Origin of the sequence: Bordetella genomosp. 2 (genome assembly GCF_002261345.1) — a bacterium.
GTDB lineage: Bacteria > Pseudomonadota > Gammaproteobacteria > Burkholderiales > Burkholderiaceae_B > Bordetella_A.
Genome location: NZ_NEVT01000001.1, coordinates 1 through 55,957, shown reverse-complemented (window position 1 = coordinate 55,957; position 55,957 = coordinate 1). Strand labels below are relative to the sequence as shown.

Genomic DNA, 55,957 nt, shown 5'->3' with positions numbered 1-55,957 from the left:
CGGCTGGTTGTAGAACGCCGGCGACGGGTTCATCAGCTTGTCGGCCTGCTCGAGCAGCGCGCGCTTCATTTCGGGCGCGCAATGGCCCAGCGTGTTGACCGCCCAGCCCTGCACGAAATCCAGGTATCGCTTGCCGGCATGGTCCTCGAGCCACGAGCCCTGGCCTCGCACGAACACCAGGTCCGGGCGGGAGGTGATCTCCATGAGGGCGTTGACGTTGAACTGGCTGAATTCCATGGCGGTTCCTACGGAATAGGGGAAAACGAGAGGGGGGTGGAAAACAAAGAATTTAGCACCGTCTGGCTACCGCCGGCGGGGCGGCGCGCCCCCGCCGGCCGGTCATCGGCTCAGGCCGCGGGCCGCGATGGCCCAGACGTCCTCGACCACGCCGTCGCGGTAGGCGACCAGGCTGTCGTGCAGGTTGAAGGTCGGATCGACGTGCGAGGGCACCAGCAGCAAGGTCTCGCCCAGGCGCACGGCCGCGTCTGGCGCCAGTTTCAGCACGCCATGCTCGTCGTTGGCCGCCGCGTAGTGCAGCCCGGCCCGGCCGGCCACCTGGGGCGGGCCGCATTCCACCGTGGTCGATTTGAGGCCGGCGTCGACGATGGCGCGGCCGGCGGCGGGCACGCTCATCACGGTGGTCAGCAGGAACAGGCTGTGGCGGAAAGCCAACGGGCCGGACCATTCGTTGGCGCCGTAGTCGCCATCCATGAACGCGTACGAGCCGGCCTGCAGTTCGGTGTACACGCCGGAAGGGGCGTCGAATTCCGCGCTGCCGGTGCCCGCGCCGGTAATGCGGTCGCAGGCAATGCCGGCCGCGCGCAGGCTGTCGGCGTACCCGGCCGCCGCCGCCGCGGCGCGGGCGGCCACCGCGGCGCGCCCGGCGCGATCGCGCACATGCTGCACCGAGCCGTGATAGGCCTGCAGGCCGGCGAACGCCACACCGGGCAGGTCGCGGGCCTGGCGCGCCAGCGCCAGCACGGCGGCCGTGTCGGCCACTCCGCAGCGGCCCTGGCCCACGTCGACCTCGACCAGCACCTCGACCTGCGCCCCGGCCTGCGCCATGGCAGCCGAGATGGCCGCCAGGTTGGCCGGGTCGTCCACGCACACGCTGAGGCGCGCGGCGCGCGCCAGTTGGGCCAGCAGGGCCAGCTTGGCCGGTCCCACCACCTGGTTGCTGATATGCACGTCGGTGATGCCGGCCGCCACGAACGGCAGCGCCTCGCTGACCTTCTGGCAGCAGATGCCGCGCGCGCCCAGCGCCAGCTGGCGCCGCGCGATCTCCGGGCACTTGTGCGCCTTGGCGTGCGGCCGCAGGGCCACGCCATGGCGGTCGGCCCAGGCCTGCATCAGCCGCAGGTTCGCTTCGAAGGCGTCCAGGTCCAGCACCAGGCTGGGCGTGTCGACCTGCTCCAGGGCGTCGCCCGGCGCGGCCGCGGGCGGCAATGTCGGGATGGGGGCAGCGGGGATGGCGGCCATGGAATGTGCGCTTCCTTTTCGTACGAACACGACGGGCGCCAGCGCGCCCCGCCGCAAAGACATGCGCGTAGTGTATCCCCAGGCAAACCCTAGGCGTGGCGGGCGGTCCAGCGTGACAAAATCTGCGGGGATCAAAAAACAACGGCCCGCGCGCTGCGCCTGCGCCGCGCCGCCTCCCGAGGGCGGCTCGTGTCGCGCAGCGGTCCGGCGGCGCCCTACCTGGAGAAGCTTCATGTCCTTGAAAAGCTGGATCAAGACCCTGGCGATCGCCTTGGCGGTGGCCGGCGCGGCCGGGCCTGCCCATGCGCAACAGTTCTTCCGCATCGGCACCGGCGGCACGGCCGGCACCTACTATCCCGTAGGCGGCATGATCGCCAATGCCATCTCGCAGCCCGGCAAGCTGATCGCCACCGCGGTGGCCTCGAACGGCTCGGTGGCCAATATCAACGGCGTGCTGGGCGGTTCGCTGGAAGCCGGTTTCACGCAATCCGATGTGGCCTACTGGGCCTACACAGGCACCGGCACCTTCGACGGCAAGCCCAAGGCCGAGAGCCTGCGCCTGGTCGCCACCCTGTATCCCGAGAGCATCCACCTGGTGGCGCGCAAGGGCTCCGGCATCAAGTCGGTGGCCGACCTGCGCGGCAAGCGCGTGTCCATGGACGAACCCGGCTCGGGCACGCTGGTCGACGTGCGCCTGATTCTGGGCGCCTTCGGCATGACCGACAAGGACATCGAGGCCGAATACCTCAAGCCCAACCAGGCCGGCGACAAGCTGCGCGATGGCGGCCTGGATGCGTTCTTCTTCGTGGGCGGAGCGCCGGCCGGCGCCATCGCCGAACTGGCCTCCAGCGGCGCGGGCATCGAGCTGGTGCCCATCGTCGGCCCGGAGATCGACAAGCTGCGCAGCCAGCAGCAGTTCTTCACGCCCGACACCATCGCCGCCGGCCTGTACCAGGGCATCGGCGAGGTGCAGACCATCTCCGTGAACGCCCAGATGGTCACGTCCACCAAAATGTCGGAGCAGACCATCTACGACATCACCAAGGCGATGTACAGCGACGCCACCCGCAAGGTGCTGGACAATGGCCACGCCAAGGGCAAGCTGATCACCAAGGAAAACGCCGTCAAGGGCGCCGGCATTCCCTTCCATCCGGGCGCCGAGAAGTTCTACAAAGAAGCCGGTTTGCTATGACCCCCCCGAGGCGCTTGGCGCCTCCCCCCCAAGGGGCGACGCTCACTGAAGCGAGCAACGCGCCGGACAGGGATCCGGCACGCGGCTTTTGCTGACAAGGCCAAGCGATGGAAATCAACCACGAGCAGACCCAGAAACTGGCGGAGAAATTCGACTCCGAAATCCGCTTCCGGCCATTGGCCAAGACCGCCACCTGGATCGTCTCGATCCTGCTCGTGTCGCTGTCGCTGTTCCATTACTACACCGCCGGCTTCGGCCTGCTGCGCGAGGCCACGCACCGCGGCGTGCACCTGGCTTTCGTGCTCAGCCTGATCTTCCTGGTGTTCGGCTTCAGCAAGGCGCACTACCAGCGCGAGCCGCGCTCGACGCTGCTCGCGCCCGGCGGCGTGCCGCTGTACGACTGGCTCATCGCCATCGCGCTGGCGTTCAGCGTGCTGTACATCCCGTACATCTTCGAAGACCTGGCGTTCCGCGTCGGCAACCCGCTGCCCATGGACGTATTCATGGGCACGGTGCTCATCGTCGGCCTGCTGGAAGGCACGCGCCGCGCGATGGGCTGGCCGCTGCCCATCATCGCGCTGGTGTTCCTGGCCTATGCCGCCTTCGGCCCGCTCTTCCCGGGGCTGCTCAAGCACGCCGGCAACAGCTGGCCGCAGATCGTCAACCACATGTACCTGACCAGCCAGGGCATTTACGGCGTGGCGGTCGGGGTGGTGGCGACCTACGTGTTCCATTTCGTGCTGTTCGGCGTGCTGGCCAGCCGCATCGGCCTCGGCCAGCTGTTCCTGGACGTGGCCTCGACCGTCGCCGGCCGCTACGCGGGCGGGCCGGCCAAGGTGTCGGTGTTCGGCTCGGCGATGTTCGGCATGCTGTCCGGCTCGTCGGTCGCCAATGCGGTGACGGTGGGCTCGCTGACCATCCCGGCCATGATCCGCATCGGCTATCCGCGCCATTTCGCGGCGGGCGTCGAAGCGGCGTCCAGCACCGGTGGGCAGATCACGCCGCCGATCATGGGCGCGGCCGCGTTCCTGATGATCGAGTTCCTCGACATTCCCTACCAGCAGATCATCCTGGCGGGCATCTTCCCGGCCTTCCTGTACTTCTTCGGCATGTTCATGCAGGTGCATTTCGAGGCCAAGCGCGAAGGCCTGCGCGGCCTGCGCGCCGACGAGATGCCGGACCTGCGCGATTCGTTCAAGCGCCGCTGGCCCACGCTGCTGCCGCTGGCGGCGCTGATCACCGTGCTGGCCAGCGGCCGCACGCCCTACCTGGCGGCGTTCGCCGGCATCACCGGCTGCATCCTGGTGGGCCTGCTCAATCCATACCAGCGCATCAAGCTGCGCGACCTGTACGACTCGTTCGAAACCGGCGCGAAGTACGCGCTGGCGGTCGGCGCGGCGGCCGGCACGGTCGGGCTGGTGATCGGCGTGGTCACGCTGACCGGCGTGGGCTTCAAGGTGTCGTATATCGTCATCAGCGCGGCGCAGGCGATCGCCGGCGGCCTGGGCGCGTTCATCCCGGATGCCCTCGCCAATGCCCAGACCCTGACGCTGGTGGCGGCCCTGGTCATGACCGGCATCGTGTGCATCCTGATGGGCTGCGGCATCCCGACCACCGCCAATTACCTGATCATGGTGGCGGTGGCCGCCCCCACGCTGGTGCAACTGGGCGTGCAGCCGATTGCCGCGCACTTCTTCGTGTTCTATTTCGGCATCCTGGCCGATATCACCCCGCCGGTCGCGCTGGCGGCCTACGCCGCCGCCGGCATGGCGGGCAGCGACCCCTTCCGGACCGGCAACACCGCGTTCCGGCTGGGCATCACCAAGCTCATCGTGCCGTTCGTATTCGTGTTCTCGCCCTCGCTGCTGATCTCGGTGCAGGGCTTCACGTGGCATGCGTTCTTCGTGACCCTGCTGGGCTGCATGGTCGGCCTGGTCCTGTTGTCGGCAGCCTTGTCGCGCTACCTGCTGGTGCGCATGAAGACATGGGAGCGCTGGCTGTGCGTGGTCGGCGCGCTGTTGACCATCATGCCCGGGCTGGCCAGCGGACTGCTGGGACTGGCGGTCTGCCTGCCGGTGTTCATCCACCAGTTGACGCAACTGCGCGCCCAGAAAACACTGCCGGCGGCATGAAAAAGGGGACGGCTTTATCGGGGGTCGGACCCCGCGCCGCGCCCAGGGAAATCCGGCGCGGCGATCCGTTGTATATCGCCAACCCCGGGCAACGAAGTTGCCCCGGATGACGATTCAGCGTACAGTTAAATGCATGTTTGCTGGTTTGCCGATATGCGGGCCGACTGTGCAAACTGGCACGACAATGCGCCATATGTTCGACATCCTCGTTTATCTGTTCGAAAACTACTACACGCCGCAAGCCTGTCCCGCGGCCGACGTTCTCGCCAAGCGCCTCGCGGCCGCCGGCTTCGAGCACGAAGACATCGACGACGCACTCGGCTGGCTCTACGGCCTGGCCGAAACCACCGAACGCTGTGTAGACCTGGCCCAGGCGCCCAGCACCGGCATCCGCATCTACACCGACGCCGAATACCAGCAGCTCGGCACCGAATCCATCGGTTTCATCGCCTTCCTCGAATCCGCCGGCGTGCTGCCCGCCCCCCTGCGCGAGATCGTCATCGACCGCGCCCTGGCGGCGCCCGAGACGCCGGTGTCGCTGGCCAAGATCAAGATCATCGCCCTGATGGTCCTGTGGAGCCAGGAAGCCGAGATCGACAACCTGGTCCTCGAGGAACTGCTGGACGACGACGGCACGCGCCGGCTCCACTGAGGCCGCCGCCCGCGACCCGAGCAGTGCGTGGTTCCTGCTAGTGTGAACAGGCCGTACGTCGGCCGCTTCGCTCCCAGCCCGAGCGGGCCCCTGCACCTGGGTTCGCTGGTGGCCGCGCTGGCCAGCTGGCTGGACGCGCGCGCCCACGGCGGCCGCTGGCTGCTGCGCGTCGAAGACGTCGACACCCCCCGCACCGTGGCCGGCGCGGCCGAGGTCATCATGGCCCAGTTGCGCGCGCTGGGGCTGCACTGGGACGGCGAGATACTCTGGCAATCGCGGCGCGGCGCCGCCTATCAGCAGGCTTTCGATGCCCTGGCGGCGCGCGGCCTGGTCTACGGCTGCGGCTGCACCCGGCGCGAGATCGCCGACTCTTCCCTGCGCGGCCCTGGCCCGGCGCTGGACGGCGAGCGCCCCTATCCCGGCACCTGCCGCCATGGCCTGCCGCCCGGCCGCCAGGCGCGCGCCTGGCGGTTGCGCGTGCCCGCGGGCGTCGAGCGCTTCACAGACCGCTGGCTGGGTCCGCAGGAACAGGACGTGGCCCAGGCGGTAGGCGATTTCGTGCTGCGCCGGGCCGACGGCCTGTGGGCTTACCAGCTGGCCGTGGTGGTGGACGACGCCGCGCAGGGCATCACCGACATCGTGCGGGGCGCCGACCTGCTCAGTTCCACCGCGCGCCAGCGCGTGCTGGCCCGGCTGCTGGACGCGGCGCCGCCGCGCGTCATGCACGTGCCCCTGGTGGTGGACCCGGCCACCGGCCTGAAACTGTCCAAGCAGAATGGCGCCGCGCCGCTCGACAGCGCGCAGCCGCTGGCAATGTTGGCGCGAGCCTGGCAGGCGCTGGGTTTCGAGCCGTGCGCGGCCGCTGAGCCGGCCGCCTTCCTGGCGCAGGCCACCGGGCAGTGGGCGGCCCGCTTCGGCATCGCCGGGCCGGCAGGGGCGCGCTGAGGCCGATGCCGCACGGCGGCGGGCCAGGCCCGCGGCCGGGCCGCCGCGCCGCTACAGCGGCTGCCGGTCGGCCCCCAGCATGCGCACCAGCAGGCCGGTCCCGTCGTCGCCGACCCGCACCTCGCCGTAGCGTGCCGCCGCATAGCGGTCGGCCTGGCCTTCGGGAAAGAAATACGCGTTCGTGACAATGCGCACGCCCTCGGCGCGCAGCCGATAGCGCAGGAGGATTTCATGGCTGGCATGCGGCTGCGCGGCTTCCTGGATGCGCGCCACCTGCGCCACGCCCTCGCTGTCGGGCACCAGCACCACGAAGCCGTCGATCGACTGCGGCGCGTCGGAGCCGGCGCGGTCCAGGCGCTGCCGCATCACTTCGTTGCCCGCCGCGAACCGCAGCGCCATGTAGTCGCCCTGCATGAGCGAACGCGGATCGACCGGCGCCAGTTCCAGGATGGCCACCCGGCCGTGGGCGAGCAGGTTCTCGCGCTGCCAGATGGCGCCATTGACGACGCCCAGGGCCAGCACCAGCCCGCCCAGCACCACGGCGGTGCGCCAGCGCAAGGCCGGCGACGCCGGCCCCGGCGCGGCGGCGGCCGGCGGGGCCGTGCGCATCAGGCGCGGCACCAGCCACACCAGCGCCCGCAGCAGGAACAGCAGCAGCGCGGCGCCGGCCAGCCACAGGGCCTTCTCCAGCAGCGGGACTTGCAGCTGATAGTAATAGACCAGCAAGTACGCCAGCAGGCTGAAGCCGCCGAAGATGGTCAAGCGCGAGCGGTTCAGCCCGAAGCCGAGGATCATCCACGCCAGTGCGAAGGCGATGCCGGGGCTGGGCAGCCAGAACAGCGCCAGCGCGGCCAGGCCCAGGGGCACGCCCCACAGCACGCCGGGGGTCAGCAGGCGGCGCCGCGGCCACAACACCGCCATGGCGCAGGCCACCGGCAGCAGCGCCCCGGCCACCGTCAGCAGCGCCGTCACCGGGTTCAATTGCCATATCACCGGCAGGCGGGTAATGGACGTGCCGCCCGCCAGCCACACCATGCCCTGCACCGCCAGCACGAATGCCCAGGCCAGCGGCAGCAGCGCATTGGGCCGCGTGTGCGCCAGGCGATGCCCCACGCAGAAGGCCGCGGCGGCGGTCCAGGCGCCGGCCACCGCCACCGGCAGCCAGACGAACGCGGCGCGCACCGTATCGAAATCCAGCCAGGCGCCCAGCAGGTCGTCGTACATCAGTTCCGGCACCAGCCCCAGCCAGATCAGCCCGGCCAGCGCCAGCGCGATCATCCAGGCGCTGAGGAAGCGCAGCAACGCCTCGGGCGCCAGCGCGTAGACCGCCACGCCGAGCAGCAGCACGAAAGCGCAGGCATTGAGCAGCGAATCGGACGCGGACAGGCCGAATGCCACCAGGATCTGCCCGGCAAAGCCCATGGCCGTGGCGCACTGGCGCCAGAACGGCCCGGCATCGGTGCGCAGCACGGCCACCGCCACGGCGCACAGCACCAGGCCCATCACCATCGCCCCTTGCTGGGACTGGACCGCGCCGGACAGGAACAGGAACAGCAACAGCAGCAAGGTGGCAAGCCAGGCGCTCAGGCCGAGCAGGCCTTGCACATACCAGGCCGGGCCGAACTGCGGCTCGGCAGCCGGATCGGCCAGCTCCACCACGGCGCCACTGGCGTCGCCCGGCGCCACCGCATTGCCGGCGGAGGCGCCGGCCGGTTCGGCATCGGCCAGGGGGCGGCCGGCCGGCGGCTGGGCGGCCAGGCGGCGCAGCCAGCGGGCCGCCCACACGGCCTCGGCCATGAGCAGGCCGGCCAGCGGCAGGATCGCCCACGGGCCCGGTTCCAGGTTCAGCAGCCATTCGCCCGCCAGGCGCAGCGACACGCAGATGGCGCCGGCGGCCAGCATGGCCAGGACCAGCAGGTCGCGCCGCGCCCGCTGGTAGTAATAGCCCAGCCCCAGGGAGACCACGACCCACGCCAGGCCGTTCACGGTGCCCAGGTGTTCCAGCACCGAATCGCCGAAAGTCAGGGCCAGCACCAGCACCCCGACGGCCAGGGTCGCCAGCACGCGCGGCCCGACCCGGGCGCCGGCACGCCGGCGCCAGACGGCGCATTCCCAGGTGGCCAGCATGACCAGGTTCAGCGCCGCCAGCAGCAGATTGGGCAGGCTGGGGCCGGCCAGCCACCAGAACGTGCCGCGCTCCCCTAAATAGAATATGGCCGCCACATTGAGCACTACCACCCACAGCAGCCAGACGGCCTGGCTGCCGGCGGCCAGCGCCCAGGGCAGCAACAGCAGCGCCCACCAGGCGAAAAGCTCCCAGGTATCGGCGCCGGTCTGGTAGGTCTGGCCCAGCAAGGCCAGCAGGGCGCCCAGCAGCAGGCCGGCCAGCGCCAGCAGCGCGCCCGGCGCATGGCGGCTGGCGCCCGCCGCGCCGCGCAGGCGCCAGCCGGCCCAGGCAGCCGCGGCCACGCACAGCGCCAGCAGCACCTGGGCCCCGGCGAAACGCTGGAACTTCGACATGTCCTGCCAATTGGCGGCGACCCAGCAAATCGCCGCGCTGCCCAGCAACCACACCCCCAGCCACAGCGTGCCGCGGGCCAGGAACTGGCGCCAGGCATGCAGTTCCGATCCCGCTTGTCCTTCAGCCCCGACTTGCATGCGGCGAATCTCCCCTCGTATCATCCGCGCTACACCGGCGGGTCCACCGCCACTGGATACACATGAGCAAAACGCTGATTATTGCCGAGAAGCCCTCGGTAGCCCTGGATATATCACGCGCCCTGGGAGGCTTCGCGCGCGAGGGCGACTATTTTGAAAGCGAACGTTACGTGCTGGCCTCCAGTATCGGGCATTTGCTCGGCCTTGTCGCGCCCAACGACCCCGTCAAGGGCAAATGGAGCTTCGCGCACTTGCCGGTCATCCCGCCCGAGTTCGAGCTCGGCCCGGCCGACAAGAAATCCGCCGAGCGCCTGAAGCTGCTGGTCCGGCTGGCCAAGCGCAAGGACGTGGATTCGCTCATCAACGCCTGTGACGCCGGGCGCGAGGGCGAACTGATCTTCCGCTACATCATCCAGTACGCCGGGGTGAAGAAGCCCATCAAGCGGCTGTGGCTGCAGTCCATGACCCAGGCCGCCATCCGCGAAGCCTTCGCCAACCTGCGCGACGACGCCCAGCTCAAGCCCCTGGAAGCCGCCGCCCGCTCGCGCGCCGAGGCCGACTGGCTGGTCGGCATCAACGGCACGCGCGCCATGACCGCCTTCAACAGCAAGGACGGCGGTTTCTTCAAGACGCCGGTGGGCCGGGTGCAAACCCCCACGCTGGCCATCGTGGCCGAGCGCGAGGAGCGCATCCGCGCCTTCGTGCCGCGCGACTACTGGGAAGTGCACGCCACCTTCGTGGCGGCCGCCGGCCTGTACCAGGGCCGCTGGATCGACCCCGACTTCAAGAAAGACGAACGCGACCCCGAGAAGCGCGAATCGCGCCTGTGGTCGCAGGCGGCCGCGCAAAGCGTGGTCGCCGCCTGCCGCGAGCAGCCGGGCAGCGTCACCGAGGAATCCAAGCCGTCGACCCAGATGTCGCCGGCCCTGTACGACCTGACCTCGCTGCAGCGCGACGCCAACGGCCGGTTCGGCTTTTCCGCCAAGACCACCCTGGCGCTGGCCCAGACCCTCTACGAACGCCACAAGGCGCTGACCTACCCGCGTACCGATTCGCGCTACCTGCCCGAGGACTACCTCGGCACCGTGCGCGACACCATGCAGGCGCTGGCCAAGGGCGGCTCCAACGCCGTCGGGCAGCTGGCCCGGCATGCCGGCACGGTGGTGGCCCAGAACTGGGTCAAGCCGAACCGGCGGATCTTCGACAACAAGAAGGTATCGGACCACTTCGCCATCATCCCCACGCTGCAGATCCCGCACGATCTCAGCGAAGCCGAGGCCAAGCTCTACGACCTGGTGCTCAAGCGCTTCCTGGCGGTGTTCTTCCCGGCCGCCGAGTACCGCGTCACGACCCGCATCACCGAAGTGCAGGGGCATCATTTCAAGACCGAAGGCAAGGTGCTGGTGGCGCCGGGCTGGCTGGCCGTATACGGCAAGGAGGCCCAGGGCGAAGACGCCAACCTGGTGCCGGTGGCCGACGGCGAGACCGTGCGCACCGAAGACGTCGAGGCCGTCGGCCTGGCCACCAAGCCGCCCGCGCGCTACAACGAAGCCACGCTGCTGTCGGCCATGGAAGGCGCCGGCAAGCTGGTCGACGACGAAGAACTGCGCGAAGCCATGTCCGAGCGCGGCCTGGGCACGCCGGCCACGCGCGCCGGCATCATCGAAGGCCTGCTGGGCGAAGGCTACCTGCGCCGCGAAGGGCGCGACCTGGTGCCCACCGCCAAGGCGCGCCAGCTCATGACCCTGCTGGCCGGGCTGGACGTCACCGAACTGACCTCGCCCGAACTCACCGGCGAATGGGAGCACAAGCTCAAGCAGATCGAGCAGGGCGGCCTGGGCCGCGATGCGTTCATGCGCGAGATCGCCCAGATGACCCAGGTCATCGTCAAGCGCGCCAAGGAATACGAACGCGACACCGTGCCGGGCGACTACGCCACCCTGCAGACGCCGTGCCCCAAGTGCGGCGGCGTGGTCAAGGAAAACTACCGCCGCTATGCCTGCACCCAGTGCGACTTCTCCATCGGCAAGCACCCGGGCGGCCGCACCTTCGAGCTGCCGGAAGTCGAGGAACTGCTGGCCAAGCGCGAAATCGGCCCGCTGCAGGGCTTCATCAGCAAGATGGGCCGGCCGTTCGCCGCCATCCTGCGCATCAGCGACGAATACAAGCTGGAATTCGACTTCGGCCAGAAAGACGACGAGGACGACGAGCCGGTGGACTTCTCCGGCCATACGCCGGTGGGCGCCTGCCCGAAATGCGCCTCGCGGGTGTTCGAGCATGGCCTGAGCTATGTGTGCGAAAAATCGGTAGGCCCGGACAAGACCTGCGATTTCCGGTCGGGCAAGATCATCCTGCAGCAGGAGATCTCGCGCGAGCAGATGCACAAGCTGCTGGCGGACGGCCGCACCGACCTGCTCGACGGCTTCGTGTCCAGCCGCACCCATCGCAAGTTCAAGGCCTTCCTGGTGCGCCAGCCGGACGGCAAGATCGGCTTCGAGTTCGAGCCGCGCACCGGCAAGGCCGGCCGGGCCCCGGCCAAGACGGCGACCAAGACCGCGGCCAAGACCGCGGCGGGCGCCAAGACGGCCGCCAAGACGGCCGCGAAGAAAACCGCCGCCAAGAAAACGGCGGCCAAGAAGACGCCCGCCAAGAAGGCCGCCAAGAAAGCGGCCGGCTAGGTGTGAAGTGTCAAGACGTTGTATCCAACCAGGTTGAGTCTGGAGATGGGTGTGGCGCGTCCGATGCCCTGGTGAGGTCGATGCCAGTTGTAGTGGTGTAACCAGGAATTCATGGCCAGGGCTCGGTGCTGTGAGTTTTGATAGGTGTAGGCATAGGCCCACTCTCGCAATGCCGACTGGATGAACCGCTCGGCCTTGCCATTGGTCTGGGGCCGATAAGGGCGCGTGAAGCGGTGTTTGATGCCCAATTGGCGGCACAAGGCGGCGAAGGCATGGCTACGGAAGGCCGAGCCGTTGTCGGTCAGCAGCCGCTTGATGGTCACGCCCAGGGCGGCGTAATAAGACGCGGCATCCCGTAGGAACTGGCATGCGCTGGGGCTACGTTCATCGGGATGGATATCGGTAAAAGCCACGCGAGCGTGGTCGTCGATGGCCACGAAGACGTAGTCCCAGCCAGCTCCCTCGACGGTATCGCGCCGATCGCCCGTGACGCGATGGCCGGGGCGCTGGATGCGGCCCAGCTTCTTGATGTCGATATGCAACAACTCGCCTGGGGCCGAGTGTTCGTAGCGCACCACCGGCTCGGCAGGCTCCAGATCGGCCAGGCGCGACAGCCCGGCCCGAGCCAGGACCCGGCTGACGGTGCTGGCGGACACGCCCAGGGCCTGTGCGATGCGCGCCTGGGTCAGCCGCTTGCGGCGCAGCTCCACGATGGCCAGCGCCTTGGCCGGGGCAATCGCTCGGGGCGAGACCGCCGGGCGCGAGGACGCGTCGGCCAGGCCCGCCTGGCCTTGGGCCAGGAACCGCCCCAGCCACTTGCGTACCGTGGGCGCAGTCACCCCATAGACCACGGCTGCCTCGGGAGCGCTTAATTGCTTGGCGGTCAGTTGTTGGACCATTTCAAGTCGACGTATGAACGTCAGTCGGGCATGCTTATGGGTGTTCATCCGGCCGGACTCCTTGAGTGAACTGGGGGTTTGGCGATTTCCAGTTTCTCAAATCCGGTTCGGATGAACCATGCATACAACCTATTGAATCTTCACAGCTAGGCCCGCCGTTCAGGCCCCGGCCTCCCCGCACGACCCGGGCCCCGGGGCCCGCGCGCCCCGCCGCCGGGCGCGCGGACGCCGGATGACCGGGCCGCCGCCGCGGGCCGGCCGGCATTTGCGGTATCGTTATCGTCAAACGACGATTCCAATAACGTACCGAGGATGACATGCCGCCCCGTTCGCACCCTGCCTTTTCGACCCGCCGCGATTTCCTCGCCGCCGCCGGGGCCCTGGGCGCCGCCAGCCTGCTGGGGCCGCGCGCCGCGTTCGCCCAGGCCAGGCACGGCAAGGCGGTGTTCGGGCTGGGCAGCATCGACCCGTTCTTCGCCGCCGCGTACGTGGCGCTCAAACAAGGCTACTTCGGCGAAGCGGGCCTGGACGTGGAATACCTGAATTCGCAAAGCGGGCCGCGCACCATGCAGATGCTGGCCTCGGGACAGATCCTGTTCGGCGCCACCGCGGCCACCGCCGCGCCGGCCCTGACGCTGGCGGGCAAGCCCGCCAGCCTGGTGTTCGGCTTCGACCGCAAGCTGACCTACGCCAACATCATCGTGCGGCGCGACGACTACGACAGCGGCAAGATCAAGACCCTGAAGGACCTGGCCGGCAAGCGCGTGGGCGCCACCCAGCCGCAATCGAGCACCTGGCTGATGGCGCTGTACCTGATGCAGAAGGCGGGCGTGGCCGACCAGGTCGACATCCGTCCGCTGGGCGACCTGGCCACCATGCTGGGCGCGCTCAAGACCGGCTCGGTGTCGGCCACCATGGCCACCATGTCGATGATGGAACAGGCCCGCGAGGAAGGCTGGGGCGTGCCGATCTTCGACGCCACCACCGAGGCCTCGTGGCAGGAGTTCATGGGCGGCGACGTGCCCGGCATTGCCGCGCTGACGCTGCAGGAAACCATCCAGAAGCGTCCCGAGACCGTGCAGGCCTTCGTCACGGCCATGGCGCGCGCCCAGGACTTCATCAGCGCCAGCAGCGCGGCCGAACTGACCGACGCGATCTACGACGACTACCTCAGCGCCTTTCCGCGCGCCGCCATCGAGAAAACCCTGGGCGTCTACCAGCAGACGGTCTTCCTGAAGGACAACATCATCACCGAGGACGCCTACCAGCGCATGGCCGCCATCATGGGCGACGGCCGCCAGTTCTCGAACGAGGAAATGCAGCGGGTCCCGTACGCGGCCTGCGTGGACATGTCGTTCGTGCGGCGCGCGCGGCAGGCCAAGTAGGGCGCCGCCATGATCGAACTGGACCGGGTCGGCAAGGCGTACCAGGCGCGCGGCGGGCTGGTGCACGCGGTGGGCGAGGTGTCGCTGACGATCGCCGCCGGCGAATTCGTGTCCATCGTGGGTCCGTCCGGCTGCGGCAAGAGCACGCTGCTGAACATGATCGCGGGCTTCCTGCCCCCCACCACGGGCAGCATCCGCGTGGCCGGCGCGCCGGTCGACGGCCAGGTGCCGCCGGCGCTCGGCTACATTTTCCAGAAAGACACGCTGCTGCCCTGGTTCAGCGTGCGCAAGAACGTGGCGCTGGGCCTGAAGTTCCAGGGCGTGCCGGCCGCGCGCATCGAGCGGCGCGTGGCCGAGCTGCTGGAACTGGGCCACCTGAGCCAGTTCGCCGATGCCTATCCGCACCAGTTGTCCGGCGGCATGCGCCGCCGCGTGGCGCTGCTGATGAGCCTGGCCGTCGAGCCGCGCATCCTGCTGCTGGACGAACCGTTCGGCGCGCTGGACACGCACACCAAGACGCACCTGCACCGCGAGCTCATCGAGATCTGGCGCAAGCTCGGGCAGACCATCGTCATGGTCACGCACGACCTGGACGAGGCCATCACGCTGTCCGACCGGGTGGTGGTGCTATCGGGGCCGCCCAGCCGCGTCCTGCTGGACGAGCGCATCGCCATCGCGCACCCGCGCGACGTCTTCACCCTGCGCGAGACCCCGCAGTTCACCGCCCATGTCCAGAGCCTGTGGGCCGTGCTGGGCCAGCAATTCCGCGCCGCCGCCTGAGGCCTGTCAACGTCGAGCCACCGCCGCATGTCCGCCGCCCCGATGACCTCCCTGCAAGACCAGATCCGCCAGGACCGCCGCGCCGGCCTGCGGCGCCGGCTGCGCGTGACCGCCTGGCAGGTATTGATCCTGGCCATCATCCTGGGCTGCTGGGAAGGCCTGACGCGCATTCCCTGGTTCGCGCAGAACACGCTGTTCGATCCCTTCTTCATCAGCCAGCCTTCGCGCGTGGCGGCACGGTTGTGGGAATGGCTGCAGCCCGGCCCGCGCTCGGTGTGGCCGCACTTGCTGCTGACCCTGCGGGCGACGCTGGTGGGCCTGGTGGTCGGGGTGGGCAGCGGCTTCCTGGTCGGCATGACGCTGAGCCGCAGCCGCATGCTGGCGGACGTGTTCAACCCGTTCATCGTGGCCTTCAATTCGATGCCGCGCATCGCGTTCGTGCCGCTCATCACCATGTTCTTCGGCCTGGGGCTGGCCTCCAAGGTCGTCACGTCGTGGTTCGTGGTGTTCTTCCTGGTGTTCTTCAACACCTACAAGGGCGGGCGCAGCGTCGAACGGGAGCTGGTGGATTTCTGCCGCACGCTGGGCGGCTCGCCGCGCCAGATCCTGTGGCGCGTGCGCATTCCCACCGCCGCCGCGTGGACCTTCGCGGCGCTGCCCAACGCGATCAGCTTCGCGCTGATCGGCGTGGTGCTGGCGGAATTCGTCGGCTCGACCACCGGCATGGGCTACCTGATGATCACCGCGCTGGCCACGCTCAACGCCACCGACATGTTCGCCGCCGTGACCCTGCTGTCGATCGTCGGCATTGCGCTGGTCTATTGCGTGACCTGGCTGGAGCGCCGCCTGCTGCACTGGGCGCCTGAATTCCGCGACTGAGGCCACGCCATGACTTCGCCCTCCCAATCCTATCTGCAACGCTTCTCGCTGGCCGGGCAGGTGGCGCTGGTGACCGGCTCGGCGCGCGGCCTGGGCCTGTGCATCGCGCGCGCCATGGCCGGCAGCGGCGCCCACGTGCTGATCAACGGCCGCAATGCCGGCGCGGTCCGGGCGGCCGTGGAGCAGTTGCGCGGCCAGGGCCTGGCGGCCTCGGCCCTGGCGTTCGACGTGAGCGACGACGACGCCACGGCGCGCGCCTTCGCGCAGGTGGACGCCGAGCACGGCCGCCTCGACATCCTGGTCAACAATGTCGGCGCCCGCAACCGCAAGACCCTGCAAGCCATATCGGCGGCCGAGATCCGCGCGCTCATCGAGACCGACCTGGTGGCCGGCATGCTGCTGGCCAAGCAGGCCGCCGAGCGCATGGTGCGCCAGCGCGCGGGGCGGCTCATCGCCATCACCTCGGTGGCCGGCGAACTGGCGCGGGCGGGCGATGCGGTCTACCCGGCCGCCAAGCAGGGGCTCACCGGCATGGTGCGCGCGCTGGCCGCCGAGCTGGGGCCACTGGGCATCACCAGCAACGCCATCGCCCCCGGCACCTTCGCCACCGAGACCAACGCGGAAATGGTGACCGACGCCGCGGTGCGCGAGCGCCTGGCGGCGCGCAACCCCATGGGCCGTTGGGGCGACCCGGAAGAAATCGCGGGCGCCGCGGTTTTCCTGGCCTCGCCAGCCGCCTCGTATATCAATGGGCAAGTCCTGGCCGTGGATGGCGGGCTATCCATTTTGTTCTAGAACGACGTCAGCAACGACACTGCAGAGGTTCATCGGCATGAAACAGCACTTCATCGACAACCGCGCCGTAGCCGGCGCCTCCGGCGAGTCCATCCCCGTCATCGACCCCTCGACGGGCCAGCAGTACGACAGCATCGCGCGCGGCAACGCCGCCGACATCGACCTGGCCGTCAAGGCGGCCCGGCGCGCCTACGACGAAGGCCCCTGGGGCCGCCTGACGGCGGCCGAACGCGGCCGGCTGATGCTGAAACTGTCGCTGAAGATCCTCGATCACGCCGACGAGCTCACCAGCATCGAGTCGCGCGACTGCGGCAAGCCCACCAAGCAGGCCCGCGCCGACGTGACGGCGGTGGCGCGCTACTTCGAGTTCTACGGCGGCGCGGCCGACAAGCTGCACGGCGAGACGCTGCCCTACCAGAACGGCTACACCGTGCTGACGCTGCGCGAGCCGCATGGCGTCACCGGCCACGTGGTGCCCTGGAACTATCCCTTGCAGATCTTCGGCCGCAGCGTCGGCGGCGCGCTGGCCGCCGGCAACGCCTGCGTGGTCAAGCCCGCCGAGGACGCCTGCCTGTCGCTGCTGCGCGTGGCCGAACTGGCCGCCGAGGTCGGCTTCCCGCCCGGCGCCATCAACATCGTCACGGGCTACGGCCACGAGGCCGGCGACGCCTTGACGCGCCACCCCGGCATCGACCACATTTCATTCACCGGCTCGCCGCGCATCGGCGTGCTGGTCACGCAAGTCGCGGCCGAGCGCCATGTGCCCGTCACGCTGGAGCTGGGCGGCAAGTCGCCGCAGATCGTCTTCGCCGACGCCGACCTCGATGCGCTGACGCCGGTGGCGGTCAACGCCATCGTGCAGAACGCCGGGCAGACCTGCTCGGCCGGCAGCCGCCTGCTGATCGAGCGCAGCGCCTATGACCGCGTGCTGGAACGCCTGTCGCAGGCCTTCGCGGCGCTGCGCGCCGGCCCGGCCGAGCTCGACCTGGACTGCGGCCCGCTGATCCGCAAGACCCAGCAGGAACGAGTACAGGGCTTCCTGCAAGCGGCCGCGCAGGACGGCATCGCCACCGCCGCGCAGGGCCGGATCGCCGATGGCGCGCCGGCCGAGGGCTACTACCAGGCTCCCACGCTGCTGCGCGACGTGCCGGTCGACCACCGGCTGGCCCAGGAAGAAGTATTCGGCCCGGTGCTGGCCGCCATGCCGTTCGACGACGAAGCCGACGCGGTGCGCATCGCCAACGCCACCGAATACGGCCTGGCCGCCAGCGTCTGGACCCGCGACGGCGCTCGCCAGCTGCGCATCGCCCGCAAAGTGCGCAGCGGCCAGGTCTTCATCAACAACTACGGGGCGGGCGGAGGCATCGAATTGCCGTTCGGGGGCGTGAAGGCCAGCGGACACGGGCGCGAAAAGGGGTTCGAGGCCTTGTACGGGTTCACGGTGTTGAAGACGATTTCCATCAAGCACGATTGACGTGCTGCTGGCGGGCCGCGTGCTGACGTCCTCCGGACGTCGAGCCGGGCCTGATTGCACCAGGAGGCCAGCGCCCGTGGCGCAGGTGTCAGACACCCCTGGGCACGGCCGTGGGCGACGAGACGACCCGCATGGGGTGTCTGACACCTGCACGATGCGGTGGCGGCCCCCCGCCGTCAGGCCGTATCGTCCTCGTACCAGACGCCTTCGGCCAGCATCATCCGATGGTGTCCCTCGCCCGCCGGCATCATGGGAAAGCAGTTCTCCTGCGCCGCCACCACCACGTCAAGAAAATACGGCCCGTCATGCGCCAGGCATTCCGCCAGCGCCTCGTCCAGCCGCGCCGGGTCGTCGACCCGCGCCGCGCCCCAGCCGAACGCGCGGGCCAGCGCCACGAAATCCGGCAGCGACGCGTTGTAGCTGTGGCTATAGCGGCCGCCGTGGATCAGTTCCTGCCACTGCCGCACCATCCCCATGTAGCCGTTGTTGCACAACACCACCTTCACCGGCGTGTCGTGCTGCATGGCGGTCGACAGTTCCTGGAAGTTCATCAGCACCGACGCATCGCCGCTGACGCACACCACGGCCTTGTCCGGGTGCGCCACCTGCGCGCCGATGGCGGCGGGCACCCCGTAGCCCATGGTGCCCGCGCCGCCCGAGGTCAGCCAGCGGTTCGGCCGCTCGAAGCGCAGGTACTGCGCGGCCCACATCTGGTGCTGGCCGACGTCGGTCGAGACGATCGCGTCGCGGCCGGTCAGCGCGGCGTCCAGGCGCTGCATCAGGTGCTGCGGCAGGATGGCGTCCGCCGCCGGCGGGCAGGCCAGGCAGTCCTTGGCGCGCCATGCGTCGACGCGGCGCCACCAGTCGTCCAGCCGCGCCACCGGCAGGTCATGCGCATCCAGCGCGCCGCGCAGGGCCTCGATCAGCGGCAGGCAATCGCCCACCAGCGCCACGTCCACCCTCACGACCTTGTTGATGGAGGCCGGGTCGATGTCGATGTGGATCTTGCGCGCATGCGGGCAGAACTCGGCCAGCTTGCCGGTGATGCGGTCGTCGAAGCGCGCGCCGATGCATACCACCAGGTCGGCATGGTGCATGGCCATATTGGCTTCCAGCGTGCCGTGCATGCCCAGCATGCCGACGAATTGCTGGTCCGACGCCGGGAACGCGCCCAGGCCCATCAGGGTCAGGGTGCAGGGCGCGCCGGTATGGCGCACCAGTTCGGTGAAGGCCTGGCAGGCTTGCGGCCCGGAATTGACCAGGCCGCCGCCGCCGTAGAACACCGGCCGGCGGGCCTGGGCGATCAGCGCGGCGGCGCGGCGCAGGGCCGTCTGCGGCAGCTTCAGCGACGCCTTGCCGGCCTGGCGGCGTGCGCGCAGCGCGGCCAGGCGCTGGCTGTCCGACGCGGCGTCGGTGTCGGCGGCGGGCGCCGGCCGCGCCAGCTGCACGTCCTTGGGGAAGTCGACCAGCACCGGCCCGGGACGCCCCTGGCGCGTCAGGTCGAAGGCGCGGCCCACCACGTCGGCCACGTCGCCGGCCGCGCGGATCTGCGTATTCCACTTCGTGACCGAACGCGAAATGCCCATCGCGTCGCATTCCTGGAAGGCGTCGGTGCCGATGGCCGATGTCGCCACCTGGCCGCTGATGCACAGCACCGGGATCGAGTCGCACATGGCGTCGAGCAGGCCCGAGGTGGTGTTGGCCATGCCGGGACCGGAGGTCACGAACACCACGCCGGGCCGGCCGGTGGTGCGGGCATAGCCCTCGGCCGCGTGCACGGCCGCCTGCTCGTGGCGCACCAGCACGTGGCGCAGGCGCGGCTCGGCGTACAGGGCGTCGTACAGGGGCAGCACCGCGCCCCCCGGATAGCCGAAGACGGTATCGACGCCGCGTTCGATCAGGGTATCGAGCAGGATCTGGGCGCCGTTGCGGTCGGCAGAGTCATCGTGGCGCAAGGCGGCGAGGGCGGAAGCATGGAGGCGGTCATTCATGCTGAATATCTTATGCCCATATGAAAAGAAGATTTCTCTTCTTTTCTACGGATTCCCAGGTTTTCCAGTAAATTCATCTTTATTTCCCTGCAATCGAGGAAAAAATGAAACTCGACAAGTTCGACCTCGCCATCCTCAAGGCGCTGCAGCAGAATGCCCGCGCCAGCCTCAACGAGATCGGGGCCGAAGTGGGCCTGTCGTCCACGCCGTGCTGGAACCGCATCAAGCGCATGGAGGCGGCCGGCGTCATCCGCGGCTACACGGTCGACATCGACCCCGCCAGCCTCGGCTTCATGGATACGGTCATCGTGCACGTCACGCTCGAGAGCCACAGCGAGGAAACCCTGTACGAGTTCGGCCGGGCGCTGGCGCAGATCCCCGAAGTGCTGGAGGCCTTCCTGGTCTCGGGCGATTACGACTATTACATCCGCATCGCCGTGCGCGACACGCGCGACTACGAACGGCTGTTGCGCGAGCGGCTCTATCGCATTCCCGGCATCCGCCACAGCAAGTCGTGCTTCGTGCTGCGCCGCCTGAAGGAAACCCAGCTGCCGCTGACGCCGCCGGCCGCCGAGTAGCCCGCGCGCGGGGCCGTCATCGCGATGTGCGCTGCCATCGATATAATCCCCGCTGGCCCGCTCCCCGCTGCTTTCAATGACCACTGCTGATCCCTCCAAGCCCTGGCACGTCGTCCGCCGCTCCAAACTGCACGGCAATGGCGTCTTCGCCGCGCGCAAGATCCCGGCCGGCACGCGCATCATCGAGTACGGCGGCGAGCGCATCAGCGCCAAGGAAGCCGACCGCCGCCATCCCACCAACCCAGACGACCCCTTCCACACGTTCTTTTTTGCGCTGAGCTCCGGCCGCGTGATCGACGGCGGCGACAACGGCAACGACGCCCGCTGGATCAACCACGCCTGCGAACCCAACTGCGAGGCGCAGGAAGGCAAGCACGGCAAGCGCGTCTACATCGTGGCCCTGCGCGACATCGCGCGCGGCGAAGAACTGTTCTACGACTACGGCCTGGTGCTCGACGGCCGCATCACCAAGAAGCTCAAGGCCGCGTACCGCTGCCTGTGCGGCGCGCCCAGCTGCCGCGGCACCATGCTGGCCCTGAAGAAAAAAAGCAAGGAATAGGGGCCGGCCGCCGCCGGGCGTACAATGTGACTTGCCGCTGACAGCGGCATAGCAGTACGTCTTCAGGGCGGGGTGGAATTCCCCACCGGCGGTAAGCCGCAATGCGGCAAGCCCGCGAGCGCCCGGTTCGCCACACGGCGGCCGGGGTCAGCAGATCTGGTGCGATGCCAGGGCCGACGGTCACAGTCCGGATGAAAGAAGATGTGCCGGCTCATTCCGCCTGCGCGGGGTGCGCGCTCCGGCCTGGGCCGGCGCGTCCCTCCGGCATGCGGCATGGCGCCTGGCTGTCGCCAGCCCTGGAACGTTTTTCGCCAACCTTATCCGCGAGAGCGTTTCAATGCCTACCGTAACACCCGCCGCACCGTTCCTCCCCCCCGACCTGTTCGCCCAGCCCTTCGAGGCCCGCCTGGCGCGCGCGCTGCACCATATGCGCCTGGGCCGGCCGGTGATCCTGATGGACGACTTCGATCGCGAGAACGAAGCCGACCTCATCGTGGCCGCCGACAAGCTCACCGTGCCCGTCATGGCCCAGCTGATCCGCGATTGCAGCGGCATCGTCTGCCTGTGCCTTACCGACGAAACGCTCGACCGCCTGCAGCTGCCGCCCATGGTCGCCCGCAACGAAAGCCGCTACAGCACCGCATTCACCGTGTCGATCGAAGCGCGCGACGGCGTTTCCACCGGCGTGTCGGCCGCCGACCGGGTCACCACCATCCGCGCCGCCATCGCCCCCGGCGCGCGGGCCGCCGATATCGTCAGCCCCGGCCACGTCTTTCCCCTGCGCGCCCAGCCCGGCGGCGTGCTGGCGCGGCGCGGCCACACCGAGGGCTCGGTCGACCTGGCCGTGCTGGCCGGCCTGCGTCCGGCGGCGGTGCTGTGCGAGCTGATGAACGCCGACGGCACCATGGCGCGCGGCGACGCGATCGCGCGCTATGCCGCCATGCATGGCCTGGCGGCGCTCACTATCGCCGAACTGGCCGACTACCGCCGGCGCCTGGCCGACGCCGAGCCGGCCGGCGAAGCGCTGGCGGCCGCCGCCGCGTAGGCGCTGCCGCAACGGGGCGCGCGGGCCCGCGAGCGCCCGGCGCGCAGCCGGCCGGCGCGCGGCTCAGCGCACGCCTTGGCACGCGCTCGCCACCGCCCGGGGATTGGCGACGAAGGGATTGCTGTTGCCCTGCACCGCGCGGATCCGCGCATCGCGCGCCCGCTCCCAGGCGTCGACCGGGTACGTGCGCGCCCAGATGCAGTACAGCCGGCGTTCCTGCCGGCTCAAGCGCAACTGGTAGGTGTGGACCATGTACAGGGTGATGCGGGCGATGCGGCCGCGCACCTGTTGCGGGGGCTGGGCCCGGCGGCCCTTGAAGTCCACCACCATGCGGCATTGACCGTACATGGCCGGGTTCTGGTCCCAGACCGTGAAGCGGAAGTTCGAGCGATCGTTGTTGAGCTCGCCCAGCTCGGGCACCAGGTTGTGCAGGTCGCCCTCGGCCTTGCGGTACACGTCGTCGCGTGCGGAGCAGTGCTTGCGGCCGCCCTGCTGCCAGCATTGCCGCTGGTGGCCGATGGCCCACGCCGGCACCACATGTTCCCATTCGATGCGCCTGGCGCGGCCGGCGTTCTTGCGCACGCGGTAACCGCAGGACTGCAGATCGGCCTGCTTGCCGCGGTAGCGGCAGCCGCAATAGAACGTGGTGTCGAGGCCCTTGTACAAGTTGGGCAGCACCTTCTTGGCGTGCCGGAAATCGCGATGGCCCACCTCGCGCGTGCGCGTGACGAGCCCGGAGGCCTGGGCGGGCAGGGTTGCGGCAAGGACCAGCAGTACAGCATATACAGCGCGCTTCATGGAGCGCGATTGTATAGGCCCCCGCTCAATCGGCCCCGCGCAGCGCCCGCGCCATGTGCGCCAAGCATTGCACGGCGTCGCCCTCGACCAGCGTGGCGCTGCAGGCCAGCATCAGGTTCACCGGCAGGCCGAAATCCTCCACGGTGTAGCCTTGCGCGTCGACATGGCGCGGCGGGTCGTCCGCCTGCCCGATCGCCACGCGCCGCACCAGGGTATCGGCCTGCTCGACATAGGCCCACACGGGCTTGCCCAGCGCAAGGGCATAGCCGACCTCGAACGCCGTGCCGGAATCCGGTTCGGCGCCGCGAAAAGGGTTGAGGTTCGCCATGACGGCGTCGGCGCCGCGGATCAGCGCCGTATTGGCCTCGTAGATCCACTGCGCCAGTGCCCGCGGCGGCAGGCCGGCGGGCGCCTTGTTGTCGTGCGGGTAAAGCCCCTCGAAGCCGTGCAGGCGGCACTGCAGCTTCAACCATTCGCCATGCGCCAGCGAATCGGCGCGGAACACGTCGAAGCCGGCCAGGTAAATGGTCTTCATGGGGCCTCCGGTTTCAGTACCCGACGGTGAAGCGCCGTCGACCATGGCGCGGCGATTCCAGCTCGTCGACCAGCGCGATCGCGTAGTCTTCCATCGAGATCCAGCTCTTGCCTTCCTGGTCGGCCAGCAATTCGTCCGCGCCGATGCGGAACTTGCCGGTGCGCTCACCCGGCTCGAACAATGCGGAAGGCGACAGGAAGGTCCAGTCCAGCGCCTGCTCGCGGCGCAGCGTATCGAGGAACACCACACCGGCGCGCGCTTCGGGCTTGTAGGCGTCCGGGAACTCGGGCGTGTCGACCAGCATCAGGCCCGGCGCGACCCGCAGGCTGCCGGCGCCGCCCACGACCAGCAGGCGCGGCACGCCGGCGCTCTTGACGGCGGCCAGCAGCGGCTTGGCATCGGCCGAAACGAACCGCGCCGCGCTGATGACGGCATCATGGCCGGCCAGCAAGGGCGCCAGCGCCGCGGGGTCGGTGGCGTCGCCCTGGCGGGCGCTCAGGCCGGGCCGCTCGACCACCTCGGCGGGATTGCGGGCGATGCCCGTAACCTGGTGGCCGCGGCGCAGCAGTTCGTCGGCAATGCGCGAACCCACGCGGCCGGTGATGCCTATGAGTGCGATTTTCATGGTGTGCTCCAGTGATAGGGTGACTCCATGCTAGTCGCCGCCCCGGGCGGCGCATACCACCGCCCGCGGAATAGTCAGTTGCAGATCATGCACCAATGGCGCGGCGGGCCTGGTACACCTGCAGGTGCGCATAGGCCATGCGCAGGCACGGCGCATCCAGGCCCAGCGTGCGGGCGCGGTGCACCATATCGCCCACGATATGGTCGGCCTCCACCGCACCGCCCTGGCTCAGGTCGCGGAACATCGACGCGGTCATGGGCGACTCGCGGTCGGTCAGCACCTTGAGCGCGGCGGCGTCGGCCTCGGCCCGCACGGTGTGGCCGGAGGCGGCCGCCACCTGCTGGCACTCGCGCAGCATGTCGCGCACGATGGCCTCGCCGTCGTCGGTGGAGACGATCTGCCCCACCGCGCCCCGCATCAGGCAGGTGGCGGCGGCCAGGGTAGTCAGGAACACGTACTTTTCCCAGATGTCCTGCTGGATGGCCGGGCTCAGGCGGCTGTTGAAGGCCGCATCGGCCAGCGCCGCCTCGAGCGCCACACAGCGCGCGCTGCGCGGCTCGCCGGCCCGCTCGCCGTACACGAAGGCGGCATGCTGCCCCAGGTGGCGCACCTGGCCGTCGGGCCCCAGCGTGGCATTGATCTGGCATAGCCCGCCCAGCACGCGCGAAGCGCCGAACTCGGCGTCCAGGGTGTCGTACTGCAACACGCCGTTCATGATCGGCAGGATGGCCGTGTCCGGCCCCACCGCCGGGCGAATGGCCTCGATCGCGCTGGGCAGGTCGTAAGCCTTGCAGCTGAGCACCACGATGTCATAGGGGCCGTGCAGGTCCGCCGCGGTCGCCACCTGCGGCTGCAGCACCGCATCGCCGAGCGGGCTTTCGATGCGCAGGCCTTGCGCGCGCAGCTTCTGGGCGCGCGCCTCGCGCACCAGGAAAGTGACATCCGCGCCGGCCTGCGCCGCGCGTCCGCCGAAATAGCCGCCGGTGCCGCCGGCGCCGAGAAACAACAATCGCATCTGGGTCTCCGCTCAATGATTCTGTGCGCGCCCCGGGGGCGCGCGATTCAAAGCTATGCAAATTATGCACCCGCGCGTACTCCCGTGCGGAACAAGCTGCCTATAATTTCACTCGCGGCGCCGGCGGTACCAGCGCCCGCCGCCCCCGACTCACCTCGCGTTGCATGCAGGAGCCTTGTCCATGACATCCCGTTCTTCCCTGCCAGCCACCGGATGCATGCGGCGCACCTTGCTCCTGCTCGGGCTGGGCGCGGGCCTGGCGGCCCTGGCGGTCCCCGCCGCCGGCCACGCCCAGGCCATCACAGGCGCCGCCAGGATCAAGGTCGCCGGGGTCTATACGGTGCCGATCGGGCAGCAATGGGTGTCGCGCGTGCACAAGGCGCTGGTCGTGGCGCAGACGCGCGGCGACATCGAATACACCTATTCCGAGAACGTCGCCCACGACGACTACGAAGACGTGCTGCGCAAGTATGCCGAGCAGGGCGTGCAGCTGATCGTCGGCGAAGCCTTCCGCGCCGAGGACGCCGCCCGCAGCGTGGCCCGCGCCTATCCCGAGATCGCCTTCCTGATGGGCTCGTCCGGGCGGCCGCAGCAACCCAATTTCTCGGTGTTCGACAACTACATCCAGGAGCCCGCCTACCTGGCCGGCATGATCGCCGGCGGGCTGAGCCGCACCGGCAAGATCGGCCTGGTCGGCGGCTACCCCATCCCGGAGGTCAACCGCCTGATGCACGCGTTCATGGACGGCGCTCGCGAGATCAATCCCGCCGCGCGCTTCAGCGTCGCCTTCATCGGCTCCTGGTTCGATCCGCCCAAGGCCCGCCAGGCCGCCCTGGCCATGATCGACCAGGGCGTCGACGTGCTCTACGCCGAGCGTTTCGGCGTGGCCGAGGCGGCCCAGCAGCGCGGCAAGCTGGCCATCGGCAACGTCATCGACACGCAGCAGCAATACGCGGACACGGTGGTGACCTCGATCCTGTGGAACATGGAGCCCACCATCGATCGCGCCCTGACCATGGTCGAACGCGGCACCTTCAAGGCCGACGACTACGGCAAGTATTCGCAGATGCGCTACCAGGGGTCCATGCTGGCCCCGCTGGGCACGTTCGAACGCAAGCTCCCGGCCGCGCTGTGGGCCAAGGTGCAGGCCCGGCAGAAGAGCATCCTGGACGGCACTTTCAGCGTCAAGATCAACGACAATCAGCCCCGCTCCAGCGGGCCCTGAAAGCGGTCGATGCGCAATGGCCCGATCGGCAGGGCCGTGCGGCCCTCCAGCACCAGGTCGGCCAGGATGGCTCCCACGATGGGCCCCAGTTCGAAGCCGTGCGCCGAGAAACCGAAGGCATGGAAGGCTCCCGCGTGGCGGCTCGGGCCGATGACCGGCAGCTCGTCCGGCATGGCCGCCTCGATGCCGGCCCAGCCGCGGTTCACCACGGCGTCGCGCATGTGCGGGAACAGCTCGCACACCATGCGGGCGCCTTCGGCCAGCGCGGCGAAGTCGAGTTCGGTCCATTCCGCATCGCGATCCACCCAGGCGCGCCGGCCGCCGCCGATCAGCACCGTGCCGTTGGCGCGCTGCTTGAACGACAGCGGCCGGCCGGTGCCCAGCACGACCGGATCCAGGAAACGCGGCATCGGCAAGGTCACCAGCATCATCGGGCTGATGGGCTGCAACGGCACCGGCTCGCCAAGCTGCGCGGCGATCCGGTCGGCCCAGGCGCCGGCGCAATTGATAAGGTGCGGCGCGGTATAGTCGCCGCCGTCGGTATGCACGCGCCACTGGGCGCCAGTCCGCTCGACCCGGTCCACCCGCACGCCTTCGATGAACCGGGCGCCGAGCGCCGCCGCCTTGCGGCGGAATGCCGAGGTCGTGCGATACGGATCGGCCGCCCCGTCGCCACGCGCGATGATTCCGCCCCGCACGGACGATGCCAGGCGCGGGACCAGCGCGCGCAGTTCGTCGGCGGGGATCCATTCCTCGTGGACGTAGCCGTGCGCCGCCATCGTGTCCAGCCGCCGGCGCAACACGGCCACGTCGTCCTCGTGCTCGGCCACGCGGACCTGCCCGTGCTGTTCGTAGCCGCAGTCATCGTCCACCAGCTCGCCGATGCGGTACCAGAGTTCGCGCGCGGCCAGCGCCAGCGGAATCTCGGCCAGGTCGCGGCCCAGCGTGCGCACGCCGCCCGCGTTCACGCCCGAGGCGTGGCGTCCGGCGTAGTTCTTCTCCAGCACCAGCGCCGCCACGCCGCGGCGCGCCAGGTGCAAGGCGGCGGAACAGCCGTGCAGCCCCGCCCCGATGATGACCACCGCCGCGCTGCCGGTCGCCATGTCACTTCTTCAGCCGCACCACGGCCTGGCGCGATGCCTCGGTCTGCGGCAGGGCGGCCAGCTCGCCCAGCGTCAGCGGCTTGGTGGGGAAGCGCAGGCGGTAATAGCCCACATCCTTGGGGTGCGCGCCCAGCTCGTCGGCGATCACCTCCGCAACCGTCAGGCCGCAGAACCGGCCCTGGCACGGCCCCATGCCGCAACGCAGGAACGACTTCATCTGGTTCGGCCCGGTGCAGCCCAGCTTGACCGTCTGGCGCACCTGCTCGGCGGTCACTTCTTCGCAGCGGCACACGATGGTGTCGCCCACCGGCCGCAACTGGGCCCGCGGCACCCGGTACAGGGCGTCGAAAAATGCCCGGCCGCGCACCGCCCGGGCCAGCCCGGCGCGCGGCGCGGCCGCCGCGCGATCCCGCTGGGCCGTATCGAGGCGGCCCAGCAAGTGGGCGGCCTGCAAGGCGGCCAGCCGGCCGCGGTGCTCGGCCGCCAGGGCGCCCGCAATGCCCGCGCCGTCGCCGGCGATGCCGACGCCGGGCACCGATGTCGCGCCCCAGATATCGATGGCCGGCTCCCAGCAATCCTGCGCCTCGTTCCAGGCGTGCTCGACGCCGATGGCGCGCGCCAGGTTGACATTCGGCACGACGCCCTGGTGCAGCAGCAGTTGATCCGCCGGCAGCTCATGCTCGCGGCCGCCGGCGGTATAGCGGACGGCCTCCAGCTTGTCGCCTCCCACCGCCCGCAGGTCGGCCACGGCCCGCGTCACCGGGACCGCCGCCCGCACCGCGCGCAGCAGTTTCCAGCCTTTGGCCAGGTAGCCCGACCCCAGGAAGCCCGCCGCATGCGGCAGCGCGCGCAGCCACTGTCCCGACGGCACGGTCTCGAGCAGGGCGTCGATCTTCGCGCCGGCATTCAAGTATTGCCAGGCCACCAGGTACAGCAGCGGCCCGCAACCGGCCAGCACGGTGCGGCCCGACGGCACCAGCCCGCCCGACTTGAGCAGGATCTGCGCCGCCCCCGCGGTCAGCACGCCCGGCAGCGTCCAGCCGGGAATGGGGAACGGGCGCTCCTGGGCGCCGGTGGCCAGCAGCAGATGCCGCGCCACCAGCATGCGCGCATCGCCCGCCACTGAGTACGCCACCTCGAAGCCGGCCTCCGGCTCGGCGGCCGTCATGCGCGAGACCGCCCAGACGGTCGCCTGCGGCTGGTAGCGCGCCCCGGAACGCAGGAACGGCTCCACCAGCGTGGCGCCATGCCAGTAATCGGGGCCGAGGATGCCCCGGTCGGTGACGGGCGTAGTGGTGACGGCGCGATAGATCTGGCCGCCGGGCGCGGCCTGCTCGTCCAGCAGCATCACATCCAGGCCGCGCGCGGCCGCTTCCGTGGCCGCGGCCAGGCCGGCCGGCCCGGCCCCGATCACCAGTACGTCGCATTGAGTCGTCTGCATCATGCCTGCACCTTGCGCGCGCCCGCCTGCCGCTCGACCGCCATGCCTTCGCGCACCTGGGTCATGCAGGCCTGGCGATTGGGCTGCCCGTCGATGGTGACCAGGCAGTCGTAGCAAATGCCCATCATGCAGAACGGCCCGCGCGGCACTTCGTTGACGACGGTATCGCGACAGGCGTCGACGCCGTGCGCGAACAGCGCCGCGGCCACGCTGTCGCCGGCCCGGCACGCCAGCTCGGCGCCGTTGAAACGGATGCGCACGGGCGCGTCGCGCAATTGGCGGTCGGCCGAATCAAGCCTCTTGAACATGAAACCTCCGGGTAGAGAAGGGCGCCATATCGTCGGCCAGCGCGCCGGCGGCGATCATGGGAGCGAGCTTCAGGGCATGCGCGGCCGCCAGGGTCACGCCGCTGTGGCAAGTCGCCACGAACGCGCCCGGACAGGCCGCGGATTGTTCGTAGATGGGAAACCCGTCTTGCGACATGACGCGCAGCGCCGCCCAGGTGCGGACCACCCGCACATCCCGCAGCGCCGGCAGGGTCCGCACGGCCCGGTCGGCCAGCGTTCCCAGGATGGGCAGCCCGACGGTGCCGTCGGCATAGCCGGCCTCCTCTTGCGAATCGCCGATCAGCCACGACCCTTCGTCCATCTGGCGCAGCGTGCTCAGCGGCGTCTGCAGGATGCGGCGGGTGCGTTCCAGGGCGATGATCTGGCCCTTCTGCGGCCGCACCGGCACCGCCAGGCCGACCCGCTCGGCCAGCGCGCGGTTGCCCAGGCCGGCCGCCAGCACGAGCTTACTGGCGCGCACCAGCCCGCGCGGCGTGGCGATCTCGAAAACGCCATCGGCATGGCGGATTTCCTGCGCCGGCCGGCGCGGCAGGTAATCCACGCCGTCGCGCGCGAACGCCGTATGCAGCGCGCGCAGCAGCTTGAGCGGATTGGCGATGCCGTCCACCGCCGTCCAGGTCGCGCCCCGCACCTCGGGCCCGACGCCGGGCACCAGGTCGGCCACTTCATGCCGGTCGAGCAGCTTCCATTCGTACGACGACATGCCGGGTTGCGCCAGCAGCTCCGTCATGAAGCGCAGCCGCGCTTCGCGCTCCTCGTCGGACAGCAGCACATGCAGCCCGCCGCGCTGCTCCAGCCGCACGTCGATGCCGGTCTTGTCCAGCAGCTCGGCGGCCAGGGTCGGCCACAGCGACGCGGACGTCAGCGTCCATACGCCGTAGCGGGGCAGGCCCATGCCCTTGCTCTGCACCCATACCAGCCCGAAATTGCCGCGCGAGGCGCGATAAGCCACATCGCCCTCGTCCAGCACCGCGACCCGCGCCAACTCGCGCCGCAGGCCGTAGGCCAGCGCCGACCCGACCAGTCCGCCGCCCACCACCACGGCGTCGTAGACGCCCTGGCGCGGCTCGCTGGCCGGCATTTCCGCTCCGTTTGCCATCACCGTCCTTTTCCTACGAACAACTTCTCCAGCCCGACCGCCCGGTCCAGAATAAAGATGACCAGCACCGTCGCATAGATCAGCACCGCCGATACCGCCGTCACCAGCGGGTCGATGGTGTCCTCGATCTGCAGGAAGATGCGCACCGGCAGCGTGGTGGTGGACGGCGAGGCAATGAAAATCGACATGGTCAGCTCATCGAAGCTGGTGATGAACGCGATCACCCAGCCGCTGATCACGCCCGGCAGGATCAGCGGCAGCACGATGCGGCGGAACGCGGTCCAGTTCGAGGCGCCCAGCGACAACGCGGCGCGCTCCAGCATCGGGTCCAGGCCGGTGGCCGAAGCCAGCACCAGCCGCAGGGCGTACGGCATGATGATGATGATGTGCGCCATGACCAGGCCGAAGTACGTGCCCACAAGGTCCACGCTGGTGAAGAACTTCAGGAAGGCCAGGCCCAGCACCACGTGCGGGATCATCAGCGGCGACATGAAGAACGCCAGCAGCGCCTCGCGTCCCCGGAAGCGGCTGCGCGCCAGGGCCAGCGCGCCGGGCACGGCCAGCAGCACCGCGACGGTGGCCGACAGCGCGCCCAGGCCGAGGCTGAACCAGAACGCGTCGATGAAGCGCGGGTTATCCAGAATGGCCTTGAACCAGCGTAGCGACAGCCCGTTGGCGGGCAGCGAGATGAAGCCTTCCGACGTGAACGCGACGGCGCACACCATGACGATCGGCGCCAGGATGAAGGCAATGAACAAGGTGTGGAACAGCAATCCCAAGGGGCCATTGCGGAAGTTCATGCGTCGTCTTCCGGTCAGCCGAAAATTGCGCCGTAGCGCCGTTCGATCATGCGGTTGGCCGCCACCAGCACCACCACGGTCGCCACCAGCAGCAGCATCGCCAGGGCCGCGCCGAGCGGCCAGTTCAAGGTATTGAGGAACTCGTCATACGCGGCGGTGGCCACGTTCTTCAGGCGCCGCCCGCCGACGATGGCCGGCGTGGCGAAGGCGCTGGCGGCCATGGCGAACACCATGATCGAGCCGGACAGGATGCCCGGCATGATCTGCGGCACGATCACGCGCCTGAGCACCGTGAACTGGCTGGCGCCGAGCGACAGGGCGGCCGCCTCCGTGGCCGGGTTGATACGCTGCAGCGACGCCCATACCGAGATCACCATGAAGGGCACCAGCACATGGGTCAGCGCGATGATCACGCCGGTGTTGGTGTACATCAGGTTGACCGGCGCGGACGCCAGGCCCAGCGCCATCAGCGTCTTGCTGAGCAGCCCGGTGGAGCCGAACAGCAGCGCCCAGCCCAGGGTGCGCACCACCACGGAGATCAGCAGCGGCCCCAGCACCACCATCAGGAAGATGCCTTTCCATGGGTTGGCCATGCGCGACAGCACATAGGCTTCCGCCGTGCCCAGCAGCAGCGAGGCCAGCGTGACCGCGACGGCGACGCCGAAGGTGCGCGCGTAGACCTCGTAGTAGTAGCTGTCGGTGACGATGTCGCGGTAATTGGCCAGTGAAAAAGCCTGTTCGATGCCGCCGTAGAACTCGAAATTGAAGAAGCTGATCAGGAACACCAGAAACAGCGGCACCACCAGGAAGGTGGCGTACACCACCATCGCCGGCGCGCTGAGCAGCCACGGGTTGAGGCGCGCGTTCATGGCCGCGCCTCGCCATCCACCGGGCACATGTCGCGGGCCCGCCAGCGCAGGTGCACCTGCTGTCCCTCGGCCGGCACCGGCACGCCGTCGTTCTGGCGTATCACCAGCACCTCGCCCACCGATGTCTCGACCTGGCACAGCCAATGGTTGCCCTGGAAGACGCGGGCCTTCATGCGGCCCGGCAGGGCGCAGGCCGCCGGCTCGGAGAACAGGATTTTCTCGGGCCGCACGATGACCGGACCGCGCGGCATCGGCAGATCTTCCAGGACGATGGCGGCCTCGCCGACGCACGCCCGGCCGGCCTGCTCGCCGGTGCCGGGCCGCGGCGTGAACACATTGGCCTTGCCCAGGAAGCCCCCGACGAAGCCGCTGGCCGGCCCCTCGTAGGCGGAGAACGGGTCGGCCACCTGTTCGACGCGCCCCTGATTCATCACCACGATGCGGTCGGACAGCGCCAGCGCCTCGGACTGGTCGTGCGTGACCAGGATGGTGGTGGTGCCCACCGTGCGCTGGATGCTGCGCAATTCCAGCTGCATCTCTTCGCGCAGCTTGGCGTCCAGGTTGGACAGCGGCTCGTCCAGTAGCAACAGGCTCGGCCGTATCACCAGCGCGCGGGCCAGCGCCACGCGCTGCTGCTGGCCCCCCGACATGCGGGCGGGATGGCGGTCGGCCAGGTGCGCCAGCCCGACCAGCTGCAGCGCCTCGGCCACCCGCGCGGCGCGCTCCTTGGCCCCCACGCGCCGCATTTCCAGGCCGAACGCCACGTTCTCGGCCGCCGTCATGTGCGGGAACAGCGCGTAGTTCTGGAACACGATGCCCAGCCCGCGCTTGTTGGCGGGCACCCTGCCCAGGTCCGCGCCGTCGAGCAGGATCGCGCCCCCCGACGGCTCGACAAAGCCCGCGATCATGTGCAGCGTGGTGGTCTTGCCGCAACCGGACGGCCCCAGCAGCGAGATGAACTCGCCGCGCTCGACCGACAGGTCGAGGCCGTCGACCGCGGTCAGGTCCCCGTAGCGCTTGGTCAGGCCTTTCAGGACGAGATATGCCATGCGTGCTCCTGCCGGCGGCTAGCCTGGATCAGCGTTCCACTTCGCGCGTCCAGCGCTTGTTCCATTCTTCGCGATGCTGGTTCACCGTGTCCCAGTCGATCACGATCAGGTCGGCCGCCCGCTGGCCGATCGGCAGCGGCACGCGCGGGTCGTCCTTGATCTCGGCCTTGGTATTGACCGGGCCGTAGCCATACTCGCTGGCCAGGCGCGACTGCACTTCGGGAGAAACGAGGTATTGCACGAACTGCTGGGACAGCGGATTGGCGTCGGGCTTGGCGACCGGGCACACGGAAGACAGCAGGGCATAGGCGCCTTCCTCCGGATACACGAAGCCCACGGGGAAGCCGGTATCCGCGAACGCCTTGACGCGCCCGCTGCCCCACACGGCGATCGATGCCTGGCCGCTGGAGAACAGCTCGGTCATCTTGCCGGGTGACGGCTCGTAGACCAGCACGTTGGGGTTGATCTCCTCGATCACCGTCTTGAAGCCCGGGTCGATGTTCTTCTCGCCGCCGCCCGCCGCGCGGGCGAACTGCACCAGCGTATGCAGGCCATAGGTGTTGTTCAGCGGCGGCACCACCAGTTGCTGCTTGTATTTCGGGTCCTTGAGGTCATTCCAGGACTTGGGCGGCGCCCATTTCCGCTCGTCGAAGATCTTCTTGTTGTACATGATGCCGGTGGCCACGATGCCGATGGCCACGGCCTTGTCGTCCTTGTAGCGCGCCGTCTTGTACAGATCGTCGGCCGGCAGGCCCTGGATCGGCGCGCAGAATCCCAATGCGATCGCCTGGTACATGGGGCCGTCGTCGATGATGGCCACGTCGATCTGCTGGTTGCTTTTCTGCGCCTGCAGGCGCGCCACCGTGTTGGTCGAGTTGCCGGCCACGTAGACCAGCTCGACGCCGTGCTGCTTGGCGAAGGGCGGGAAGATGTGCTGGCGCATGATCTCTTCGAACGACCCGCCGTATCCGGCCACCACCAGCTTCTGCTGCGCCACGGCGCCGCCGCTGCATGCGACGGCCAGCACCGCCGCCGAAAACACTGCAAGACCCTTGCCCATGAGAACCCCCTTGTCAGTTAGGCGGCAGTGTCCTGCCCGCCTGTTCTCTCTGCTTCATCTGCATATGTCCGGACATGAATGTCCGGACATATAATGGAAGCCTGGTGCTACATTTGTCAATCCCGTATTGCCCCTAAGCTTTTCAGCCTGGAACCGCCTTGGCCCGATCCCTGCCGCCCGACACCGTCGAATCGCCCTCCGCCGCGCCCGGCCTGTTCAGCGCGGACATCGGCGCGCCCGCCGACGACAAGCCCGCGCCGCGCTACAAGGCCATCTACCAGGACCTGGCGCGCGCCATCCGCTCGGGCGTCTATCCGGTCATGACCCTGCTGCCCACCGAGCATGAGCTGTGCGCGCACTACGACGCCAGCCGCCATACGGTGCGCGAGGCGATCCGCATGCTCACCGAGGCCGGCATGGTGTCGCGCCGTCCCGGCGTGGGCACGCGCGTGGAGGCCGCCAAGTCGGCCACGCGCCACACCCAGCGCGTCTCCGAACTGGCCGACCTGTTCCAGTACATCAAGAACGCCACGCTGCGCGTGCTCGCCACCCGCGATATCCGGGCCTCGGCGCGGCTGGCCGAAACCCTCGGCTGCCCGCCGCGCCAGGCCTGGCTGCACATCCGCGCCATCAAGCTGCTGGGCGGCCAGCGCGCGCCGGTGGCCTACCTGGATGCCTACGTCCATCCCGACTACTCCGCCATCCAGGCCGATATCGGCAAGACGCGCGTGCCGCTGCTGCAACTGGTCGAGCAGCGCTACAGCCAGTGCATCAGCGAAGTCGGCCAGGAATTCTCGGCCACCCCGATCAGCGGGGAAATGGCCGAACTGCTCAAGGTCGCTCCGCATACGCCCGGACTGGTGATCACGCGCCGCTACTACGGCGAGAACGGAGCCCTCATGCTGGCCACGGTCACCACCTTCCCGTACACCAAGATGAAGTACTCCATGTCGCTCAAGCTGGACTGGCCGCGCCCGGCTCAAGGCCGGTAGCCGTATGCCGAGGCGGCCTGCGCGCCGCTGACCTTGCCGTCGCGCACGTCCTGCTCGATGCGCGCGCGCGGACGCTCGGCCGCCGGCCCGTAGCCGCCCCCGCCCGGCGTCTCGATGCGCACGCTTTCGCCGTCGGCCAGGGCGATGTTGGCGGTCTTGGAAAACAGTTCCTGCTCCTGCGGGGTGCCCGGGTTGCGCAGCAGGCGCGCGCGGCGTCCGTCGCCGCCGCCCGCCACGCCCGCGGCCACGCCCACCGTATGGCTGTCCGAGCGCGCCGAGAACACGATGCCGTCGGCGCGCGCGCGGATCTGCTTGGCGATCGCCAGCCCGCCGCGCGTGCGGCCGACGCCGCCCGAATCGCCGATCAGCGCGTACTCGTCCATCAGCAGCGGGTACTCGTTCTCCAGCGCCTCGACCGGCAGATTGGACGTGTTGGTCATGTGCACATGCACCCCGTCGGCGCCGTCCTGGTCCAGGCGCGCGCCGGCGCCGCCGCCCAGGGTCTCGAGGTAGACGAAATGACCGGCGCGATCGGGCCAGCGGCCCGAGAACACAATGGCCGGGCAGCAATCGTTGCTGGAGGCCATGATGCGCTCTGGCGGCAGCAGCCCGCGGAACGCGCCGAAAATGGCGCCCGCCACCTTCTGCGCCGTGATCGAGCGCGCGCCCACGGCGGCGGGATGCTCCGGATTGGTGATGGTGCCGACCGGCGCGGAGATGGAAATCGGGTCGAACAGGCCGGCATTGGGCGCCAGGTCGGGGTCGAGCAGCGCCTTGACCGCGTAATAGACGCAAGCGCGCAGGGTATTGAGCGGCAGGTTCATGGCGCCGCGCGCCTGCCGACCCGAACCGTCGAAGTCGAAGTGCAGGCGCCCGCCGCCCACCGTCAGGGCCACGCGGATGGGCACCGGGTCGCCGCCCATGCCATCGTCATCCAGGAAGCTTTCGAAGACGTAGCTGCCTTCGCGCAACTCGGCGATGCGATTGCTCAGGCGCCGGCGCGTGTACAGGATGATGTCGTCCACCGAGCGCAGCACGGCGTCCAGCCCCATTTGCCGGATCAGCCCACCCATGGCGGCCGCGCCCCGTTCGTTGGTCGCCATCTGCACGCGCAGGTCCAGCACGCGCTCTTCGGGATCGCGCGTGTTGGCGCAGATCAGCCGCAGCAGGTCCTCGTCCACCTGGCCGGCGCGCGCGATGCGGCAGACCGGGATGCGGATGCCTTCCTCGAACACCGAGCGCAGGCCGCCGGCGATCGATCCCGGCACCGCGCCGCCCACGTCGGAATGATGGGCGATGTTGGCGGCGAAGAAGCGCAGCGCGCCGTCCCAGAATACCGGCGAGACGATGTTGATGTCCGGCAGGTGGCTGCCGTTGGCCAGGTAGGGGTCGTTGCAAATGAAGACATCGCCCGGCTGGATGGCCTCGACCGGAAACGCCTGCAATATCGAGCGCATCGCGCCGTCCAGCGAGCCCAGGTGCAGCGGGATCTGCGTGCCTTGCGCCACCAGCCGGCCGGCCGCGTCGAACAGGGCCACCGAGCAGTCCTTGCGCTCCTTGATATTGGTCGAGAAGGACGCCCGCACCAGCGTGTTGTTCATGTCCTCGGTGATCGACAGCAGCCGGTTGCTGAATACCTCCATGCCGATCGGGTCGGCAATGGCGGCGCTGGCGGAATGCTCAGTCATGCAGGTCTCCTTGCAGGCGGATCAGCAGGTTGCCGTAGGCGTCGACCGCGACGCTGTGACCCGGTCCCACGACCGTGGTCGAACTCATTTCCTCGATCAAGGCCGGCCCGCGCAGGCAGGCGCCGGCCGGCAGCAGGTCGCGGTCGTACACCGGGGTGTCGCGCCAGCCATGGCGCGCGCCGAAATAGGCGCGCCGCTCGCCCAGCCGGGCATCGGCCGGCAGCTCGCCGGCCGGGCGCGGCGCCAGCGGCGCCTTGGCCACTCGCCCCACCGCCTGGAGCCGGCAATTGATGATCTGCACGCGGCGGTCGTCCACGACGTAGCCGTACTCGCGCTGGTGCGCCTGGCGGAATCGTTCGATGAACAGCGCGAAGCCCTGGGCGCGGAAGTCCTCGAGCGGCACCTGCACCTCGAAATTCTGCCCCTCGTAGCGCGCGTCGATCGCATAGCGGCAGCTGCGCAGCGCCGGCGCCACGCCTTCGCCGTCCAGCCAGGCCTGGGCCTGCTGCTCCAGCTGCGCGAAAATGGCCGCGACGTGCGGCCAGCCCGGTTCGCTGGCGGGCGCGATCTCGCTGCGCACGAAGTCGAAGGAAATATCGCCCAGCAGGATGCCGCGCGCGCACATGGTGCCCGGCTCCTGCGGCACGATGACCAGCGGGATGCCGCATTCCTCCGCGACCTCGACCGCGTGCAACGGGCCGGCGCCGCCATAGGCATACAGCGCGAACTCCGCCAGGTCGTGGCCGCGCTCGGTGGACACGGCGCGAATCGCCCGGCTCATGTTGGCCGCCGCGATCCGCAGGATGCCCTGGGCCGCCTCTTCCAGCGTCAGGTTCAGCGGCCGCGCCACGCGCGCCTCGATCACCGCGCGCGCGGCCTGGGCGTGCACTGCCATGCGGCCCTTCAACAACGCCACCGGATTCAGGCGCTGCAGGACGATCTGCGCGTCGGTGATGGTCGGCTCGGTGCCGCCGCGGCCGTAGCCCACCGGGCCCGGCACGGCGCCGGCGCTGTGCGGCCCCACCTTGAGGGCGCCGGCATCGTCCAGCCAGGCGATGCTGCCGCCGCCGGCGCCGATGACATGGATGTCCACCATCGGCGTCTTGACCGGGTATCCCGCCACCTGGCGGTGCGAGGTGAACAGCGGCTGGCCGTCGCAAACCAGGGATACGTCGGTGCTGGTGCCGCCCACGTCGAAAGTCACCAGGTTCAGGCTGCCGATCGCCCGTCCCACCGCCGCCGCGCCGATCACGCCGGCGGCGGGGCCCGACAGGCAGGTGCGCACCGGGTACTGCCGCACGCTGGCGATCGACATCAGGCCGCCGTTGGAATGCACGGTGTGCGGTTCGTGGTCGATGCCCAGCTCGCGGGTGCGCTGCAGGAAGCGCTGCAGATAGCGTTCCATGCGCGGGCCCACCGCGGCGTTGAGCACCGTCGTGGACAACCGCTCGTATTCGCGGAACTCCGGCAGCACCTCCGACGACAGGCTGACGAACACTTCCGGCAGCACCTGCCGCACGATTTCGGCGGCGCGCCGCTCGTGGGCGGCATTGCGGTACGAATGCAGGAAGCAGATGGTCACGGCCTCGATGCCGGCCGCGCCGAACGCCTGCGCCGCGGCGCGCACCTGCCCTTCGTCCAGGTCGCGCAGCACCGCGCCGGTATTGTCGATGCGCTCGTCGATCTCGATGCGCCACTGCCGCGGCACGGCCACCGGCGGCTTGCCCACACTGTAGTCATACAGGTGCGGGCGCGTCTGCCGGCCGATCTCCAGCACGTCGCGGAAGCCCCGGGTGGTCAGCAGGCCGACGCGGGCGCCCTTGCGCTCGATAATCAGGTTGGTCGCCACCGTGGTGCCATGGCCGATGTGCGACACATCGCGCACGGCCACGCCGTGCGTGCGCAGCAGGTCCGCGATGCCCTGCTGGATGGCCTCCGACGGATCGTGCGGGGTGGAGGGCACCTTGTGGAAGTGCACCGCCCCCGCCTGTTCGTCCACCATCGTGAAATCAGTGAACGTGCCGCCCACGTCTATGCCTATGCGATACATGTTGTCCCAGTCCCCTCATGAAGGCGGTCGCCCGCTCAGTCCAGATGAATGCCCGCCTTGTCGGCCACCTTGCACCACTTGGCGACCTCGTCCTTGATCATGGCGCTGAACGCCGGGCCGGCCACGTCGGAAACCTGCGCGCCCTGTTGCTCCAGGTATGGCTTGAGCACCGGTCCGTGCAGCACCTCGACCAGGCTTTGCGTCAGCGGCTTGCGGATCGCTTCCGGCAGCCCGGCCGGCGCCAGCATGCCGAACCACACCATGGCCTCGTAGCCCGGGTAGCCGGATTCCGCCACGGTGGGCACGTCGGGCAGCATCGGCGAGCGCGCCGGCGAAGTCACCGCCAGGGCACGGATCTTGCCGTCCTGGATATACGGATAGGAAGTCATCACGACGTCCATCATCATGCTGACCTGCCCGCCCACCAGGTCGATCAGCGCCGGACCCGAGCCCCGATAGGGCACATGCACCATCGACACCCCGGCGGTCGACTTGAACAGCTCGGCCGCCAGGTGGTTGGAGGTGCCCTGGCCATTCGAGGCGAACGAATACGCCGACGGATCCTGCTTGAGCAGCGCGACGAACTCCCGCAGCGAGCGCGCCGGCACCGACTGGTTGACCACCAGCACATTGGGAATGGTCGCCACCACCGTGAGCGGCGTGAAATCCTTGATCGGGTCGTACGGCAGCTTCGAGTAGATGCAGGCGGCGCTGCCTTGCGTGCTGACCGAGCCCATCAGGATGGTGTAGCCGTCCGCCGGCTGGCGCGCCACGTATTCGGTGCCCACCGTGCCGCCGGCGCCGGGCCGGTTTTCCACGATCACATTGGCGCCCAGCTTGCCGCCCAGGCCCTCGGCCACTTTGCGTGCGATCAGGTCGGTGGAGCCGCCCGCCGCGAAGGGCACCACGATGCGGATCACCTTGTCGGACGGCCAGGCCGCGTGCGCCCCGTGCGCGGCCATGGCGAGCATGCCGGCCAGGGCCCATCCGCAACGGCGCAGGAATCTCCGTGCAGTCATCTTGCTTCCCCTTGTGTTGGTAGAACTTCCTGTGCGCCGGGCGCCGGGCCCGGCCGCGCGTTCACTGCAACAACGGGACCATGCTAGAGGGCGCCCGGCGGGCGCAGCAGATAGCGCGGCTTATAGTGACATCATTCACATTTATGTCGGGGAGCGGCCATGAAGCATCCGGACCTGAATCTGCTGCTGCATTTCGATGCGCTGATGACCTGTCGCAGCATGACGCGCGCGGCCGAGCAACTGGGCATCACGCAGCCGGCCCTGAGCGCCGCCATGAGCCGGCTGCGGCGCCTGTTCAACGATCCGCTGCTGGTGCGCGAAGCCGGAGTCTGGCAGCCCACCGGGCGCGCCACCGAACTGCACCAGGCGTTCCACCCCATGCTGCAGGCCTGGCGGCGCGCCACGCGCGGCCACGAGTCCTTCGACCCGGCGCATTCCGAACGCACGCTGTCGCTCTATGCCACCGACTATGTGCAATACCGCCTGCTGCCGCTGGTCATTCCCAGCCTGGCCAAGGATGCGCCGCACCTGCACCTGCAGATCCAGCCGGCGCGCCCGCTGCACGGCCTGAGCATGCTGGAGACCAACCATGTGGAACTGATCGCCGGCTATTTCCCCGAGCCGTCGCCCGATCTGCGCACGCGCTTCCTGTATGAAGAGCCGGCGGTCTGCATCGTGCGCGAAGGCCATCCCTGCCTGCGCAAGCGCTGGGACCTGGACGCCTACCTGCGATACGGCCATGTCGACCTGGCGGCCCATACACGCTACTTCAGCCGCGGCATCGACCGGATCCTGCAGGGGCACAACCGCAGCCGCCACATCGCGGCCACGCTGTCGAGCTACCTGGTCTGCCCCTTCGTCATTTCAGCGTCCGACCTGATCGCCACCATGCCGGCCAGCGTGGCCCGCGCCATGGCCAGCAGCTCGCGCACCGTCATCCTGAAAGTGCCCATGGAACTGCCGACCATCGCCGTATCGCTGTACTGGCACGAGCGGCACCACGACGATCCTGGCCACGCCTGGCTGCGGCAGTACATCGCCGAGCGGGCCACGCCCGCCCGGCGCGGCGCGGCGCCTCAGGCCAGCGGCAAGTAAATGCGCGTCTTCAGCTCGGCGGCGGGCGTGGTCTTGGGATCGTTCACGTACTCTTCCCACATGGGGAAATCGAGCGTCTCCTGGCCGCTGGCCGGCAGCCATTCCGCGAACAGCCAGTGGTAGGCCGCCTCGATTTCGCTGTAGGGGCCGGTGTATTCCAGCACCGCGCAGCGCGCCGCCGGCAATGTGAACGGCTCGAACACCGGGTCCGCCGACGCGCCGTCGGGCAGCGTCAGGCCGGCGCGCGAACGCAGCCGGGCGGCCGGCACCTGGGCCGGATCGTCGTAATACACGCCGAACGAACGGGTGGCCGGGCCGACCAGGTCGCGGCTGGACGCCAGCATGAACAAGCGGTCGAAGGTGGTGCCGATGTTCTGGTAGTCGCCCTCGTGGGCCAGGGTGGCCAGCGACGCGCCGGCGAATTGCTCGATGGTAGTGGGATACATGCCAAGCTCCTCAGGGTTGAAAGGCCTGGAGCGCGCATCCCGGTAGCGGCCGGGCGGCATCCCGAACACGGCGCCGAAAGCCCGGCTGAACGCGGCTTGCGACGTGTATCCGGCGCGTTGCGCCACCTGCTGCATCGGCGCTTCCCCGGCCAGCTCCACCGACGCCCGATGCATGCGCACCCGCAGCATCGTGGCGTTGACCGTCTCGCCCATCAGCGCGCGATATACGCGATGGAAGTGATAGGGCGACAGGCACGCCAGGTCGGCCAGGTGGTACAGGTCCGGCGCCGCGTCGGGATGCGAGGCCAGCCATTGCAGCACCGGTTCCAGCCGGTTGGCGTAGTGGATGCGGGTCTTGGGTTTCATACGTGCTCCAGGGCTCCCACTGTAGCCATGGCCGTTTTGCAGATTTTGCGCTTTTGCGGCCTTGCACCTTCAGTGCCCAGGTGTCTGACACCCCCAAGCAATACCCTCCGCATGCCCATGGCACCCCACGGGGTGTCAGACACCTGCATTCAAGTCGGGTACGTCCCGGGCAGCAGCACGCTGCGGTCCCCCGGCGTCAGCGACTTGCGGCCGCACAGCGCCATGGTGACGTCCATTTCCCTGTACAGGATCTCCAGCACGCGGGTCACGCCGGCCTTGCCGTACGCGCCCAGGCCATAGAGGAACGCGCGGCCGATCATGGTGCCGCGCGCGCCCAGCGCCACGGCCTTCAGCACGTCCTGCCCGGAGCGGATGCCGCCATCCATCCATACTTCGATGCGCGAGCCGACCGCGTCGGCGATGGCGGGCAGGGCGGCGATCGACGACATGGCGCCGTCGAGCTGGCGGCCGCCGTGGTTGCTGACGATCAGCGCGTCGGCGCCGCTGTCGGCCGCCAGGCGCGCGTCCTCGACATCCAGGACGCCCTTCAGGATGAGCTTGCCGCCCCAGCGCTGTTTGATCCATTCGACGTCGGCCCAGCTCAGGCGCGGATCGAACTGCTCGGCCGTCCACGACGACAGCGACGACAGGTCGCTCACGCCCTTGGCGTGCCCGACAATGTTGCCGAACGTGCGCCGCGGGGTGCGCAGCATGCCCAGGCACCAGCGCGGCTTGGTGGCCAGGTTGACCAGGTTGGCCAGCGTGGGCTTGGGCGGCGCCGACAGGCCGTTGCGGATATCCTTGTGGCGCTGGCCCAGGATCTGCAAGTCCAGCGTGAGCACCAGCGCCGAGCAGCCGGCCGCCTTGGCGCGGTCGATCAGGTTGGCCACGAATTCCCGGTCGCGCATCACGTAGAGCTGGAACCAGAACGGCTTGCCGGTGGCGCGCGCCACGTCCTCGATCGAGCAGATGCTCATGGTCGACAACGTGAACGGCACGCCGAATTCGGCCGCGGCCTGCGCCGCCACCATTTCGCCGTCGGCATGCTGCATGCCGGTCAGGCCGGTGGGCGCGATGGCCACCGGCATCACGGCCTCGGTGCCGGCCATGGTGGTGCGCAGCGAGCGGCCTTCCATGTCCACCGCCACCCGCTGGCGCAGCTTGATCGTCTGGAAATCGGCCTCGTTGGCGCGATAGGTGCCCTCGGTCCAGGCGCCTGAATCGGCGTAGTCGTAGAACATGCGGGGCACGCGCTTCTGCGCCAGGATGCGCAGGTCTTCGATGCAGGTGATCTTGGCAAGGTTCTGGTTCATGGCAGACTATTGGAAAATAGAGGGCCGCAAGGGCGTAGCAAGTATACGCGCGCGCCCCCCCGTATCGAGAGGAATCGCATGCAAGACCCCCACCAGGAAACCGTCCACGTCATCGTCAAAGGGGTGGTGCAGGGCGTGGGCTACCGGCACGCCACCGTACGGCGCGCCCATATGCTGGGCGTGACCGGGTGGGTGCAGAACATGGAAGACGGCACCGTCCAGGCGCTGGTGCAGGGCACGCCCGACCAGGTCGATCACATGCTGGAGTGGCTGCGGCGCGGCCCGCCGGCCGCCACGGTGCGCGAGCTCATCGCCGAACGCCAGTTCACCGACAAGCGCTACGCGCGCTTCGAACAGTTGTAGTCCTCCCCCTTCGCCACCACGGATTTCCCCCATGCCCGACCACGCTTCGCAACTTCCCCGCACGCAACTCGTCGTCAAGCCGGACTGGACCGATCTATACGGCCACATGAACGCGGCCCGCTACGTGCGGGTGTTCGACCATATCGGCTTCCAGTTGCTGGAGCCGCTGGGCGTGGGCGAAAGCTACACGCGGGCCACGCGCTGCGGCATCTACACCGTCGACATCGCGGTCAACTATCGGCACGAACTGCTGGCCGACGACCCGCTGGAATTGCGCGTGCGCGTGCTGGACGCCGACGCCAAGCGCCTGCTGTGCCTGATGGAGCTGTTCCAGACGCGCGACCAGTACCTGGCCGCCACCATGGAGCAGTTGTCCGTCAACGTGAACCTCGACACCCGGCGCAGCCAGCCGTTCCCCGCAGAGCTGGCGCAGTCGCTGCAAGCCGCGGCGCGCGCGCACGCGGCGGTGCCGCTGCCGGAACGCCACGTGCGCCGGCTGACCCTGGCGCGCCAGGCCGCGGCCTGAAGCCGCCCTGGCTGTCGTTCACAATTTGTTTCATCTCCGGCGCCCGCGCAGTTCGCCGCGCGATGCCGGCGCGATACGGCGAACGGGCAGCCAATTCCCGGTTTCTGCGCGCTTCCTGCCACCAATATCCGCGAAATCGCGGGGATTGCCAGCCCGCCCGGCCGTTCCTACTATCCGCCGCTCTACTGTCCGGCCGGTGCCCTGATACTCGCGGTGGCTGTCATCGCGAGGCCGGCCCGGCCTGGTTCTGGAGCCGGCAATGCACGATCGCGCACCTGATTCCCGCACGGCCGACTGGCGCGCCCGCAGCTTGCGCCACGTCTGGCATCCCTGCACCCAGATGAAGCGCCAGGCCGCCATGCCCTTGCTGGCGCTGGCGCGCGGCGAAGGGCCGTGGCTGGTCGACATGGATGGCCGCCGCTACCTCGACGCCATCAGCTCGTGGTGGGTGAATCTGTTCGGCCATGCCAATGCGCGCATCAACGCCGCGCTGCACGACCAGCTGGCCCGGCTGCCGCACGCGATGCTGGCCGGCTGCACGCACGCGCCGGCCGTCGAACTGGCCGAGCGGCTGTCGGCGCTCACCGGCGGCGCGCTGGGCCATTGCTTCTACGCCTCGGACGGCGCATCGGCGGTGGAAATCGCCCTGAAGATGAGCTTCCACTCATGGCGCAACCGGGGCCACGCCGACAAGCGCGAATTCGTCTGCGTGCGCCATGGCTACCATGGCGAGACGCTGGGCGCGCTGGGCGTCACCGACGTGGCCGTGTTCCGCGACGCCTATGATCCCCTGTTGCGCCAGGCCCACGTGGTGGCTTCGCCCGACGCCCGCCAGGCGGGCCCCGGCGAAGACGCCGCCGCCGTCGCGCAACGCGCCGCCGCCGACCTGCAGGCCTTGCTCGCAGCCCGCCATCGGCACATCGCCGCGGTCATCATCGAGCCGCTGGTGCAATGCGCGGCGGGCATGGCGATGCACGATCCCGCCTACCTGCGCCAGGTGCGCGCGCTGTGCGACCGCTACCAGGTGCACCTGATCGCCGACGAGATCGCGGTCGGCTGCGGACGCACCGGTTCGTTCTTCGCGTGCGAGCAGGCCGGCATCTGGCCGGACCTGATGACGTTGTCCAAGGGCATCACCGGCGGCTACCTGCCATTGTCGCTGGTGTTGAGCACCGACGCGATCCACGACGCCTTCTACGACGACGACGTCGCGCGCGGCTTCCTGCACTCGCACTCGTACACCGGCAACCCGCTGGCCTGCCGCGCGGCGCTGGCCACGCTGGCTATTTTCGACGCGGACGACGTCCTGGCCCGCAACCGCGCCTGGGCGGCGCAATTCGATGCGGCGCTGGCGCCGCTGCGGCGCCACCGCGCGATCAGCCACTGGCGGCGCGCCGGCATGATCTGGGCGTTCGACGTGGCGGCCGATGCCGGCTTCGCGCAGCGCTATGCGGCGGCGGCGCTGGCGCGCGGACTGCTGCTGCGCCCCATCGGCGCCACGGTCTACCTGATGCCGCCCTACGTGCTGGACGAGGCAACCACCGCCTGGCTGGCGCGCGAGACGCTGGCCACGCTCGACGACGCGCTGGAGGCTCGCTGACATGCACCTGCTCGACACCCTGCAAGCCGGCCTGCGCGATCTGGAGGCCCGCCACCTGCGCCGCCGCCGGCGCACCACCGACACCCCCTGCGCGCCCCACGTGCGCGTCGACGGCCGCGACATGCTGGCCTTCTGCAGCAACGACTACCTGGGCCTGGCGGCCCACCCCGCGGTGGTCGCGGCCCTCGCCGAAGGGGCCGGGCGCTACGGCGCGGGCAGCGGCGCCTCGCACCTGATCAGCGGCCACAGCCGCGCCCATGCGCAACTGGAAGAGCGGCTGGCGGCCATGCTCGCGCCGCATATCGAACAGGCCCGGGCGCTGTACTTCTGCACCGGCTACATGGCCAACCTGGCCGTGCTGGGCGCGCTCGCCGATAAGGACGCCGAGATCTATTCCGAAGCCCTCAACCATGCCTCGCTGATCGACGGGGCGCGGCTGTCGCGTGCACGCGTCCAGGTCTACCCGCACCGCGATGCCGGCACGCTGGACAGGCTGCTGGCGGACAGCCGGGCGCCCACCCGGCTGATCGTGACCGACGGGGTATTCTCGATGGACGGCGACATTGCTCCGCTGCGTGAGCTGCTGGCGCTGGCCGAGCGCCATGGCGCCTGGCTGGTGGTGGACGATGCGCATGGCTTCGGCGTGCTGGGCGAACGCGGCCACGGCGTGCTGGAGCAACTGGGGCTGAGCTCGCCGCACCTGGTGATGATCGGCACGCTCGGCAAGGCCGCCGGCGTGGGCGGGGCCTTCGTGGCCGCGCACGCGACCGTGATCGACTGGCTGGTCAACCGCGCCCGGCCGTATATCTTCAGCACCGCCGCGGCGCCGGCGCAGGCCCATGCGCTGTTGGCCAGCCTCGACCTCATCGAAGGCGCGGAGGGCGCACGGCGCCGCGCCCACCTGCGCGCCCTGACCGGCCGCTTGCAGGCCGGCCTGCGCCTGCGGCGCTGGCGCCACGACCCCACTCCAACCGCCATCCAGCCGGTCGTGCTGGGCGACAACGCCGCGGCCCTGCGCGCGGCGGCGGCGCTGGAGCGCGCGGCATTGTGGGTGCCCGCCATCCGGCCGCCCACCGTGCCGCCCGGCACTGCGCGCCTGCGCGTGACCCTTTCGGCGGCGCACCAGCCCGCCGACGTGGACCGGCTGGTCCACACCCTGAATCGCCTGGAAGAGGACCCCGGCCATGCCTGACACGCCACGCCCGCACGACTATTTCGTCACCGGCACCGACACCGAGATAGGCAAGACGCTGGTGTCCTGCGCGCTGCTGATCGCGGCGGCGCGGCACGGCCGTCCGGCGGCCGGCTTGAAGGCCGTGGCGGCAGGCGCGCAGCCGGCCGACGGCCGCTGGCTCAACGAGGACGTAGAGCAACTGCGCCAGGCCAGCACCGTGGCGCTGCCCGGCGCGGGACACTGCCCCTACGTGCTGCGCGCCGCGGTCGCGCCGCACATCGCCGCCGCCGCCGAGGGCGTGGCGCTGGAGCCGGAGGCCATCGTGCAGGCATATCGGCGGGCCACCGCGCATGCGGACGCCATCATCGTCGAAGGGGTGGGGGGCTTCCGCGTGCCGCTGAACGACCATCGGGACACGGCCGACCTGGCGCAGCGGCTCGGCCTGCCGGTCATCCTGGTGGTGGGCATGCGGCTGGGCTGCATCAGCCATGCCCTGCTCACCGCCGAGGCGATTGCCGCGCGCGGGCTGCGCCTGGCGGGCTGGGTGGCCAACCAGATCGACCCGGCCATGCAGCAGGCGCCAGCCAACATACAGGCGCTCGAACAGCGCCTGCCGGCCCCCTTGCTGGGCACGCTGCCGTACCTGGACCGGCCCGACCCGCGCGAAGCCGCGCGGCAGCTGTGCGCCAGCCGGCTGTTTTAGAGGGAACAGACCCTGGGGCGGCTCACTCGGCCTGCAGCGCCGCGAACCGCTCGGCCAGGAAGTCGATCAGCGCCCGCACCGCCGGCAACTGGCCGCGGCGCGATGCAAAGACCGCATGCACGATCTCGCGGCGCGGCGCCCAGTCGGGCAATACCGTCACCAGCTCGCCGCGCTCGAACTGCTCGCGCAGCAGCATGGTGGGCAATTGCACGATGCCCACGCCCGCCACGGCGGCCGCGCGCAGCGCCAGCATGCCGCGCGTGACCAGGCGCGGCTGGTGGCGGATGGCCGCCTGCGCGCCATCCGGGCCGAGCAGCCTCCAGACATGTTCGCTCTGCGGCAGTCCCAGGCCCAGGCTGGGCAGGCCGCCCAGGTCGGCCGGCGCGCGCGGCGTGCCGGTCTGCCGCAATAAAGCCGGGCTGGCCACCAGGCATTGGCGGCGCTCGGCCAACACCCGCATCACCAGGTCGCTGTCGTCCAGCGGCGGCGGCCGCACCCGGATCGCCACGTCGATGCCCTCGGCCACCACGTCCACGCGCCGGTTGGTTTCCTCCAGGTGTATGTGCACCAGCGGGTACTCCACCATGAAGGCGGCCAGCATCTCGGCCACCTGCGCGTCCAGCAGCGCGACCGGGCAGGTCACCCGCACCGTGCCGCGCGGTTCGGCGCGAGTCAGGGCCACGGCCTCCTCGGCGGCGTCGGCCTCCACCAGCATGGCCTTGCAATGCGCGTAGTAGGTCTGGCCGATCTCGGTCACCGCGAACTGGCGCGTCGAGCGCAGGATCAGGCGGGTATCCAGGCGCGCTTCGAGCAGGGCGATGCGCCGGCTGAGCTTGGACTTGGGGATGCCCAGCGCGCGCCCGGCCGGCGCGAAGCCGCCGTGGTCGACCACCTGCACGAAGTAGTAAAGATCGTTCAAGTCCAGCATATCGTTCACCAAATAGAACGCTGAAGGCGAATTTTACGGCCTAGGCGGCCGATTGTCGCGAATCTATAGTCTCTACATGGGCTGCACGCCGCGATGTGCAGCCGGCAAGCGGAGAACGACATGAAGCAAGTCCTCGGTATCTACAGCGCGCCCCGGCCCCACTGGGTGGGCGACGGCTTCCCGGTGCGCTCGATGTTCAGCTATGACAGCCATGGCCGCCATCTCAGCCCGTTCCTGCTGCTGGACCACGCCGGTCCGGCCCAGTTCGAGCCGGCGGCCCGGCCGCGCGGCGTCGGCCAGCATCCGCACCGCGGCTTCGAGACCGTGACCATCGTCTACCAGGGCGAAGTCGACCATCGCGACTCCACCGGCGCGGGCGGCCACATCGGCCCCGGCGACGTGCAATGGATGACGGCCGCCGGCGGGATCCTGCACGAAGAGTTCCATTCCGAGGCCTTCACCCGCCAGGGCGGCGCGCTCGAGATGGTGCAGCTGTGGGTCAACCTGCCGGCGCGCGACAAGATGTCCGAGCCTGGCTACCAGACGCTGCTGGACCGCGACATCCCGTCCGTGGACCTGCCCGGCGACGCCGGCCGGGTGCGCGTGATCGCCGGCGAATTCGCCGGCCGGCGCGGCCCCGCCCGCACCCGCACGCCGATGGACGTGTGGGACGTGCGCCTGCGCCAGCAGGGGGTGGCGACGTTCCGGGTGGCCGAAGGCCGCACCCTGGCGCTGGCCGTGCTGCACGGCACGGTGCTGGTCAACGGCAGCGACATCGCGCGCGGCGGCCAGCTGGTGCACCTGGCCCGCGACGGCAGCGACGTGCAGGTCGAGGCCAATAACGACGCCACGCTGCTGCTGCTGAGCGGCGAGCCCATCGACGAACCCATCGTCGGCTACGGCCCGTTCGTCATGAACAGCCAGGCCGAAATCCGCCAGGCCATCGACGACTTCAACCACGGCCGCTTCGGCCGGATGGCGCATTGACCCCCGGCCCCGCCGTCAGGCGGGGCCTGTTTCCCCACCCGCTCGGGCTTCCCGCTGTGCTTTTTTCCCGGAGACTTCCATGACCAAGCCCTACGTTCGCCTCGACAAGGACAACGCCGCCGTACTGATGGTGGACCATCAAGCCGGACTGCTGTCCCTGGTCCGCGATATCGACCCCGATCGTTTCAAGAACAATGTGCTGGCCCTGGCCGACCTGGCCCAGTACTTCAAGCTGCCCACCATCCTGACCACCAGTTTCGAAGACGGCCCGAACGGCCCGCTGGTGCCGGAACTCAAGGCGCAGTTCCCCGACGCCCCCTACATCGCCCGGCCCGGCCAGATCAACGCCTGGGACAACGAAGACTTCGTCAAGGCCGTCAAGGCCACCGGCAAGAAACAGCTGATCATCGCCGGCGTCGTCACTGAAGTCTGCGTCGCCTTCCCGGCGCTGGCCGCGCTGGAAGAAGGCTTCGACGTGTTCGTCGTCACGGACGCCTCCGGCACTTTCAACGCGCTGACCCGCGATGCCGCCTGGGACCGCATGAGCGCCGCCGGCGCCCAGCTGATGACCTGGTTCGGCGTGGCCTGCGAACTGCATCGCGACTGGCGCAACGACGTCGACGGCCTGGCCGCGCTGTTCTCGAACCACATCCCCGACTACCGCAACCTGATCACCAGCTATTCCACGCTGACGCAGGGCAAGTAATTCCGCACGCAGCGCGCCTGGCTGTGCCGACGCCCACCTCCTGGTGGGCGTTTTTCCAATGGCGCCGCGGCCGGTGTTACAACGGCGGGAGTCGCGCCCGCATCGCGCATGCGCGGCGCAGCCGACCGGCTTCATCCAGGAGTACTAGTGGAATTCGCCTTGCAGAAATTCGGCCCCCGGGACTTTGACGACTATTTCCGGCTCGTGGGCGACGCCAGGGTCATGGCCATGATCACGGAACGCGCCATCCCCTTGGATGAAGCCCGGCGCGACTACGACAAGCTGCTGGCGGGCAACGCCATCCACCCCGAGCTGGGACAGTTCAAGATACTCGACGCGCAAGACGGCGGCTTCGTCGGGCTGGCCAAGCTGGAAGTGGCGGCCGCCGACGCGGAAACCGCCGAATTGGGGTACATGATCCTGCCGGCATACTGGGGCCGGGGGATCGCCGGCCGGGTGGCGCGCCTGCTGGTCGCCAAGGCGCAGGCGCAGCCCGCGCTGCGCGGGCTGTTCGCCATCATCGACCCGGCCAATCTGCCGTCCAGGAAAATCCTGCTCAACAACCAGTTCGTTTCGCGCGAGTTCAAGGACTTCGACGGCCTGCCGGGCGAAGTCCTCGAGCGGACCTGGTAAGCCCGCGGGTCAGGCCGGGGCGTGGCAGACCGCTTCGATATTGTGCCCGTCCGGACCGATGACGAACGCCGCATAGTAAGTCGCCTGGTACTGCGGACGCAGGCCCGGCGCGCCATTGTCCTTGCCGCCCGCCGCCAGCGCCGCGCGGTAGAACGCGTCGACCTGCGCGCGGGTCTCGGCCGCGAAGGCCAGGTGCAGGGGCGCCGGTTTCTCGTCGGTCTGGAACAGGCACAGCGAAGCCTTGCTGCGAGGACCGACCAGCTCGATCCCATACGCCGGCGTTCCTTCCCCGGCCACGACCACGCCGAGCGGTTCGAGCGCCTTGAGAAAGAACGCCTTGCTGGCGGCATAGTCGGTGACGCCGAATTTGACATGGTCGAACATACGCGCTCCTGGGGTATCCGGGCCGATGCGGGCTTGCGTGCCGCTGGCAGAGTATTCCACAACGGCCCAAGAAAAAAGGGGCTGCGCCTGCAGCCCCTTGTCGCGGACGCACGTGCTACGCGTCGATGTTGGACGCCGACAGCGCGTGCGTCTCGATGAACGCGCGGCGCGGCTCCACGTCGTCGCCCATCAGGGTGGTGAAGATCTCGTCGGCCGCGATGGCGTCCTCGATCTTCACGCGCAGCAGGCGCCGCACGGCCGGGTCCATGGTGGTTTCCCAGAGCTGGTCGGGGTTCATCTCGCCCAGGCCCTTGTAGCGCTGCTTGGAAATGCCGCGCTCGGCCTCGCCGCGCAGCCACTGCATGGCTTCGCGGAAGTCGGACACGAACTGTTCCTTGCGCTTGTCGCCCTCGCCGCGCGCCACCACGGCGCCAGGCCCCATCAGCCCCAGGAAGGTCTTGGCCGAGCGGGCCAGGGCCGCGTAATCGGCGCCCTGCACGAAGTCGGCGTCGATGACGCTGACGCGCACGTTGCCATGGTGCATGCGGCGCACCAGCAGGCGGTGCTGCTCGTGGGCCTCGTCGAACTCGGCCACGACCTCGACGCCATTGCCCACCACCGCCTCATGCAGCGCGTCGGACAGGCGCTTGGCCGACGCGGCGGCCGTCTCGGCCGTCGCCAGGTCGATTTCCACGCCCTCGGCCATGGCCGACAGGGCATCCACATCGTACAGGCGCGACAGGCGGGCGATGACGGCATCGGCCAGCACGTACTGGCGCGCCAGTTCGGCCAGCGCCTCGCCGGTGATCGGCGCGGCGCCCTGGGCCGGCACCAGCGAGGCCTCTTTCAGGGCCAGCTGCATCATGAACTGCGCTTCTTCCTGGTCGTCCTTCAGGTAGCGCTCTTCGCGGCCCACCTTGACCTTGTACAGCGGCGGCTGGGCGATGTAGACATAGCCGCGCTCGATCAGCTCGGGCATCTGGCGGTACAGCAGGGTCAGCAGCAGCGTGCGGATGTGCGCGCCGTCCACGTCCGCGTCGGTCATGATGATCAGGCGGTGGTAGCGCAGCTTGTCGATGTTGAAGTCCGGGCCGATGCTGGTGCCCAGCGCGGTGATCAGCGTGGCGATCTGCTCGCTGGCGATCAGGCGGTCGAAGCGGGCCTTCTCCACGTTCAGCACCTTGCCGCGCAGCGGCAGGATGGCCTGGAACTTGCGGTCGCGGCCCTGCTTGGCCGAGCCGCCGGCCGAATCGCCCTCGACGATGTACAGCTCGCACAGCGCCGGATCCTTTTCCTGGCAGTCGGCCAGCTTGCCGGGCAGGCCCGCGCCTTCCAGCACGCTCTTGCGGCGCGTCATTTCGCGCGCCTTGCGGGCGGCCTCGCGCGCGCGGGCCGCCTCGACGATCTTGGCGCACAGCGCCTTGGCGTCGTTGGGGTGCTCCAGCAGCCAGGTTTCCAGCGTGCGCGCCACGGCGTCCTCGACGGCGGGGCGCACTTCGCTGGACACCAGCTTGTCCTTGGTCTGGCTGCTGAACTTGGGCTCGGGCACCTTGACCGACAGCACGCAGGCCAGGCCTTCGCGCATGTCGTCGCCGGAAGTCTCGACCTTGGCCTTCTTGGCCAGCTCGTTGTCGGCGATGTACTTGTTGATGACGCGCGTCATGGCCGCGCGCAGGCCGGTCATGTGCGTGCCGCCGTCGCGCTGCGGGATGTTGTTGGTGAAGCACAGCACCGTTTCGCTGTACGTGTCGTTCCATTGCATCGCCACTTCGACGCCCACCGGCACGCCGCCGGCGCTGGACTCGGCCGTGACCGCGAAGACGTTGGGATGCAGCACGGTCTTGGCGCGGTTGATGTATTCCACGAAGCCGCGCACGCCGCCCGAGAAGGCGAAGTTCTCTTCCTTGCCCTGGCGCTGGTCGACCAGGCGGATCTTCACGCCGTTGTTCAGGAAGGACAGCTCGCGCAGGCGCTTGGACAGGATGTCGTAGTGATACTCGACGTTGGTGAAGATCAGCGGGTCGGCCAGGAAGCGCACTTCCGTGCCGCGCTTGTCGGTCGTGCCCGTGACCGCCAGCGGGGCCACGCGCTCGCCCTGGCGGAACTCCATCTGGTGCACCTGGCCGTTGCGGCGGATGGTCAGCCGCAGCCACTCGGACAGCGCGTTCACGCAGGACACGCCCACGCCGTGCAGGCCGCCGGACACCTTGTACGAGTTCTGGTCGAACTTGCCGCCGGCGTGCAGCTCGGTCATGACGATTTCCGCCGCGCTGCGGCCGAACTCGTCGTCCTTGTGGATTTCGGTGGGAATGCCGCGGCCGTTGTCGGTGACGGAAATCGAATTGTCGGTGTGGATGGTCACCACGATGTCGTCGCAGTGGCCGGCCAGCGCCTCGTCGATCGCGTTGTCGACCACCTCGAACACCATGTGGTGCAAGCCCGTGCCGTCGGAAGTGTCGCCGATGTACATGCCTGGGCGCTTGCGCACGGCCTCCAGCCCTTTGAGCATCTTGATCGAATCGGCGCCATAGCCGGTGTTCTCGGGATTGCTGTTCTGCTGATCTGACATGTCTTTATCGCTAACACTTCAAAAAACGGCCTCGCGGCCGGTCCGCGGCATGCGCCAGGCGCGCGCCGCGGCATAAACCCAGGCGCGGATCAGATCCGCATGGGCATGACGACGTACTTGAACTGGTCGTCGTCGGGCAGGGTGAGCAGCGCCGACGCATTGGCGTCGGGCATGACCGACCACTGGATGTTCTCGGCCTTGACGTTGGCCAGCACGTCGAGCAGGTAGCTGACGTTGAAGCCCACGTCGAGCGCTTCGTGGCCGTAGTCGATATCGAGCTCTTCCTGCGCCTCTTCCTGCTCGGCGTTGGAAGAAGAGATCTTCATCTGGTTCTGCGCCAGTTGCAGGCGCACGCCCTTGAACTTGTCGGTCGTCAGGATGGCGGCGCGCAGCAGGCTGCCCTGCAGGGCCTCGCGGTTGACGATGAACTGGCGCGTGTAATTGGTGGGGATCACGCGCGTGAAATCGGGGAACTTGCCTTCCACCAGCTTGGACACCAGCTCGACATCGCCGAAGCGGAAACGGATCTGGCCCGGCGCCACGTCGATGGAGACGGGCTCGTCGGAGTCTTCCAGCAGGCGCTGCATTTCCAGCACGGTCTTGCGCGGCACGATGACTTCGTGCCGTTCGGCGATGCCGTCGGCCTCGGTGGCGCAATGGGCCAGGCGATGGCCGTCGGTGGCCACGGCGCGCACGCGGCCGGCTTCGAACACCAGCAGCATGCCGTTCAGGTAATAGCGGATGTCCTGCTGCGCCATGGCGAAGTGCACCATGTTCAGCAGGTGGCGCAGGGTGCGTTGAGGCAGCGTCAGGGAGACGTCCCATTTCTCGGGCTGCGCCACGGTGGGGAATTCGCTGGCGGCCAGCGTCTGCAAGGCGAAGCGGCTCTTCGCGGACTGCACGGACAGCTTGTTGTTGGCCAGCGCCAGCTTGACCTCGCCGGTGTCCGGCAGGGCCTTGAGGATATCGAGCAGCTTGCGCGCCGCCACGGTGGTGGATTCGTTGTCCTGGCCCACGCCGAAGTCGGCATGCGTGGTGATCTGGACTTCGAGGTCGGTGGCAATGAAGGCGACCTTGTTGCCTTCCTTGCGCATGAGGATGTTCGCCAGGATGGGCAGGGTATGGCGTCTTTCGACGATTCCCGCCACGGTCGACAGCGGTTTCAGCAATGCATCGCGTGTGGTTTGTACGAGTTGCATGTTCATCCTTTTAGAGTTTGTTCCAACACGTGCAGGGTATGGTTGAGCTCCGCCTGCTTGGCGCGGGCATCGGATATCTTGCGCACCGCGTGCAGCACGGTGGTGTGGTCGCGGCCACCGAACAGATCGCCGATTTCCGGCAGGCTTTTCTGGGTAAGCTCCTTGGCCAGGTACATGGCAACCTGGCGTGGCAGGGCGATATTGGCCGGCCGCCGTTTCGAATACATGTCGGCGACCTTGATCTTGTAGAAATCGGCCACCGTCTTCTGGATGTTCTCGACCGTGATCTGGCCGTTGGACACCGACAGCAGGTCCTTCAGGGCTTCCTTGCAGACGTCCACCGAGAGCACGTCGCGGCCATGGAAGCGGGCATAGGCCAGGACCTTGCGCAGCGCGCCTTCCAGCTCGCGCACGTTGCTGCGCAGGTGCTTGGCGATGAAGAACGCCACTTCCTCGGGCATGGGCACGCCCTCGGACTCGGCCTTGCGCAGCAGGATGGCCACGCGCATCTCGAGCTCGGGCGGCTCGATGGCCACGGTGAGGCCGGAATCGAAGCGCGAGATCAACCGGCTGTCGATGCCGGCCAGTTCCTTGGGGTAGGTGTCGCTGGTGATGATGATCTGCTTGCGCTGCGCGACCATGGCCTCGAACGCATAGAAGAATTCTTCCTGCGTGCGGCTCTTGCCGGAGAAAAACTGGATATCGTCGATCAGCAGCAGGTCGAGCGAATGGTAGTAGCGCTTGAAGTCGTCGAAGGCCTTGCGCTGGTAGGCCTTGACCACGTCGGACACGTATTGGTCGGCATGCACGTAGCGCACCCGCACGCCCGTGCCGGCCGCCACCATGGCATTGCCGATGGCGTGGATGAGGTGGGTCTTGCCGAGGCCCACGCCGCCGTACAGGAATAGCGGGTTGTACGAAATGCCGGGGTTCTCGGCCACCTGCAGCGCCGCCGCCCGGGCCAGCTGGTTGGCCTTGCCGGTGACGAAGTTGTCGAAGGTCAGGTCGGTGTTCAGGCGCGAACGCTCGTACACCACGCCGGCCGCGTCGGCCTGGACCGCCGCCGCCACGGCCGCCGGGCTGGGCGCCGCGGGCGCCGGCGCCGGCGCGGACGCGGCGGGGGCGGCCG

51 protein-coding genes and 1 riboswitch (1 of these 52 cut by a window edge) are annotated in these 55,957 nt (G+C 69.1%); of the genes, 24 read left to right on the top strand and 27 right to left on the bottom strand.

What is annotated here, in order from left to right:
• Window positions 1–237: the beginning of an acetylornithine transaminase gene (locus CAL24_RS00260; protein WP_028353827.1), read on the bottom strand. Its footprint begins 957 nt before the window's first position; only the first 237 of its 1,194 coding nucleotides appear in the window; the start codon lies at window positions 235–237; its stop codon lies off the left edge, out of view.
• Window positions 238–339: 102 nt separating this feature from the next.
• Window positions 340–1,479 carry a DSD1 family PLP-dependent enzyme gene (locus tag CAL24_RS00255; protein WP_028353828.1) on the bottom strand — a complete coding sequence of 380 codons (1,140 nt, stop codon included), beginning with the start codon at window positions 1,477–1,479 and terminating at the stop codon, window positions 340–342.
• 232 nt (window positions 1,480–1,711) lie between these two features.
• On the opposite strand from CAL24_RS00255, the gene CAL24_RS00250 reads away from it, so the two are divergent.
• From CAL24_RS00250 to gluQRS, 4 genes are all read left to right on the top strand, one after another.
• Window positions 1,712–2,671 carry a TAXI family TRAP transporter solute-binding subunit gene (locus tag CAL24_RS00250; RefSeq protein WP_028353829.1) on the top strand — a complete coding sequence of 320 codons (960 nt, stop codon included), beginning with the start codon at window positions 1,712–1,714 and terminating at the stop codon, window positions 2,669–2,671.
• A gap of 107 nt (window positions 2,672–2,778) precedes the next feature.
• On the top strand, window positions 2,779–4,803 hold the full coding sequence (locus CAL24_RS00245; RefSeq protein WP_094805438.1) for a TRAP transporter permease: 2,025 nt from the start codon (window positions 2,779–2,781) through the stop codon (window positions 4,801–4,803).
• Between the two features lie 193 nt (window positions 4,804–4,996).
• Entirely contained in the window at window positions 4,997–5,455 is a 459-nt protein-coding gene (locus CAL24_RS00240; RefSeq protein WP_028353831.1) for a DUF494 family protein, read from the top strand.
• 42 nt (window positions 5,456–5,497) lie between these two features.
• Window positions 5,498–6,400 (top strand): tRNA glutamyl-Q(34) synthetase GluQRS, encoded by a 903-nt coding sequence (gene gluQRS / locus CAL24_RS00235; RefSeq protein ID WP_249278451.1) that lies wholly within the window; start codon window positions 5,498–5,500, stop codon window positions 6,398–6,400.
• A 51-nt stretch (window positions 6,401–6,451) separates the two neighbouring features.
• On the opposite strand, the gene CAL24_RS00230 is transcribed toward gluQRS, so the two are convergent.
• Window positions 6,452–9,058 carry a GDYXXLXY domain-containing protein gene (locus tag CAL24_RS00230; RefSeq protein ID WP_094805436.1) on the bottom strand — a complete coding sequence of 869 codons (2,607 nt, stop codon included), beginning with the start codon at window positions 9,056–9,058 and terminating at the stop codon, window positions 6,452–6,454.
• A 62-nt stretch (window positions 9,059–9,120) separates the two neighbouring features.
• On the opposite strand from CAL24_RS00230, the gene CAL24_RS00225 reads away from it, so the two are divergent.
• On the top strand, window positions 9,121–11,736 hold the full coding sequence (locus CAL24_RS00225; protein WP_094805435.1) for a DNA topoisomerase III: 2,616 nt from the start codon (window positions 9,121–9,123) through the stop codon (window positions 11,734–11,736).
• On the opposite strand, the gene CAL24_RS00220 is transcribed toward CAL24_RS00225, so the two are convergent.
• Window positions 11,733–12,683, bottom strand: coding sequence for an IS481 family transposase (locus tag CAL24_RS00220; RefSeq protein ID WP_094805434.1), 951 nt, complete (start codon window positions 12,681–12,683; stop codon window positions 11,733–11,735). The genes CAL24_RS00225 and CAL24_RS00220 overlap by 4 nt on opposite strands.
• A gap of 269 nt (window positions 12,684–12,952) precedes the next feature.
• Here CAL24_RS00220 and CAL24_RS00210 point away from each other — a divergent pair, with 269 nt between their 5' ends.
• The 5 genes from CAL24_RS00210 to CAL24_RS00190 are packed head-to-tail and all read left to right on the top strand — an operon-like array spanning window position 12,953 to window position 17,948.
• Window positions 12,953–14,020 carry an ABC transporter substrate-binding protein gene (locus tag CAL24_RS00210; RefSeq protein ID WP_094805432.1) on the top strand — a complete coding sequence of 356 codons (1,068 nt, stop codon included), beginning with the start codon at window positions 12,953–12,955 and terminating at the stop codon, window positions 14,018–14,020.
• Window positions 14,021–14,029: 9 nt separating this feature from the next.
• Window positions 14,030–14,800 (top strand): ABC transporter ATP-binding protein, encoded by a 771-nt coding sequence (locus CAL24_RS00205; RefSeq protein WP_028353836.1) that lies wholly within the window; start codon window positions 14,030–14,032, stop codon window positions 14,798–14,800.
• Between the two features lie 27 nt (window positions 14,801–14,827).
• Window positions 14,828–15,679, top strand: coding sequence for an ABC transporter permease (locus CAL24_RS00200; protein WP_038853299.1), 852 nt, complete (start codon window positions 14,828–14,830; stop codon window positions 15,677–15,679).
• A gap of 9 nt (window positions 15,680–15,688) precedes the next feature.
• Complete coding sequence (locus CAL24_RS00195; RefSeq protein WP_028353838.1) at window positions 15,689–16,474, top strand: SDR family oxidoreductase; 786 nt, start codon at window positions 15,689–15,691, stop codon at window positions 16,472–16,474.
• Between the two features lie 37 nt (window positions 16,475–16,511).
• Window positions 16,512–17,948, top strand: a complete 1,437-nt coding sequence (locus CAL24_RS00190; protein WP_094805431.1) for an aldehyde dehydrogenase family protein — start codon at window positions 16,512–16,514, stop codon at window positions 17,946–17,948.
• A gap of 176 nt (window positions 17,949–18,124) precedes the next feature.
• On the opposite strand, the gene ilvB is transcribed toward CAL24_RS00190, so the two are convergent.
• Window positions 18,125–19,948, bottom strand: coding sequence for a biosynthetic-type acetolactate synthase large subunit (ilvB, locus tag CAL24_RS00185; protein WP_094805430.1), 1,824 nt, complete (start codon window positions 19,946–19,948; stop codon window positions 18,125–18,127).
• 95 nt (window positions 19,949–20,043) lie between these two features.
• Between ilvB and CAL24_RS00180 the strand changes: the two genes are divergently transcribed.
• From CAL24_RS00180 to ribB, 3 genes are all read left to right on the top strand, one after another.
• Window positions 20,044–20,517: an Lrp/AsnC family transcriptional regulator gene (locus CAL24_RS00180; protein WP_028353841.1), complete on the top strand. Its 474-nt coding sequence runs from the start codon at window positions 20,044–20,046 to the stop codon at window positions 20,515–20,517.
• A gap of 76 nt (window positions 20,518–20,593) precedes the next feature.
• The gene (locus tag CAL24_RS00175) at window positions 20,594–21,076 is read left to right on the top strand and encodes an SET domain-containing protein (RefSeq protein WP_028353842.1); all 483 of its coding nucleotides are present in this window, start codon (window positions 20,594–20,596) and stop codon (window positions 21,074–21,076) included.
• Window positions 21,077–21,130: 54 nt separating this feature from the next.
• Window positions 21,131–21,283, top strand: a riboswitch (FMN riboswitch).
• A gap of 130 nt (window positions 21,284–21,413) precedes the next feature.
• Window positions 21,414–22,121, top strand: coding sequence for a 3,4-dihydroxy-2-butanone-4-phosphate synthase (gene ribB, locus CAL24_RS00170; RefSeq protein WP_094805429.1), 708 nt, complete (start codon window positions 21,414–21,416; stop codon window positions 22,119–22,121).
• A 63-nt stretch (window positions 22,122–22,184) separates the two neighbouring features.
• On the opposite strand, the gene CAL24_RS00165 is transcribed toward ribB, so the two are convergent.
• The 4 genes from CAL24_RS00165 to panE form a co-directional block, all read right to left on the bottom strand.
• Complete coding sequence (locus CAL24_RS00165) at window positions 22,185–22,919, bottom strand: endonuclease (protein ID WP_028353844.1); 735 nt, start codon at window positions 22,917–22,919, stop codon at window positions 22,185–22,187.
• Between the two features lie 25 nt (window positions 22,920–22,944).
• Window positions 22,945–23,454 (bottom strand): nucleoside 2-deoxyribosyltransferase, encoded by a 510-nt coding sequence (locus CAL24_RS00160; protein ID WP_094805428.1) that lies wholly within the window; start codon window positions 23,452–23,454, stop codon window positions 22,945–22,947.
• A gap of 13 nt (window positions 23,455–23,467) precedes the next feature.
• A complete protein-coding gene (locus tag CAL24_RS00155) occupies window positions 23,468–24,079 on the bottom strand; it encodes an NAD(P)-dependent oxidoreductase (protein WP_094805427.1) in 612 nt (203 codons plus the stop codon).
• An 85-nt stretch (window positions 24,080–24,164) separates the two neighbouring features.
• Window positions 24,165–25,094: a 2-dehydropantoate 2-reductase gene (gene panE, locus CAL24_RS00150; protein ID WP_094805426.1), complete on the bottom strand. Its 930-nt coding sequence runs from the start codon at window positions 25,092–25,094 to the stop codon at window positions 24,165–24,167.
• Between the two features lie 181 nt (window positions 25,095–25,275).
• Between panE and CAL24_RS00145 the strand changes: the two genes are divergently transcribed.
• Window positions 25,276–26,319 (top strand): BMP family protein, encoded by a 1,044-nt coding sequence (locus CAL24_RS00145; RefSeq protein ID WP_094805425.1) that lies wholly within the window; start codon window positions 25,276–25,278, stop codon window positions 26,317–26,319.
• Here CAL24_RS00145 and CAL24_RS00140 read toward each other — a convergent pair.
• From CAL24_RS00140 to CAL24_RS00105, 8 genes are read right to left on the bottom strand one after another with little or no spacing between them, the layout of a single operon-like run.
• Complete coding sequence (locus CAL24_RS00140) at window positions 26,295–27,422, bottom strand: NAD(P)/FAD-dependent oxidoreductase (RefSeq protein WP_094805424.1); 1,128 nt, start codon at window positions 27,420–27,422, stop codon at window positions 26,295–26,297. The two genes, CAL24_RS00145 and CAL24_RS00140, sit on opposite strands and share 25 nt — an antisense overlap.
• Window position 27,423: 1 nt before the next feature.
• The gene (locus tag CAL24_RS00135; protein ID WP_094805423.1) at window positions 27,424–28,866 is read right to left on the bottom strand and encodes an NAD(P)/FAD-dependent oxidoreductase; all 1,443 of its coding nucleotides are present in this window, start codon (window positions 28,864–28,866) and stop codon (window positions 27,424–27,426) included.
• Complete coding sequence (locus CAL24_RS00130; protein ID WP_028353851.1) at window positions 28,863–29,171, bottom strand: (2Fe-2S)-binding protein; 309 nt, start codon at window positions 29,169–29,171, stop codon at window positions 28,863–28,865. Before CAL24_RS00130 ends, CAL24_RS00135 begins: the two co-directional genes overlap by 4 nt.
• Window positions 29,155–30,309: an NAD(P)/FAD-dependent oxidoreductase gene (locus CAL24_RS00125; RefSeq protein ID WP_249278450.1), complete on the bottom strand. Its 1,155-nt coding sequence runs from the start codon at window positions 30,307–30,309 to the stop codon at window positions 29,155–29,157. Before CAL24_RS00125 ends, CAL24_RS00130 begins: the two co-directional genes overlap by 17 nt.
• Window positions 30,309–31,109: an ABC transporter permease gene (locus CAL24_RS00120; protein ID WP_094805421.1), complete on the bottom strand. Its 801-nt coding sequence runs from the start codon at window positions 31,107–31,109 to the stop codon at window positions 30,309–30,311. The genes CAL24_RS00125 and CAL24_RS00120 overlap by 1 nt, the downstream gene beginning before the upstream one ends.
• Before the next feature lie 14 nt (window positions 31,110–31,123).
• Window positions 31,124–31,978 carry an ABC transporter permease gene (locus CAL24_RS00115; RefSeq protein ID WP_028353854.1) on the bottom strand — a complete coding sequence of 285 codons (855 nt, stop codon included), beginning with the start codon at window positions 31,976–31,978 and terminating at the stop codon, window positions 31,124–31,126.
• Complete coding sequence (locus tag CAL24_RS00110) at window positions 31,975–33,027, bottom strand: ABC transporter ATP-binding protein (protein WP_094805420.1); 1,053 nt, start codon at window positions 33,025–33,027, stop codon at window positions 31,975–31,977. Before CAL24_RS00110 ends, CAL24_RS00115 begins: the two co-directional genes overlap by 4 nt.
• A 28-nt stretch (window positions 33,028–33,055) precedes the next feature.
• Window positions 33,056–34,087 (bottom strand): ABC transporter substrate-binding protein, encoded by a 1,032-nt coding sequence (locus CAL24_RS00105; protein ID WP_028353856.1) that lies wholly within the window; start codon window positions 34,085–34,087, stop codon window positions 33,056–33,058.
• 158 nt (window positions 34,088–34,245) lie between these two features.
• Between CAL24_RS00105 and CAL24_RS00100 the strand changes: the two genes are divergently transcribed.
• A complete protein-coding gene (locus CAL24_RS00100; protein WP_051439359.1) occupies window positions 34,246–35,079 on the top strand; it encodes a GntR family transcriptional regulator in 834 nt (277 codons plus the stop codon).
• On the opposite strand, the gene CAL24_RS00095 is transcribed toward CAL24_RS00100, so the two are convergent.
• From CAL24_RS00095 to CAL24_RS00085, 3 genes are read right to left on the bottom strand one after another with little or no spacing between them, the layout of a single operon-like run.
• Window positions 35,067–36,767, bottom strand: a complete 1,701-nt coding sequence (locus CAL24_RS00095; RefSeq protein ID WP_028353857.1) for a hydantoinase B/oxoprolinase family protein — start codon at window positions 36,765–36,767, stop codon at window positions 35,067–35,069. The two genes, CAL24_RS00100 and CAL24_RS00095, sit on opposite strands and share 13 nt — an antisense overlap.
• The gene (locus tag CAL24_RS00090; RefSeq protein ID WP_094805419.1) at window positions 36,760–38,817 is read right to left on the bottom strand and encodes a hydantoinase/oxoprolinase family protein; all 2,058 of its coding nucleotides are present in this window, start codon (window positions 38,815–38,817) and stop codon (window positions 36,760–36,762) included. The genes CAL24_RS00095 and CAL24_RS00090 overlap by 8 nt, the downstream gene beginning before the upstream one ends.
• A 35-nt stretch (window positions 38,818–38,852) precedes the next feature.
• Complete coding sequence (locus CAL24_RS00085) at window positions 38,853–39,836, bottom strand: Bug family tripartite tricarboxylate transporter substrate binding protein (protein WP_094805418.1); 984 nt, start codon at window positions 39,834–39,836, stop codon at window positions 38,853–38,855.
• 159 nt (window positions 39,837–39,995) lie between these two features.
• Here CAL24_RS00085 and CAL24_RS00080 point away from each other — a divergent pair, with 159 nt between their 5' ends.
• Window positions 39,996–40,931 carry a LysR family transcriptional regulator gene (locus CAL24_RS00080; protein WP_170947009.1) on the top strand — a complete coding sequence of 312 codons (936 nt, stop codon included), beginning with the start codon at window positions 39,996–39,998 and terminating at the stop codon, window positions 40,929–40,931.
• Here the strand turns inward: CAL24_RS00080 and CAL24_RS00075 are convergent.
• Window positions 40,913–41,743: an AraC family transcriptional regulator gene (locus tag CAL24_RS00075; protein ID WP_094805417.1), complete on the bottom strand. Its 831-nt coding sequence runs from the start codon at window positions 41,741–41,743 to the stop codon at window positions 40,913–40,915. The two genes, CAL24_RS00080 and CAL24_RS00075, sit on opposite strands and share 19 nt — an antisense overlap.
• A 149-nt stretch (window positions 41,744–41,892) precedes the next feature.
• Entirely contained in the window at window positions 41,893–43,056 is a 1,164-nt protein-coding gene (locus CAL24_RS00070; protein ID WP_094805416.1) for an alpha-hydroxy acid oxidase, read from the bottom strand.
• Between the two features lie 78 nt (window positions 43,057–43,134).
• Here CAL24_RS00070 and CAL24_RS00065 point away from each other — a divergent pair, with 78 nt between their 5' ends.
• The 5 genes from CAL24_RS00065 (at window position 43,135) to bioD (ending at window position 47,422) form a co-directional block, all read left to right on the top strand.
• Entirely contained in the window at window positions 43,135–43,419 is a 285-nt protein-coding gene (locus tag CAL24_RS00065) for an acylphosphatase (RefSeq protein WP_028353862.1), read from the top strand.
• Between the two features lie 31 nt (window positions 43,420–43,450).
• Window positions 43,451–43,945 (top strand): thioesterase family protein, encoded by a 495-nt coding sequence (locus CAL24_RS00060; RefSeq protein WP_028353863.1) that lies wholly within the window; start codon window positions 43,451–43,453, stop codon window positions 43,943–43,945.
• A 259-nt stretch (window positions 43,946–44,204) separates the two neighbouring features.
• Window positions 44,205–45,545: an adenosylmethionine--8-amino-7-oxononanoate transaminase gene (bioA, locus tag CAL24_RS00055; RefSeq protein ID WP_094805415.1), complete on the top strand. Its 1,341-nt coding sequence runs from the start codon at window positions 44,205–44,207 to the stop codon at window positions 45,543–45,545.
• Between the two features lies 1 nt (window position 45,546).
• Window positions 45,547–46,737: an 8-amino-7-oxononanoate synthase gene (bioF, locus tag CAL24_RS00050; protein ID WP_094805414.1), complete on the top strand. Its 1,191-nt coding sequence runs from the start codon at window positions 45,547–45,549 to the stop codon at window positions 46,735–46,737.
• Window positions 46,730–47,422 carry a dethiobiotin synthase gene (gene bioD, locus CAL24_RS00045; protein ID WP_094805413.1) on the top strand — a complete coding sequence of 231 codons (693 nt, stop codon included), beginning with the start codon at window positions 46,730–46,732 and terminating at the stop codon, window positions 47,420–47,422. The genes bioF and bioD overlap by 8 nt, the downstream gene beginning before the upstream one ends.
• A gap of 22 nt (window positions 47,423–47,444) precedes the next feature.
• Here the strand turns inward: bioD and CAL24_RS00040 are convergent, their stop codons facing one another.
• The gene (locus tag CAL24_RS00040) at window positions 47,445–48,350 is read right to left on the bottom strand and encodes a LysR family transcriptional regulator (protein WP_028353867.1); all 906 of its coding nucleotides are present in this window, start codon (window positions 48,348–48,350) and stop codon (window positions 47,445–47,447) included.
• Between the two features lie 120 nt (window positions 48,351–48,470).
• Here CAL24_RS00040 and CAL24_RS00035 point away from each other — a divergent pair, with 120 nt between their 5' ends.
• From CAL24_RS00035 to CAL24_RS00025, 3 genes are all read left to right on the top strand, one after another.
• A complete protein-coding gene (locus tag CAL24_RS00035) occupies window positions 48,471–49,337 on the top strand; it encodes a pirin family protein (protein WP_028353868.1) in 867 nt (288 codons plus the stop codon).
• Window positions 49,338–49,416: 79 nt separating this feature from the next.
• On the top strand, window positions 49,417–50,043 hold the full coding sequence (gene ycaC / locus CAL24_RS00030; RefSeq protein WP_028353869.1) for an isochorismate family cysteine hydrolase YcaC: 627 nt from the start codon (window positions 49,417–49,419) through the stop codon (window positions 50,041–50,043).
• Window positions 50,044–50,190: 147 nt separating this feature from the next.
• Complete coding sequence (locus tag CAL24_RS00025; RefSeq protein ID WP_028353870.1) at window positions 50,191–50,676, top strand: GNAT family N-acetyltransferase; 486 nt, start codon at window positions 50,191–50,193, stop codon at window positions 50,674–50,676.
• Window positions 50,677–50,685: 9 nt separating this feature from the next.
• On the opposite strand, the gene CAL24_RS00020 is transcribed toward CAL24_RS00025, so the two are convergent.
• The 4 genes from CAL24_RS00020 to dnaA form a co-directional block, all read right to left on the bottom strand.
• Complete coding sequence (locus CAL24_RS00020; RefSeq protein WP_028353871.1) at window positions 50,686–51,060, bottom strand: VOC family protein; 375 nt, start codon at window positions 51,058–51,060, stop codon at window positions 50,686–50,688.
• A 115-nt stretch (window positions 51,061–51,175) separates the two neighbouring features.
• Entirely contained in the window at window positions 51,176–53,629 is a 2,454-nt protein-coding gene (gyrB, locus tag CAL24_RS00015; RefSeq protein ID WP_028353872.1) for a DNA topoisomerase (ATP-hydrolyzing) subunit B, read from the bottom strand.
• A gap of 89 nt (window positions 53,630–53,718) precedes the next feature.
• Window positions 53,719–54,828: a DNA polymerase III subunit beta gene (dnaN, locus tag CAL24_RS00010; RefSeq protein WP_028353873.1), complete on the bottom strand. Its 1,110-nt coding sequence runs from the start codon at window positions 54,826–54,828 to the stop codon at window positions 53,719–53,721.
• Between the two features lie 2 nt (window positions 54,829–54,830).
• The coding region (gene dnaA, locus CAL24_RS00005; protein ID WP_141218033.1) for a chromosomal replication initiator protein DnaA at window positions 54,831–55,957 on the bottom strand (1,127 nt) is incomplete at its 5' end.

Bases quoted from the DNA above. Each gene is read 5' to 3' on its own strand.
- CAL24_RS00255 (WP_028353828.1), bottom strand. From the start codon at position 1,479: ATGGCCGCCATCCCCGCTGCCCCCATCCCGACATTGCCGCCCGCGGCC.
- CAL24_RS00250 (WP_028353829.1), top strand. From the start codon at position 1,712: ATGTCCTTGAAAAGCTGGATCAAGACCCTGGCGATCGCCTTGGCGGTG.
- CAL24_RS00245 (WP_094805438.1), top strand. From the start codon at position 2,779: ATGGAAATCAACCACGAGCAGACCCAGAAACTGGCGGAGAAATTCGAC.
- CAL24_RS00240 (WP_028353831.1), top strand. From the start codon at position 4,997: ATGTTCGACATCCTCGTTTATCTGTTCGAAAACTACTACACGCCGCAA.
- CAL24_RS00230 (WP_094805436.1), bottom strand. From the start codon at position 9,058: ATGCAAGTCGGGGCTGAAGGACAAGCGGGATCGGAACTGCATGCCTGG.
- CAL24_RS00225 (WP_094805435.1), top strand. From the start codon at position 9,121: ATGAGCAAAACGCTGATTATTGCCGAGAAGCCCTCGGTAGCCCTGGAT.
- CAL24_RS00220 (WP_094805434.1), bottom strand. From the start codon at position 12,683: ATGAACACCCATAAGCATGCCCGACTGACGTTCATACGTCGACTTGAA.
- CAL24_RS00210 (WP_094805432.1), top strand. From the start codon at position 12,953: ATGCCGCCCCGTTCGCACCCTGCCTTTTCGACCCGCCGCGATTTCCTC.
- CAL24_RS00205 (WP_028353836.1), top strand. From the start codon at position 14,030: ATGATCGAACTGGACCGGGTCGGCAAGGCGTACCAGGCGCGCGGCGGG.
- CAL24_RS00200 (WP_038853299.1), top strand. From the start codon at position 14,828: ATGTCCGCCGCCCCGATGACCTCCCTGCAAGACCAGATCCGCCAGGAC.
- CAL24_RS00195 (WP_028353838.1), top strand. From the start codon at position 15,689: ATGACTTCGCCCTCCCAATCCTATCTGCAACGCTTCTCGCTGGCCGGG.
- CAL24_RS00190 (WP_094805431.1), top strand. From the start codon at position 16,512: ATGAAACAGCACTTCATCGACAACCGCGCCGTAGCCGGCGCCTCCGGC.
- CAL24_RS00180 (WP_028353841.1), top strand. From the start codon at position 20,044: ATGAAACTCGACAAGTTCGACCTCGCCATCCTCAAGGCGCTGCAGCAG.
- CAL24_RS00175 (WP_028353842.1), top strand. From the start codon at position 20,594: ATGACCACTGCTGATCCCTCCAAGCCCTGGCACGTCGTCCGCCGCTCC.
- ribB (WP_094805429.1), top strand. From the start codon at position 21,414: ATGCCTACCGTAACACCCGCCGCACCGTTCCTCCCCCCCGACCTGTTC.
- CAL24_RS00165 (WP_028353844.1), bottom strand. From the start codon at position 22,919: ATGAAGCGCGCTGTATATGCTGTACTGCTGGTCCTTGCCGCAACCCTG.
- CAL24_RS00160 (WP_094805428.1), bottom strand. From the start codon at position 23,454: ATGAAGACCATTTACCTGGCCGGCTTCGACGTGTTCCGCGCCGATTCG.
- CAL24_RS00155 (WP_094805427.1), bottom strand. From the start codon at position 24,079: ATGAAAATCGCACTCATAGGCATCACCGGCCGCGTGGGTTCGCGCATT.
- panE (WP_094805426.1), bottom strand. From the start codon at position 25,094: ATGCGATTGTTGTTTCTCGGCGCCGGCGGCACCGGCGGCTATTTCGGC.
- CAL24_RS00145 (WP_094805425.1), top strand. From the start codon at position 25,276: ATGACATCCCGTTCTTCCCTGCCAGCCACCGGATGCATGCGGCGCACC.
- CAL24_RS00140 (WP_094805424.1), bottom strand. From the start codon at position 27,422: ATGGCGACCGGCAGCGCGGCGGTGGTCATCATCGGGGCGGGGCTGCAC.
- CAL24_RS00135 (WP_094805423.1), bottom strand. From the start codon at position 28,866: ATGATGCAGACGACTCAATGCGACGTACTGGTGATCGGGGCCGGGCCG.
- CAL24_RS00130 (WP_028353851.1), bottom strand. From the start codon at position 29,171: ATGTTCAAGAGGCTTGATTCGGCCGACCGCCAATTGCGCGACGCGCCC.
- CAL24_RS00125 (WP_249278450.1), bottom strand. From the start codon at position 30,309: ATGGCAAACGGAGCGGAAATGCCGGCCAGCGAGCCGCGCCAGGGCGTC.
- CAL24_RS00120 (WP_094805421.1), bottom strand. From the start codon at position 31,109: ATGAACTTCCGCAATGGCCCCTTGGGATTGCTGTTCCACACCTTGTTC.
- CAL24_RS00115 (WP_028353854.1), bottom strand. From the start codon at position 31,978: ATGAACGCGCGCCTCAACCCGTGGCTGCTCAGCGCGCCGGCGATGGTG.
- CAL24_RS00110 (WP_094805420.1), bottom strand. From the start codon at position 33,027: ATGGCATATCTCGTCCTGAAAGGCCTGACCAAGCGCTACGGGGACCTG.
- CAL24_RS00105 (WP_028353856.1), bottom strand. From the start codon at position 34,087: ATGGGCAAGGGTCTTGCAGTGTTTTCGGCGGCGGTGCTGGCCGTCGCA.
- CAL24_RS00095 (WP_028353857.1), bottom strand. From the start codon at position 36,767: ATGACTGAGCATTCCGCCAGCGCCGCCATTGCCGACCCGATCGGCATG.
- CAL24_RS00090 (WP_094805419.1), bottom strand. From the start codon at position 38,817: ATGTATCGCATAGGCATAGACGTGGGCGGCACGTTCACTGATTTCACG.
- CAL24_RS00085 (WP_094805418.1), bottom strand. From the start codon at position 39,836: ATGACTGCACGGAGATTCCTGCGCCGTTGCGGATGGGCCCTGGCCGGC.
- CAL24_RS00080 (WP_170947009.1), top strand. From the start codon at position 39,996: ATGAAGCATCCGGACCTGAATCTGCTGCTGCATTTCGATGCGCTGATG.
- CAL24_RS00075 (WP_094805417.1), bottom strand. From the start codon at position 41,743: ATGAAACCCAAGACCCGCATCCACTACGCCAACCGGCTGGAACCGGTG.
- CAL24_RS00070 (WP_094805416.1), bottom strand. From the start codon at position 43,056: ATGAACCAGAACCTTGCCAAGATCACCTGCATCGAAGACCTGCGCATC.
- CAL24_RS00065 (WP_028353862.1), top strand. From the start codon at position 43,135: ATGCAAGACCCCCACCAGGAAACCGTCCACGTCATCGTCAAAGGGGTG.
- CAL24_RS00060 (WP_028353863.1), top strand. From the start codon at position 43,451: ATGCCCGACCACGCTTCGCAACTTCCCCGCACGCAACTCGTCGTCAAG.
- bioA (WP_094805415.1), top strand. From the start codon at position 44,205: ATGCACGATCGCGCACCTGATTCCCGCACGGCCGACTGGCGCGCCCGC.
- bioF (WP_094805414.1), top strand. From the start codon at position 45,547: ATGCACCTGCTCGACACCCTGCAAGCCGGCCTGCGCGATCTGGAGGCC.
- bioD (WP_094805413.1), top strand. From the start codon at position 46,730: ATGCCTGACACGCCACGCCCGCACGACTATTTCGTCACCGGCACCGAC.
- CAL24_RS00040 (WP_028353867.1), bottom strand. From the start codon at position 48,350: ATGCTGGACTTGAACGATCTTTACTACTTCGTGCAGGTGGTCGACCAC.
- CAL24_RS00035 (WP_028353868.1), top strand. From the start codon at position 48,471: ATGAAGCAAGTCCTCGGTATCTACAGCGCGCCCCGGCCCCACTGGGTG.
- ycaC (WP_028353869.1), top strand. From the start codon at position 49,417: ATGACCAAGCCCTACGTTCGCCTCGACAAGGACAACGCCGCCGTACTG.
- CAL24_RS00020 (WP_028353871.1), bottom strand. From the start codon at position 51,060: ATGTTCGACCATGTCAAATTCGGCGTCACCGACTATGCCGCCAGCAAG.
- gyrB (WP_028353872.1), bottom strand. From the start codon at position 53,629: ATGTCAGATCAGCAGAACAGCAATCCCGAGAACACCGGCTATGGCGCC.
- dnaN (WP_028353873.1), bottom strand. From the start codon at position 54,828: ATGCAACTCGTACAAACCACACGCGATGCATTGCTGAAACCGCTGTCG.